The sequence below is a fragment of the Prosthecobacter sp. genome, from assembly GCF_044378005.1.
In the GTDB taxonomy this organism is placed as follows: domain Bacteria; phylum Verrucomicrobiota; class Verrucomicrobiia; order Verrucomicrobiales; family Verrucomicrobiaceae; genus Prosthecobacter.
Map to the genome: position 1 here is coordinate 1 of NZ_JBILYB010000048.1, position 41,492 is coordinate 41,492.

Here is a 41,492-nt window from a genome sequence, read left to right on the forward strand (position 1 = left end):
TGACGATGTGGCCCATGCTCACCGTCTATCTCGAAGACGGTCGAGTCGAGATCGACAACAACCCCGTGGAGAACGCCATCCGGCCAACTGCCATCGGCAAGAAAAACTGGCTGTTCATTGGCGAGACCGAAGCCGGACAACGCAGCGCCATCCTCTTCACGATCATCGAAGCCTGCCGCAGCCGCAGCATCGACCCGCAAACCTACCTGCGCGAAGTCCTCACCTGTCTGCCGACGCTGACAAACAAGCAGGTCAAGGACGTAACACCCGCAGCCTGGGCCAAGACCCGGCGGATCGACGGTCAGCGGAAAGCGGCATAGTTGTCGAAACCAAAAGGCAAGCTTAGACCGAGGGCACTCGGCGCACCGCTAACGATGAAATCTCGGATGGAGAAGCATCCTGAACTGACTCAGGAACAAAACTCGGACTACGCTCAAAAGGTCTTCGCCAAGCTCAAGGCGACCGAACCATCCAGCTCCAGCAACGCGAAGCCGCCGAAGACCGGCAAACCGCCCAAGAAGAAGCAGGGAACCTGATTGGGGAATGCAGGCTTGCGCAGGCTTGCCCCAGAGGTGAAACCATCGTTACTTCTCCCCGCATGTTTCCCTTTACCACCATCGCCGAGGACAAGTCGTGGCAGCCGGGCCCCTATGCCGGAGTCGAACTGAAGATCCTGCACAAAAACGAGCAGACGGGAGGTGTGGTGGTGCTGCGGAAGTTTGCCGCAGGCCATACCATCCCTGAGCACACTCATCCGCTCGCCAACGAATGGGCCTGGGTGCTTTCCGGCGAGTGGGAGGAAAGCGGTGTCACCTACACTCCCGGCACTCTTTTCTTTGCGCCCAAAGGCGTGGCTCATGGCCCGCATGTCGCGAAAACGGAGGTCATCAGCCTCACCACCTTTGACGGACCCCTGACGGTGGCGTGACGGGCGGATGCAGATCACCGGACCATCATCCACACCGTGCTGGCACCGTGGCCTGCGGGGAAATCCACGGCCGGGGTCAGCCGGGTGTATTGAGTGGTGCGGCGCTTGATCTTCGCACAGGCTCGCGCCTGACGTTCTAGGGATGTGGTGTCGATCTTCGTGCAGTTGGTGGAGAGCAGGATCGCACACTTCGGTCCCGCCAGCTCCAGTGCGGCGAGCATCAGATCTTCGAAATGCTGCTCGATTTGCCAAAGCCTGCCCTGATTGCCGCGCGAAAAGGTCGGTGGGTCGAGGATGATGGCATCGAAGCGCTCGCCGCGATGGCCGAGCTTCGGCAGCAACTCCAATGTATCATCAGCGATGAACCGATGGCCGGTCTCCGCGATGCCATTGAGCGCGAAGTTTTGTTTGCCACGATCCAGTGACTTCCGGGACAGATCCACGCTCATGGTCTCCGCCCCATTGAGCCCGGCGACCACGCTGAAACTGCAGGTGTAGGCGAAGGTGTTCAGCAGCCGCTTCGGCCGCAGCGCCTGGAGCTTGGCGCGGTTGGCGCGCTGATCCAGAAACAGCCCGTGGCTGTAGCCGGTGCCGAAATCCAAACCATATCGAATCCCAGCCTCTGTCACCACCGTCGTGATCGGCAAGGTGGCATCTCCCGAGCGTAGAACCGGAGAGATGCGCTCATCATTCTTCAGCGGCAGGAACCGTGTAAACACACGCTTCGGGGTCCACTGCGCCGATGCATTCCACACCTCCAAGCCCGCCGCCAATTCCTGCAAGGCGACATCATTCTTGTAGGAGATCATCGCGTCATCGCCCAACCGCTCCACCCAGCCATCGGAACCGGAGGCGATCCGATGCGCTGTGGTGCCTGCCGATTCAAAGGTCGTACGCTCTGCGGGTGAAATCCAAATGACGGGTAGTACAGGGGGGCGGCGGGAGGGGGACAAATTCACAAGTTGAGCCTGCCGCAGTAGCTCGATGGGAGCAACCTCCCATGCGGGTCTGGTTTCACTCCGCCACAAACTGCACCGCGTCGATAATGACGTGGCCGGTGGTGCCTTCGTTACTGATCTGGACGTAGCCGGATTTACCCGCTTCAAAGCGAAAACTGCCGAGCGGGTGGAAGTTGTCTTTGCCGGCAGGTTTCTTCTTTTGGTTCACGACCACGATGCTCTCGCCATCGGCATGAAACACGGTGACGGGCACATTGCTTGCGCGATTGGCGAGGGCTCCGTAGCTGATCGCCACGCTGTACTTGCCTGCCTTTGGCAAAGTGGGAGTGAACTTGGCCTTCTGCTCACCTTTAAGGAAGTCACCATCATGACGGTAGCCGCGCTCGACGAAGCCCCCGGTGGTGTGGCCTTCGGACTCGAAGCCGGTGAGCTCGGCCTCACTGTCATCGACAATGACGCCTTTGAGGTCCGCCTTCTTGATGGAGTGGACGGCGGGGGCGGGCGGAGACTCGAAGTCGAGCATCTGACCATCTTTGAGCATCTGCTCCTTGAGCTTGGCGTAGTCGATGCCCTGGACAGTGGTGCCCTGCTGAATGGCATGGACGGCGGCGGTGGCGGCGCTCTGGCCGAGCACCATGAAGACGGGCTCCATGCGGATGCTGCCGTAGGCGATATGGCTGGCGCTCAGACAGACGGGCACGAGGAGGTTGGTGCATTCGGCGGCCTTTGGGCGGATGCTACGATAGCTCACAGGATACGGGCGGCTGCCCACCTGGACGTCGCCTTCGTTGCGGACGAAGCCTTCTTTGGTGACGAAGCGCTGGATGTTGTGGGAGTCCATGTTGTAAGCACCCATGCCAACGCTGTCTTCCACGATTTCGAGCCGCTTGCAGTTCTTCTCCGTCATGACGTAGTCGCCGATCATGCGGCGGGCTTCGCGGACGTAGAGCTGGCGGGGCCAGTTGCCGTTGTCGAGGAACTCATCTTTGGCGAGGCCGAGCTTCTGGAAGGCGGTGCGGATCTTTTCAGGCACGCGGGGATGGTGGGCGTAGGTCCACATGAGGCCTTTTTGCCAGTCTTCATGCGCCTGCCAAATCTTTGCACGAGTCGCGTAGTCAGCCTCGGGGTAGTCCCAGTTTTGGCCGATGAAGTCGGTGCTGACGGCGAAGTTGTTGTTGGTGTCGGTCTTGCGATTCGGCATCCAGCTCGGAGCCCAGGAGATACGCATGTCTCCGGCTTCGACGTTTCGGAGGGCGAGCTCGAACCAACGTTCGTCGTAGTTCGCGGGCTTTTCCCAGTCGCGGCGGTTCTCTGGCACGTCGGTGGTGCACATGCGGAAGTTGTAGGCCTGGACTTTTTTGTCGCCGCTGAATTCCTCGCCGGGGTCTTTTTCAATGCCTGGCAGGAGCCCGCTACTGGGGTCGCCAGGCTTCACATAGGGATCAACGTTTTTGACGAACTGATGGTGGATGGTGTGGGCGACTTGCACGCCGTTGATCTGCTCACCATAGACGCTGTTGGCCTCGCGTCCGACGTGGTAGCCGACGCCTGCTTTGGCCATGAGATCGCCCTCGTAGGTGGCGTCGATGAACATGGGCGCGGAGAACTCGCGCCCGCTTTCCATGAGGATCTTCGTGATCTTGGCGCCGTCCTTGACGACGCCTTTTTTCAAATCCAAGCGCTCGCTGAAGACGACGGTGACTTTGCCGTCCGCCGCTTTGAGCATGGCGTCGTAGATTTCCGAGGCCGCGTGGGGCTCGAAGGTCCACATGGTGGTCTCCTCACCCGAGTTGCCATGATGCTTTTTGGCGAAGTAGTCCTCGCGGGTCTGCTGCTTCCACTTCGCAGGGTCGCTGTAATAGCGATGCACGTTGGCATAAAACTCCCGCGACATGCCGCCGATGGCTTTTTTGTTGCCGATGTCGGTGGCCCCGAGTCCACCGGTGGTAAGGCCACCGAGGAACTTCGTGGGCTCGATCAGGATGGCAGTCCTGCCCATGCGAGCCGTCTGGATGGCCGCAGTGACTCCGCCGGAGGTGCCGCCGTAGATGACGACATCAGCAGAGTCTGCCGCCAGAAGCAGGCTGGGAACAGCGAGGAGTGAAAGAAAGACGGCGCGGGGCAGGGAAGGGATCATGGGCGTGGGAAAACCGCCGCATGAAGCCACGGTCTTTCAGCCACGCCAAGCCGGAAAGCTGCCAGAGAGAATTTAGGCCTACTTTTTGGCTTTTTTTACCGCAGCTTTTTTGGCGACGGGCGCAGGTGCAGCCACTGGAGCTGGAGCGGCCTTCTTCGCGGCTGGCTTCTTCGGTGCGGCGGGAGCCGGAGCTGGGGCCGGAGCGGTTTGCTTGGCGGCCCAGTCATTGACGTGGAGCCAATCACTGGTGCCTTCGGCACGCACGTAATCGGTGTCCTGAAGGAGGCCACGCTTGTGGAAGCTGATCATTTCTGCCGAAGGGAAGGGTCCGAATTCGACGAAGGCACGACTGAGGTAGTAGGTCATAGGTGATGGGGGGAGTTTGTTCGATAGCTGCATTGAAAATGCGCGCAACCTCTTCATTGCCAAGCAACTTTCCTGCCACTCTTGGTGAAGAACTGGTTACTGCGAAGGCACTGGGTGGTGAACCATTGCCGCCATCACTTTTAGGGCTTAGATTTATTGTAATTATATAAATATCCATTAACTTTGATGCCCTCTTGATCTCTCATGCCACCTGCTGACCCTTCTCCAACGCCTTCGCAGAAGCGCGTGCGCCTCATTCCGTGGCGCGGGCCGGTGCATTTTATCCTGCTCATGATGACCAGCAGCATCGCTCTGCTGCTGCCGATTTTGTATGGGATCGTTCTTTTGGTTTCAGGGGGCTGTCTCTGTCTGAGCGCCTATGACTGGACCCACCATCTGGCCTTTGCGGCTGCATTGAGCTGGCGGGATGCTCTGCCTTTGGGCTACCTTTGCGCGGGTGTGGTGACATGGATCTTCATGCTGCGCCCGCTTCTGCCACGCCCGCGTCCCCCAGGCGTGGCTTTGAAGATTACTTCAGCGAGTCAGCCGGGAATCTTTGCCCTGGTGGACGAACTGTGCTGGCATCTGCGACTGGCTCCCGTGGATGAGATCTGGCTGGACACGACCGTTAGCATTCGGACGTCCATCAAAAATGGTGTCATCGGCGTGAGCAGTGGGGAAATGAACCTTAATATCGGGCTGCCGGTGGTTTCGGTGACAAGCGCTCGCGAGTTCGCCGCTCTTCTGGTACGCGAACTCGCGATGAACGCTGGCGGCATCGGCACGACATTCAGCCATGTCGTGCGCGAGCTGGACGCCTGGTTCTACCGGGCGCTGCTGGAGCGCGATGCCTGGGAATATGATCTGGGAAAATCACGGGATAAGGAAACCGCCTTTCAGAAGCTCATCCGCAACATCACCTGGATTTGGATGGGGGTGGCGAAGCTGCCCTTTGCCTTGTTCTTTCTTCTGGCCAGAGTCATCAATGCGGCGGCACTGCTTCGTCTGCAATCGGGAGCAGATAAGGCGGCGGTCAATCTGATCGGACCCGAAGCCTGGAATGTTTTGGAATCGAAACTAGGCTTGCTCGAAGAAGCATGGGAGACCAGCAAGGCGGAAATCCGCCGGGGCATGACTCAGCACCGACTTCCTGAAAATCTCTCCCTGCTGCTCGCGCGCCATGTGGCACGAACTGCCCGTGATTTGAAAGCCCCGCCGGCAGCGGGCAAGCGCCAGTCGCCACCGCGCGGAGCCTCCATCGTGGCCGAGATGCCCAATGATGCTCCTGCAGCATCGCAATTCCGAAGCTTTGTGGACCTTTCCCGCCAGGTCACTTTCTTCTATTACCAACACGAACTTGGCCTGAATCTGCATGAGCACCGCATGGTCGCCGAGGAGGAGGTGCTGCATCAGACACGTCGGGAAAATGAGTCTCTCGTCGTCATCCGCCGCTACTTCGGTGGTCTCGCCCATCCTGAGCGCGCCATGTGTGGTCTGGGCAGTACTCCCGCCGTCTCTCCGGGCAAAGTTCAGCTTCAGAATGAGATCATGCGGGTGCGCGATGAGATGAAGGAATGGGGCAGCCGCCTGAAGCTGGCTCTCCAGGAATGGAACCTTGCCTGGCAGCGGCGGCGAGATCTGGAGGCGGCGGCCACGCTCAGCCTCGCTGGATTCTCCGTCTCGCGCATCCAATTTGGCACGGAGGATACCTCCCCGCAGTCTCTGAGGAATGAAGGGGCTCGCCAGCGCATGGTCATGGAGCACATCGAGACGGCGATCCAGGCCTACGAAGTGCGGATGGAGAGCCGCTTTGCCGCCGCGCTGGGACTGCTCTGGTGGAGCGCGCCGGAGGAACTCGACGAGAACCTCATCAACCGCCGAAACGATCTGCCACTCTGGTGCTCTGTGTATGAGAGCATGGCCGCAGCTCTGCCCAGCTTCCGCGAGTTGCTCACCACCTTCTTCGCCTTTCAGACTCTCGGTGCCAAATTTGCCAACCTCAATGACAACAGCACCTTCTTCTACGCCCTGCAGTCGGTCGTGCCAAAGATGAGCAATCTCGTCCGCCAGATCCTCGCCACCATGGACGGAGCACAGTATCCATTCACACCCTCCCGACGCCCCATTCCGCTCAACGATCATTTGCTCCAGGGCAAGCTACCCGAGACCAAGAACGTCTCGATGAATCCCGGCGAAACAGTGGACACACGCGCCCTGTGCGCGGAGATGGCCACCACTTCCGCCGAGGTCATTGCGCCATTCGTTGATCGTTTCCTCCAGCTCTATCACAAGTCCTATGCCTGGCTTGCTGAGTCTGCTGAGCGCACTGAAAACCATTTCCTCAGCCCCCTGAGCCTTGGGGCTGACATCGAACTGCTGATGCCCGAAGAATTTGCCAAGATGCGGGATACCCAGCCTCTGCGAACGCCCTCGCCACCGCGCCGGGAGTAGAAGCTCATCAGGTTTGAAAAAATAGGGTCTGGAAGTGTTACCCGGCCTGTGGTCGAGCCGTTCATTGGTTGCAAGAAGCCAAAGGATCAAGAATCGGCATCAAGGGCAAGGACTCCAGAAGCAGAAATAGCCAACCTTAAATAACATAAATGACGTTACATCATTAAGGAAAGTGTAGCCATTAAATCACGCTGTTAACGTTACTTTAACTTATGTCTCCCTCACTCAAAAACACCCTCATGGGGCTCGTGGTGCTGTCCGTTTTGTTCTTCATCATTGAGCGAGTGATCGGGAGGGTGCGAGGACCGTTGATCCGGCGCGGTTGGTGGACGGACGTGGCGTATTTCTTTTTCACCCCGTTCGTGACTCGGGTGTTTACGAAGTCTGTCTTCATCCTTCCAACCGCGTTTCTCGTCTGGTGTGGGGTGGCGAGTGTGGCAGATTTTCAAACCAAGGCCTATGCGGGCTTCGGCCCTATTTCACGCCAGCCCATCTGGCTCCAAGCGGTGGAGATTTATCTCCAAGCGGATTTTCTCGGCTACTGGAGTCACCGTCTGTTTCACCGGGGCAAGTGGTGGCCCTTCCATGCTGTGCATCACAGTTCCGAAGATCTGGACTGGCTGAGCAGCATCCGCGTGCATCCGGTGAATGACATGGTGAACAAATTCGTGCAGGCCATGCCTCTGCTGATGGCGGGCTTCAATCCCTGGGTGACGCTGAGCGCAGCTCCCTTCTTCACGCTGTATGCCATTTTCATCCATGCACGGCTGAACTGGGACTTCGGACCGCTGCGGGTGGTGATCGCCACGCCGGTGTTCCATCGCTGGCATCATAGTCGGCAAGCGGAGGCGATGGACAAGAACTTCGCCGGTCTCTTTCCCATCTGGGACATCCTCTTCGGCACCTATTACATGCCGAGAGGGAAAATGCCGGAGGACTTCGGAGTGTCAGGTGATTTCCCACAGGACATGCCACGCCAACTCTGGGAGCCGGTGCGCAATCTGTGGCGGTGAAGGTTAGCGTCGGCATTAAAGCCCGGAAGGATGTCGATTGATGAAGCCATTCGGGCTGCGTGGCTGCGCACGCCAGGCAGGGCCTGGTGAGGACTTCTTGTCTGTCGTGTCATAGCGGAGACCACAGACAGACATGAAAACATGGTTTCCAGGTTTGACGAATATACTCAGGAAACGGCCCGGGCCGGGGAGAGCGTAACTGGCAAAGCCTGAGGATGTCAGCGGGCGATCAAGCAGACCAGCACGGAAGAGAACATGGGAGATGGAGCCCGAGCAGTCGAAAGCTTCATCAAAGAGCACCTGATGACCGCCACCACGGACGTAAGGCTTGCCTTGGATCTCATTACAGAACCGGACCACGGCATGAATCAACGCAGGGTGCTCCGGCCGCGCCTGGGCATAGACACCATCAAAATACAGCGGCAAGATTCGAGGTTGCTGGTAATAATAAACAAGGCTGCCGCCAGTGATGCTGAGGGCGCTGGCGGAAAGTGCCTTCAGCATTTTTCTACGACCAAGGGGGGGCGTGGTCGCATTCAGGCCTGGAGATTCAGGGGTGAAGTTAGAGTTGGGTGAAGGGCTTTGGTCTTTCATTTTTTCCAAGAAGCCCATTAAGCTCATGAGATGTGGGTGATTTGTCTAGCCTAATGCCATCGGACATAGGTCTTACAATGCCCGCTTAAGCCTGCTGCGAAGGCTCATACATGGGGGCATCAAGTCTTGAATCGCACCGAAGCGGCCTTCGTCCTTGCCGCTGGAGACGTTCCGTGGCAGAAACGACACTTCACCGCCCCCGCATGAAATACGCCGACCTGCATCGCATCTACCACCAGCCGTTCTTTGACCTCCTGAAGCAGGCCCGTGCCGTTCATGAGGAGCATTGGACGAACAATGAAGTCCAGCTTTGCACGTTGCTCAGCATCAAGACCGGCGGCTGCAGCGAAGACTGCGGCTACTGCGCGCAGAGCGCCCGCTACACGACCGGCGTGCAGGCGGAGAAACTGATGCCGAGGGAGCAGGTGATCGAGCGCGCGCTGGCGGCCCGGGCGAATGGTTCGACCCGCTTTTGCATGGGCGCTGCATGGAAAGGGGTGCGTCTCGGCACCCAGAAGTTTGATCAGGTGCTCGATATCGTGCGCGATGTCTCGAAGCTCGGCATGGAAGTCTGCGTGACGCTCGGCGAACTCGGCTCGGAAGAAGCCCGCCTGCTCAAAGAAGCGGGCGTGACCGCCTACAATCACAATGTCGATACCTCCCCGGAGCACTATCCAAATATTGTCAGCACGCACACCTTTGAAGACCGCCTCCGCACGATCCGCCACGCGCAGGATGCGGGCATGTCTGTCTGTTGCGGTGGCATTCTCGGTCTCGGCGAAACGATTGATGACCGCCTGAAAATGCTGGAGGTGATCTCGAACTTCAATCCGCATCCCGAAAGCGTGCCGATCAATGCGCTCATGCCCATCCAAGGCACGCCGTTGGGAGATAACGAGGTCGTGGATTCCTTTGCCTTCATCCGCATGATCGCCGTGGCTCGCATCGCCATCCCTCGCGCTAAAGTCCGCCTGAGTGCTGGCCGCACGAATCTGAGCCGCGAAGCCCAGGCGCTGGCCTTCTTTGCCGGAGCAAACTCCATTTTCTACGGCGACAAGCTGCTCACCGCAGCCAATCCGCGTGCCAATGAAGACATGCGCCTCCTCCGTGACCTCGGTCTGAGCGCCCAGGCTCCGAATCCTTCGATGGAAGCTCCCGATGCTGATCAGGTCCGCCAACTTTCTCCTGCCCTCGAAGAAGAAGGTGCTGCCTGTGCCCTCGCGGGTTGTGGTGCGGGTTGTGGAGACTGAACTATTTTTCCAGCGACCCCAAGAAAGGCAACCATCGCCCGTCCCGCTCAAGGACGTATCCCATTCCCGCCATGTCTGACACCCCCGCCGTCCCAGGATCTCCTGAAGCTCCGACTCCACCGCCCCAACAGCCCGGTATGGCCACGCAGCCGATGGGTTACCCGCATGGTTATCCCATGCAGCCCGGCATGATGCCGCCTCAGGGCTACCCACAGCCGATGGGCTACCCTCCCGGCTATCCCATGCAGCCCGGCATGATGCCGCCCCAGGGTTACCCGCAACCGATGGGCTACCCTCCCGGCTATCCCCAGCCGATGGGCTATCCACAAGGCTACCCCCAGGGTTATCCGCAACCCGGCTATCCTCAGCAAGGTTACCCGCAGGGCTATCCCATGCCCATGCAGCCCGGCATGATGCCGCCTCCTCAGGGAATGCCGGTGCCTGCACCCACTGCTGCCCCTGTCCCAGTTGCTGCGCCAGCGCCAGCAGCCATCCCAGTTCCAGAAGTGGCTTCAGTTGCTGTCGCTGCGCCAGCACTCAATGCCGAGCCCGAGCCTGTGGTCCCAGCCATCGTTGAAGCCGAGCATCATGAAGAAGGTCACGTCTTCCATCCTCCCGGCTTCGTGCCCACGGAGACAAAGAAGGTCAATCCTATCGTCCAACTCTGGCGCAAGGTCGGTGGCGGCTCGCTTACCCTGAGCATCGCCATCCACGCAGGTATCCTCATCATCGGCGGAGCCATCGTCGTCAGCTCGCAAATGATCCAGAAACAGGTCGATTTCCTCCCTGGTGGTGGCAGTCAGCAGGGCGCTGCGGCCAGTGCAGAGATGAAGCACAAAGTGTCTCAGAAAAAGCGTACTTCCCTTAACAAGACGATGCCGATGAAGAAGATCGTCAGTACGAGCGCGAACTCCGCGATCACGCTGCCTGATGCTCCTCCAGACCTGCTGGATGTCCCTGATGTGAGCTCAATGCTCGGCGGCGGCTCCATGGGCAGCGGCGGCTTCGGTAAAAGCGGAGCCGGTGGCGGATTTGGCACAGGGGTCGGGATGGGCTCGATGCAGGGCTTTGTCAGTCTTCCGCCATCGATGAAGACACGTTGCTCTCCGCAGGAGCGATTGAAGAAACTGGCTGAAAGCGGTGGCTCACCTGAATGCGAGCGAGCCGTCTCCAACTCCCTCGAATGGCTCAAGACCAAGCAGAACCCAGATGGTTCCTGGGGTAGCAGCAACAAGGCGGCTATGACTGGAATGACGCTGCTGTGTTTCCTCGGCCGCTGCGAAACTCCCGATTCACCCTTCTACGGCGACAACGTGATGAAGGGCATCATGTACCTCATCGAGCTGTCCAAGAAGAACGAATACGGTGCCATCACCGAGGACTTTAAAGGCAATGCTGGAGCCTACGAGCACGGCATCGCCACCTATGCACTCGGCGAGATGTACACTTTGGCTCGTCTCGGGAACAAAGAACTTCCAGGCATGAAGGATGCCTTCGTGAAAGGCGTGGAGCTGATCATCAAGTGCCAGAACAAGGCAGATGCAGGGAAGGGGGAGGGCTCCTGGGATTATTATTCGAAAAACATCGCCGAAGGTAAGCCTACATCGAAGCGGGAAGACCTCTCTGTGGCGGGGTGGCAGTACCAGGCGCTCAAAGCCGCCAAATTCACCAGTCTGAAAATCGAAGGGTTGCACAGTGCCATCGACAAAACCTGCGACTACATCGAGCGCGTGCAGACGAAAGATGGCGGCTTCGGCGTGGCGAATCGTGACGCTCATTACAATCAGTGGAGCCTCAGTGGCGTGGGCATTCTCGGCCTGCAAACACTCGGCAAGGGCCGCACGGCCTCCATCAAAAAAGGCGTGGCTTTCCTGCATCGCTTCTTGGAGGCAGAGCCGCTGGACTGGCAGAAGAACTGCAATCTCTACTGCTGGTATTACTACACCCAGGCCTTCTTCCAGGCCGGCGGGGAAGAATGGAAGTTCTACAATCAGCAGTTCCTTCCGCAGATCCTGAACGCGCAAAATCCAGACGGCAGCTTCAAGGCAGGTCGTGCCAACTGGCCTTCCGGCAGTGACAATGGCAACCCAATCTATCGCCAAGTGCTCTGCACGCTCCAACTCGAAGTGTACTACCGCTACCTCAAGGTCGGTGACCGCGAGGAAGAGAGTTTCTTCGACCGCCAGTAATCATTCCTCATTTCATCGCGCGCATCTCGGTATCGGGATGCGCGCTTTTTGCGGCTGGCAGGGCAGGGGGGATCTATTCCACGTCCCCAAAGCCGGAATTCACCAACTCTTCGAGATCGGTCATGGCCTCCTGGGCGTCAGCTCCTTCAGTGGTGAGCTTGATGGATTCACCACGACCAGCCGCCAGCATCATGAGTCCCATAATGCTTTTGCCATTCACTGGCTCGTCGTCCTTCTCCACCCAGATGTCGCATTTGTATTTGCTGGCCCGTTTCACGAATTGCGCAGCGGGACGGGCATGGAGTCCCATCTTGTTGCGGATCGTGAGGTCTTTCGAGAGCATCATGTCGGATTGGTTGGCGCGTTGCGCTTATTATCAACCTAATTGATCCTGCGCCATCTTTTTTAACAGCCTTTGATCAAACTCCACCGCGCTGTTGTAGCCAAAGGTGCGCAATTTGTAATTCAAGGCGGCAAGTTCGATGAGTCCAGCCACGTCCCGTCCCGGAGCCACGGGTAGCTCCACCTGGGCGATGGCCTGGCCGAGCACGTCCATTGTTTTATCATCCTTGCCGATGCGCTCAAGATCTTCGGATTCCTTCACATGCACCAGCCGAACGATGAGGTCCAGACGCTTGCTCAAACGAACGCAACCGACACCGAAGAGTGCAGCCACATTGAGGATGCCAATCCCGCGAATTTCGATCATGCCACGCGTCACGTCCGGGGCTGTGCCGACGATTTCGCGATCTTCAATGTTCCGAAGCCGCACAGCGTCATCAGCCACGAGGCTGGCTCCACGCTGCAACAAACCGATCACGCTTTCGCTCTTGCCACTGCCGCTGTCGCCCTGAATCAGAACACCGATGCCCTGAACATCGACGAGGCAACCGTGGACGGTCTGGGTGGCGGCAAACGCTGCATCAAGCTTGATGGTCGCATTGTTCAGGAACTTCATCGTCAGCATGCTCGTCTGAAAGATGGAGATCCCGGCTTCATTGGCGATCTGGACCAGGTCTTCTGCGAGCCGATGCCCGCGCGCGACGATGAGGCAGGGAATCTCCCAGGAACAAAGCTGACTAAACCTTGCTGCCCGAAGCTTTGGCTCCAACGAATCAAGGAAGGACAATTCTGAGTTCCCGATGACCTGAACGCGCTTGTAGGCGAAGTAGGAAAAGAAGCCCGAAAGCGCCAGGCCGGGCCTGTTGACGGAGGGTTCGAGAATCTTCCGGGCGAAACCGACCTCTGAACCGACAACTTTGAGTTTCAGTGTCTTTTCATTCATCATGAAGAACTCTCCCACCGTGATCGAGGACGGGCGTTTAATTTTGGAAGGGGGGGGCATGACAAAATGAAATGACGAAACTTAAACGAGCCCAGCTGTGGCTCTCACCTCTTTCTCAGCCACTCCTCGCAGGCCAAAGATGCGCAGCAGGGTGTCTTCGATGAGATTGTTGGGGCAGGAGGCTCCGGCCGTGATGCCGATGGTGATCGGCGTGGTCGTGTCTGCCAGCTTGCCCGAGTAGCTGGTTTTCTCAGCTTTCAGATGCAGATCGAAATGCACGATCTGCTCCAAATTTGTCAGACACTCGGCAGTGCGGATGAAGAATGTGGGGAGCTGCTGTTCGCCGATCTCGACGAGGTGCGTGGTATTCGAGCTGTTGTAGCCACCCACGACGAGCAGCAAGTCCAGCGGCTGCTGCAGAAGGTGAAAGAGCCCGTCCTGGCGGTCCTGCGTGGCTCCGCAAATGGTGTCAAAGACCTGGAAATGGGCGCTGCTGCCACCATCGCGATCTTCGATAGCTTTTTGCAGCCGACGTTGGATCTCTTCCGTTTCGGACTTGAGCATCGTGGTCTGATTGGCCACACCAATGCTCTTGAGGTGGAGTTCGGGATCAAAGCCTGCCGAGCAGGCGCTGGCGGAGCTGAAGCGGTCCAGAAATGCCTGACGATCACCGCCTTTGCGGATGTAGTCACACACATAATCGACGTCCGCCAGCGTGAGGATCACGAGGTAATGTCCATTGCCATCATCACCGAGCGCACGAGAAGACGTGGCGCGGGTCTCCTCGTGGCTGGCTTTGCCATGAATGACGGAGGTATAGCCACCCTTCGCGTAGCCGCGAACGCGTTTCCAAACACTCATCACATCCCCGCAGGTAGTGTCCACAACCATGCAGCCGCGAGAGGAAATGAGCTTCATCAAGTCAGTCTCGGCACCGAAGGCTGGGACGATGACCACATCTTCGCTCGTGAGCTTGGACACCTCCTCTTCGTGCCTGCCAACCGGGATGCTGATGATGCCCATCTCAGAGAGTTGGCGGTTGACCTCGGGATTGTGGATGATCTCGCCGAGAAGAAAAACGCGCTTGTCTGCAAACACGCGGCGTGCGGCATAAGCAAGGTCGATGGCACGCTCGACACCGTAGCAAAAGCCAAACTCGCGGGCCAGGCGCACGGTGGTCTTACCAATCTGAATCACGCTGCCATGGGCGCGGATGGTCTCGACGAGGGGACTGCGGTAATGTGTCTCCACTTCCGCCTGCACACGCTCCATGACTTCCGGAGTGCGGACATTGACTCGGCGGGCGGCGGGGGCTGCGGTGGACATGGGTAGATGATGTGGGTTGAAAAAAGGGAGAGACAGGTTGTCCCTGTTCTCCCTCAGTGTTGCAAGAGAGGCTGAAAGTTACTTCTTAAAGAGGGTGCCGGCTTCGGCATCTCTGAAGAACTTGTCACTCATCAAATAGGAACGGTCGGGATTTGGCAGAGGACCGTCATCGATCACCGGAAGTGTTTTGCCAACCGTATTGTCCTCGGGATGAGAACTGGCGATGATGAGAGGGGTTCCAACCTTGGTCATCGAGAAGATTTTGACCGCTGATTTCGCGGGCAATCGGATGCAGCCACGGGTGCATGGGTAGGGCTTCACAAACCCCCAGTGCATACCATAAGCCGACTTCCACTCCTGCCAATAGGCCATGGGGTAGCCACGGTCCGGCTCACTCTGACGACGGCGATGTGCCTCTTTGTGCTGAATACGATAGGTGCCGGAGCCCGTACTTCCGCCAGTACCCACAGAGCAGGGGGTGGCGAGCAAGACCTTGTCTCCCTCGACGACATAGACACGCTGCGCCCCTGTGCTGACTTTGACTTTTACTGCCGAGATGTTTTTCGGAGCAGTCGCGGGCGGGTCAAACTCATGGCCATATATATGGCGGCCACGTGTAGTCTTACAACTGCTCATGGACGCAGCGACGATGATGAGCGCGGCAGCCTGAATGAAACGATGGAGAGTAGGGGAATTCATGGGGCTTCAGAGGTAGCACGCACACCCATCGTCTCCACCGTTTTTCTTGGATGCGTATTCAAGATGTTAGACAGCAATCAACTGAGAGGTCTCTTCAAAGACCTCCAGCGCAGCTTGGTCACCACCACACTTACCTTTACATACATTGTGAGTAGATATAAAGAGTTCAATTGATGCGAGATGGAGATGGTTTTTGGGATGGGTAAAAATGGAGTGACCCTGCTGTCGGAGCCCTTGTCCTGAAAATACGCAAAGACAGCGTTCCCAAACGGGCCACCGCTGAAAGATCAAGTGCTACGACTCCGACTCTTCCGTCCATCATGAAATCACCTGCTTTTTGCACACTCGCTTTGCTGGCTGGCCTTGTCGCCACGGCTTCGGCTGAAAACAATGTCCCGCCAGAAGGCTTCACACCGCTCTTCAATGGCAAGGACCTCTCCGGCTGGTATGGCTGGGGCACCCAGGATCCCACGGACCTCTGGAAGATGACGCCTGAGGAAAAGGCGGATTACAAAAAGAAGTCCGTCGAAGGCGGCATCAAGGACGCCAAAGGCAATGACAAAGGCGACCACATCAACGCCCACTGGAAAGTCGAGGACGGCGAACTCGTCAATGACGGCAAAGGCCTCTACCTCACCACCGACAAGGACTACGGCGACTTCGAACTCATGGTCGATTACAAGATGCTCCCGCTCGGTGACAGTGGCATCTACCTCCGCGGTATCCCGCAGGTCCAGATCTGGGATTTCACGGAAGAGGCTAAGTTTAAGCTCGGTGCCGACAAGGGCTCCGGCAGCCTTTGGAACAACAAGAACGAAGAGGGTAAATACCCCCTTAAGCTCATGGATAAGCCTTTCGGTCAGTGGAACGTCTTCCACATCAAGATGATCGGCGAGCGCGTGACCGTGAAACTCAATGGCGAAGTCGTCGTGAACAATGCCCCGCTGGAAAACTTCTTTGCCAACAAAAAGGCAGGCTTCCTAGCCTACGGCAAAAAAGACGAGAAGGCCAAAGACAAGCCCGCTGAAAAACTCCCGAACGGCTGGATGCAGGATCCCGCCTTTGCCAAAGGCCCCATCCAACTCCAGACCCACGGCAGCGAGATCCGCTGGCGCAATGTCTTCATCCGCGAGATAAGCGGTGAAGAAGCCAATAAAGCACTCGCCGCCCGCGATGCCGATGGCTTCGTGGAGCAGATCAATGGCAAAGACCTGAGCAACTGGCAGGGCGCAGTTGAGAACTACGAAGTTATCGATGGTGCTGTCGTCTGCAAACAGGGCAAAGGCGGCGATCTGCTGACCAAAGAAGAATTCGAAAACGGCATCATCCGTGTCGAATTCAAGCTGCCGAAAGCTGGCAACAACGGCATCGCCCTGCGCACACCGATTGATGGTCACTCCTCAAAAGACGGCCTCGAACTCCAGGTTATCGATAGCGACGGCTACAACGAAAAGATGGCCGCCGCAGGCAAAGGCGGCCTCAAGCCTGAGCAGTATCATGGCTCCCTCTACCACTGCGTCGGTGCTAAGCACGGCTACCTCCGCCCCGTGGGTGAGTGGAACTTCCAAGAGATCGAAGTCCAGGGCCAGCGCATCAAAGTCACACTCAATGGCACCAAGATTCTCGACGTGGACATCAGCACCTTCGACCGCAGCCAGATCGCCCACCCGCCGAAGGGACTCGATCACACGAAAGGCTTCATCGGCTTCGCCGGACACAGCGACCCCGTCGCTTTCCGCAGCTTCAAGGTGAAGAAGTGGTAAGCGGCTGATCGACCTGATCGACTCCGAAGCGTGGTGCGTGCCTGTCATGCACCACGCTTTTTCTTGCCCCATCATCCAGACTTGCTCTCCCGAATGCCTCTTCGTAAAACTCCACCCGCCATGAAATCCCCCCTCGCCGCCTTTTTGAGCCTGCTCCTCGGAACCGCCAGCCTCTTCGCCCAGCAGCAGGCGGAGATCGTCTCCGTCCAAAAAATCTGGGACAAGGGCAAGCACAACGCTTTCACCGATCTCGCACGCTTCCAAAACCTCTTCTACTGCTGCTTCCGCGAGGCTGATGACCACGTCGGTGGCAATGGCAAGATCCGCATCATGATTTCCTCCACCGGCGAGACCTGGGTGAACTACGCCGAGATCGCCGAAGCAGGCACCGACCTGCGCGATCCAAAGCTCGAAGTCTCCCCCGATGGCAAGCGCCTCTTTCTCTTCTGCGGTGGTTCGCTTTACGGCGGCGCCAAGGACCTCAAAGGCCGCCGTCCACGCTACTCCACGACCACGGATGGCAAGGTCTGGACACCTACCCAAAAGTTGCTCGCCGAAGGTGACTGGCTCTGGCGCGCTGTCTTGAATCCCGCCGACAAAAAATTCTACGGCGTCTCCTACAACACCTACCCCACCACTGGCGGTCCCAAGCCCGAACCCGAGTGGTCGCTCAAATCCTACACCAGCAATGACGGCTCCGTCTGGCAGCTCTCCTCGCTCATGCAAGTCACCGGACAGCCGAATGAAACCACCATGCGCTTCCTCAAAGATGGCACCGCTCTCGCACTCGTCCGCCGCGAGGCCGCTGACAAGCTCGGCTACATCGGCAGCGCCACTGCTCCCTATCGTGAATGGAAGTGGACCCCCCTTCCCTTCGTCGTTCAGGGCCAGAACTTCATCCAGCTCCCCGATGGTTCACTCATCGCCGGATCACGCGGACGTGGTGCCACTCCCGGTGCCCACATGGTGCTTTTCAAAATGACGCCTACCTCGCTGGAGCCCCTCATCGAGCTGCCGAGCGGTGGTGATTGCAGCTATCCAGGCATGGTCTGGCACGACAAGCATCTCTGGGTCAGCTATTATTCATCCCACGAAGGCAAGACCAGCATCTACATGGCCAAGCTGCGCCTGCCCTGGGTGAAGGAAGCCGAGTAAAACTACTCGCTCCATACTCCGAGCTTCACGAACTGCTTCGTCGCCGCACCCGCCCAGTCCCGATTCGCCGCTGGGCTTGCCGGACTCGGATGCAGCACTCGCCCGACTTTGAAATCGCCCTTCATCGCCTCACGGGCACGATTCGCTCGCTCTTCAGCAAAGGCACCCACACCGATCACCCACTCCGGCTCCAGTGCGGCGATCACCGCGCGAAGATGGGCATCGCAGTGCTCTTCCATCGCCGTCGTTTCCTCCACGGGCAGCTTGTCCGGCGTGCGATTACGTCCGCTGTCCTCCATAAACACCAGCGGGCAGTAATTCGCCACGAAGTGATCTTTAAAAAAGGCCTCCGCCGTGCCAAAACGCTGCGCAAAGAGGCCCCACAAGCGACGCCCACTCACCTCCGAGTTCGGGCAATCAAAGCCCACCACACGCCGCTTCGGATGCTCATGCTCCGGCTTGCCCACCGGCTCGCAAATGCCCATCCAGTCTCGAACCGCCGCGATCTCGCCAAACGGCACCCCCGTCTGCGTCATCCCAAACGGCCCCGGATTCATCCCCACCATCACCACCTTCTTCTTCGTGCCACCAAAGCGCGTCAGATAAGCCTCGTGCGGTGCCCAGGCATACTCCAGCGGATTATAAACAAACTCCGTCGGCGGCGCGAAGCGAAGTGGACGCAGTGCTTCGCGAAGGTTTTTGGAGGCGGCGATGAGAGCGGGGGAAGTGAACACGATGGATGGTTTGTGAACCATTCGCAGCGTTCACGCAAGACAGTGATCGCACTCCTGCCCGCACGAAAGTCGCGACAGCGTTTTGGAGTGCGGCGGCAGAACCCCGGAGGGGTGACGACGCCGCTTTCGTCGGAGCGTCGGATTTCGAGCGTCGTGGGCAGCGCCGAAAGCGGTGTGGCGCTTCGCTTCCCACCGCACTTCCACGACGCTCCCGCGACTTCGACGCGCTCCCAAATGACGCAGCATTCGTCATTCGGATTTCAACTCACGCCCACGCCTTCCGTAGCTCCCCACCCACGCGCTCATGCGGCAGCCAGAGGATGCCGATGGCGTCGGGTTGGATGCGGGTTTTGGTGGGGGTGAGTTTGAAGGTCTCGAGCGCGATGGTGGTGGGATCGTATTGGTCGCGGAGCTTCTGGGTTTCGTCTTCGACGGTTTTGTTCAGGTCTTCCATCTCCTGATGCAAAGCCACCAACTCGGCTTCGGCGGCAGCGGCTTCTTGGCCTTCGCGCATGACGCGGCTGGCGCTGGTGACGGTGCTGCCTTTCACGATGCTGCCGAGTCCTCCTTTTCTTCCGAAAAAGGCCCCTAGGATGCTGGAACCGATACTCACGGCGGCGGAGAGTTTGGCGCTGCTGGCCTGCTGCTTCTGCGTGTCCACTTTGAGCTGGGCTTTCGTGGCTTTGGCTTCGAGGGACTTCACGGTCTTGGCCGCTCTTTCGCGCAGTTCTTCGATGGCTTTGTCGCGGAGCTCACGCGCGGTTTGGGTGATGCGGGCTTTGAACTCATCCACCTTCTCACCGGGGTTCGAGTAGGCCTCCAGCAGCGGGCTGTAGCTGACTTCGAGGAAGTGATTCGCATACACCCAGTCGGTGTAGTCTTTCTTGATGCTGGTGTAGGTGCTGGACTTCTGCGCGGCTCCTGGCAGTTCGGCGAATTCGGCACCGTCCTCCGGTGAAAGACTCCATTTGGTGAGATCGACATCGCGGGGGATGTCCACGAACTTGTCCCAGATCACGCGCTGGCCGTTCGTGTCGATGGGGTTCACCAGCGTGACTCGGCTGGTGCCGTCGATCTTGCGTTTGGCGTCGTCGAAGTTCACCACGGCACTGCGCAGGATGGCGGGGACGTAGCAGAGCGCGTCGGGGCTGACATCGCTGGCAATGAAGTACTCGGCGGTGCCTTCGGGGAGCTTTGGTTTGATGGTGTTGCGGTCTGCTGTTGGCGCAGCGGTGGCTCCAGGTGGCAGGAAGCCATCGTCCTCGGCGGTTGCTGCGCTCTTCTTGGCAGGGCGGATGGGATCCATCAAACGCTTCACCTGATCCTTCGCCAGCGGGCCGCTCAGGTAGCTCATGATCCAGCGGACGTGGAAGATGCATGGGCCGTCCTCGTGGACGTTGTTCATGAGGAAGACTCGGTTGCCGAGGCCGGACATGGCGGTCTCCATTTCTCCGCGCTCAAACTTGCCGCCGCTCGTGCTGACCGCGCCTTCGAGACCGTCGAGCAGGCGTGCTTTGTCGCGCTCGGTTTGCAGGCGGCCGATCCACCAGGTGCCGATGTTTGCCAGCGCCTTGTAGTCGAGATCCACCGGGTTCTGCGTGGCGAGCAACATGCCGAGGCCGAAGGCGCGCGCTTGCTTCAAGAGGATCATCATCGGCTTCTTCGAGGGCGGCATGGCGGAGGGCGGCAGGTAGCCGTAGATCTCGTCCATGTAGAAGAGGGCGCGGAGGGAAGTGGTGCCCTGCTGAGCGCGCATCCAGCCGAGCAGTTGGTTTAGCAGGAGCGACACGAAGAACATGCGCTCGCTGTCGCTCAGATGCGCGATGTTAAAGATGGTCACGCGTGGCTTGCCGGACTCGGTGTAGTACATGCGCTGGATGTTCAGCGGCTCGCCTTCCAGCCACGATGCGAAGCCGGGCGAGGCAATGAGGTTGTTCAGCTTCATCGCCAGCGCGGTGCGTTTGGCCTCGGGCATGAAGCTGTCGATATCGACGACACCGACCTTGCGGATCGGCGGCTGCTGGATGTGCCGGACGAGGTTTTCCAGTGTCACGTTCTGGCCCTTTTTCCAGCAATGGGCGACGATGTTGCTCATCAGGATGTGCTCGGGCGACTGCACGGGATCGGCGTCGATGTCCATGAGGCCGAGCATGGAGGAGACGGTGCTCTCGATGCGGTCTGCCAGCGTCTCCGCATCGTCCATGACCTCCACGGGCGGGCAGTCGAGCGAGCTGAGGATGGACACGGGCAGGCCCGCATTGCTGCCAGGCGTGTAGATGGCCATATCCACCGTCTCGCGTAGCTTCGCGATGCGGGCGGCGCTTTGGCCCCAGTCGCTGAGGCCCTTTTGCCAGGTCTCGGACTGCTGCTTCGCAAAATCATCCACGCTGAGGCCCTTGCGGCGCGCATCGTCGGCATTCACCCAGGGCTTAAATTCCTCCGCACTCAGGTTTGGGAAAGTGAGCAGCGCATTGCCGATGTCACCCTTCGGATCAATGGCGATGAGCGGGATGCCATCCATGGCCGCCTCTTCTAGCAGCGCAAGGCAGAGGCCCGTCTTGCCCGAGCCCGTCATGCCCAAAACGACGCCATGAGTGACGAGGTCCTTCGAGTCATACATGATGAGATCGTCCTGGAGCTGTTTTGTTTCGAGGTCGTAGCCGCGTCCGAGGTAAAAGGCACCGAGCTTTTCGTATTGGTCAGGGGAGATGATCATGGCGGATTCAGGATAAAGAGGCAGCCTCGGTTTTGGCAATCAAACATCTCGCTACGGAACACAATTCAGGATTTCCGAATCCTCCTGCAATTCCACGTTGCAGAGATGACAAACAGGCGCATCATCGCGGCCCGCCAGACGCCAGCTCTGGTTGGAGACCTGCCGGGATAGCTCAGTGGTAGAGCAGTTGATTTGTAATCATCAGGTCGTCGGTTCAAATCCGACTCTCGGCTCCATTGAGGATCAATGAGTTATGACGGATTGATAGTGGCGAAAAAAATATCTCCTCGGACATTAATTGGACACTTTTCGAGCATACCCACTCGTATTCCTTGGCACGGGGCAGCGCCAGCACAGACACGCCGTTAATGTTTCGCTACGCCTGCTGACCCCTCTTGGATTGGGGTGATAAGTAACCGAACCTGCAATTCTCTGCCAAAACGAGTTATAAAGACTTGAACGACAGAAACATTCTTCTGGCGTCCTTACCCACTCATGTCACGGCGAACTCATTACTCGCCCTGCATCGACCGGGTTATTGTCTGCGCACTGTATCATGAAGGCCGGCGCTTGCGTCGGCCCATGACGCGGCTGGTCAACGAACTGCTCACCTCGTCCCTGAAAAACACTCAGGGATGGAGCATCGCTGCCACGCAGATGAACGACCCGGTCCAGGGCCACCCCCATCAGGCTGCCATCCACGGCTAGCCAAACTACGTCGCTGCAGCCTGCCTGCTTCATTCCACCCGGCTCTCTCACCAGAGGCCGGGTGTTTTGTTGTCTGGCAGTGCAGCGGCTTCTTCACGTCCCCATCTCAACTATCAATCCACATCAAGGAGAACACCACCTATGGCCATCAAACTCAGCGCCAATTACAGCAAAAAACTCGGCCTGCCCGCCTACAGCAGCCACAGCTTCAGCGCTTCCGTTGAAGTCGAACTCACTGACATCTCGCAAGTCGAGGCGGAAGTTCAGAAGCTTTACGCGCTTCTGCAGCATTCCGTGGATCAGGAAATTCAGCACCCTGGGTTCATCCCGCCTGCCAACACGAACGCTGCCAATCAAGGCAACGGTCATTCGGCACCACAGAACGGACGCACCTATCAGGTCAACGGCAACAGTCGCCCCGCTAACGCCAGCCCATCCCCACAGCCAGCGTTCGATCAATGGAACTGCACGCCTGGCCAACGCGGCTTCATCCTGCGCATCATCAGTGACATCAAGATGGACAAGCAGGAAACTGAAGGACTGTCCCAGCAGCTCTTTGGCATCGGCGTGAAGCAGCTCAACAAGATGCAGGCTTCACAACTCATTGAGGACCTGCTCATCAAGGCAGGTAAACCCGCACGCCAGACCCGCTGGCAACAACCCAACCACGCCCAGGCCGCATGACCACCATCGCTGAAGACTCATCCCCTGAGCTCAGCGAGAAGGATCTCATCACCCGCTTGCAGGACAAGGTCTCAGCCTCACGGCTTTCCTTGTTCCTGCAATGCAGGCTGAAGTTTTACTTCCGCTATGTGCTCCGGCTGCAGAAGCCTAAAACGCCCTCTCTCCATCTCGGCAATGCGGTTCACGCTGTATTGAAAAGCTGGAACAAGGCACGCTGGCTGCAAAAGCCTCTCTCGCTCAAGGTGGTCCACGAGACCTACCTGACAGCTTGGGCGGACAACACTGAGGGACCTGTCACCTGGGAACCTGGTGAAGAGGAGGCCGATAAAACCACCGGCTGGCGTCTATGCGACACCTACCTGCGTGAAAGCCATGTTCCCGCCGATGTGAAGCCCGACGCCGTGGAAGTCCCGGTGGAGGCGGATCTCAAACCCCACGGTCTGCCACGCCTCATCGGCATTCTTGATCTGGTCCAGCAAGGCCAGATCATCGACTACAAAACCATCGCTTCGACCCCCAACCCGGAAAAAGTCGCCCACACCAACGAGATCCAGACCAGCAGCTATGCTGTCCTATACCGGCACAATACCGGCACCAAGGAAGCGGGCATGCAGCTTCATCACCTGGTCAAACTCAAAAACCCCAAGGTAGTCATTACCACACAGCCTCCCATGAGCCCGCCGCAGCAAACACGTCTGTTCCGGCAAATGGAAGCCTACCTCGACGGACTCCAGCGCTCTGAGTTCATCCTTTCGCCTGGGATGCACTGCTCAAGCTGCGAGTTCTTTAATGAATGTCGCCACTGGTATTAACCATGACGCAGGCCGGTTCTCCTCGTGAGCACCGGCCTGCTTCTCATCCCCACCCTTTAACAATGAAACTTCTCATCCTCTTCATCTGCCTGCTTCTGCTCACTCCAGCAGCAAGTGCAGGTTGGTTCTTCGACAATCCTCCAGATCTCGGCCCTGAATACCGGGCCAAGATCGCGAATCTCGAAGATCAAATGTCGGAAAAACACAAAGTCACCGGCCACTGGGTCATTGCCTCGGGCACCCTGGCCTTCGGCTGCGTGTTGTTGTTTGTCGTCGGAACCGCCCTCGGGGCAAAAACACGTCAAGATTATGATGGAACCAGAACCATGGATCGAAAACCCGCGTCCGGTGCCAATGGCACACGGAACCACATGGGCGAAGCAGGTGCGCCAGATCGTCGTTCGTCGATGGCAGCCTGAAGCGCTGAGTGTGCCGGTCGTTGACTGCGACCTGCCACGGCTTAGCGCCATCGAACGCTCGGCCGAGGTCATCAGCTACACCTGCCGCCGCTTGGAATATTGGATCTCACCGCAGGGAACCCTGCGCGAATGGTTCAAGTTCAATCTGCGGCTCGCCTTTGGGCTGGCCGTGCCTTCGTTACTGGTGGCACCGCTTGTCTCATTCTCACTCAAGCAAATCAACGTGTGGATCGACACGATCACGAAAACGACTTCCAACCTCGTGCTCGTTCCGCTCTCGGTCTTGCTGGTGGTGGGACTCATTGCTGGACTCGTCTCCATTGGACGCTCGATCCTGCTAATGCGCACGCGTCAACAGCCCCGCGATCCCTACCACTACTGACACAGCTCACTTAATCCCAAATCCTCAACTCAAGAGCCGGATGATCACAGGATCGTCCGGCTCTTTTTTCTTTCTGAAAGGACACACAGCATGGAAAGCATCACCATCTACTTCCGCGAAGGACCGTCGGACAAAGTGTATCAAGCCAGCATTCAGCCCAAGGATGACGGTTATCTGGTTCACTTCGCTTACGGTCGTCGTGGCAGCACACTCAACACAGGCTGCAAAACACAAGCACCAGTCGATTACCAGATCGCCAAAGGCATCTACGACAAGCTCATCAAAGAAAAGCTCGCCAAGGGTTATCGCGCTGGTGAAGACGCGCCCGGCCACACCTCATCCCCGAGCGCAAAAGAGCCCAGTGGCATTCAGTGCCAGCTCCTCAATCCAATTGAGGAAAAGGAAGCCGAAGCACTTCTCACTCATCCGGGTTACCTGATGCAGGAGAAGATGGATGGCCGCCGCCTTCTCATCAAAAAGGCAGGCGACAACATCAGCGGCATCAATCGTCTGGGGTTCACCATCTCAGTTCCCGACATGATCGTCCGCAGTGCTGCCAAGCATGATGGCGACTTCATCCTCGATGGTGAAGCAGTCGGCGACACTCTCCACGCCTTCGATCTGCTCTCCATCTGCGGAGATGACATGCGGACGTATGGATTTGTTGATCGCTACCTTCGTTTGCAGGTTCTCCTCAACGCATTTTACCATCCGCACATCCAGATCGTCTGCAGCCACTTTGCTCCACAAAAGGCAGGCTGGTATTCGCAGCTCAAACGCGAAGGCAAGGAAGGCGTCGTCTTCAAACATGTGGATGCCCCTTATGTGCCCGGAAGGCCCAACGCCGGTGGACCTCAGCTCAAATTCAAGTTCTACGAAACTGCCTCCTTCATCGTCACCAAGGTGAACGATAAACGCAGTGTCATGTTGATCTTGTTTGAGGGCGATAAGGTTCGTTCCGCCGGCAACGTCACCATCCCGCCGAACCACGATGTTCCCGCACCGGGAACCGTGGTGGAATGCCGTTACCTTTATGCCTTCAAAGAGTCCGGCTCCATCTACCAGCCGGTTTACCTCGGGCAGCGCGACGACATCCGCGCCGCCGAATGCACCACCTCCCAGCTCAAATACAAAGCTGAGGTTCCCTAACTAATCCCACGCTCGCTGCCCATGCGTCCTTCACAGGCGCATGGGTTTTGTGTTCAACCAAGACCCAACACTATGAAACAACTCCTTCGTCACCTTGGAGCGGCCCTCACAGCGCTGTTGTGCCTCACTGGCATGGCCTGTCACCGGCAGGCACCACCACCTGTCATTATCGTGGCACCACAAATGACCCAGACACCCGAGGCTAAAAACGCCCCGGCTCAACCCTCCTCGGAAGTCAGGCAGCCATGACGCTTTCTGCCTCTAAATGCCTCCATCACCTCAACCCCACTCCATCTTATGCATCCTATCACCCTCCCTGTGGCGGAACTTAAACCCGCCCTGGCTGGCCTGGGCAAGGTCGTCAACTCACGCACCTCCCTTGCCATTCTCACCAACATCAAAATCGAACGAACCGCAGACGGTTGGATCGCCCTCACGGGCACCGATCTTGATCGATTCGTCACCGTACGTCTCGAACACCCCGCTGAAGGACCACCCGCCACTGTTCTCGTGCCCTACGAGCAGTTGGTGCAAATCACCAAGAACTGCGGCAAAGATGAGCAAATCCAACTCGCTCATTCAGCACAAGGACCGGTCATCAAGTTTGCTCTCGCGGCTCAGCTTGGTGAAACCAAAGTGATCCATGTCCCGGTCGAGGAATTTCCAATAACGCCGCGCATTCAGATGGATGCCATCCCGTTGGCGCCGGAGGTTCGTCGTTCCATTCACGAGGCGATGGATTGTGCCAGTGTGGACAGCACACGCTACGTCCTCAACGGCACCTTCATCGACACCAGCAATCCCAAAGCCAACTACATCATCGGCACGGATGGCAGGCACCTCTACAGCGCAAACTCGTTCACGCTGCCGTTGAAGAACTCCCTGATCATCCCGAACCACAAGTTCCTCGAATGGAAGGAGTTCAACGCCGACGGAGAATGGCAGATGAAGGCCGATGATCAACACGTCCAGCTCTCCAGCCGACGCTGGAGGTTCATCAGCAAACAGATCGAAGGCAAATACCCCGACTGGCGCACGCCCATCCCCAATCCCAACACAGCCAGGACTACCATCACTCTCGACCCGGCCAAACTGGAACCGCTCATAAAGCTGATCCAGCGCATGCCATGTCATGATGATGAAACCCTGCGCACCATCGGCCTGTCTTGGAACCAGGGGCAGCTCCTGCTTCTTGGAAAAGACACGCCCGACGAGCCCTGGCTGCGAGTCCCGGTGCCAGACGCCAAGGGTAATGGCCCGTCTGTCACCACTTTTGTGGACCGACGTTATCTCATCAAAGCCCTCAGCTTTGGGCTCAACACGCTCAGCCTCATTGATCCAATGTCACCCCTTCGCTTCCACAGCGCCGGGAGACAGATGATCGTGATGCCATTGCGTTCTTCCGACGAACCTCCCCCTGAAGCCAAGCCCCCGGCCCCATCCCCTGCCCTCACAACGGCGACAACCACCAACCTTCCGCGACCTGCGGAGCAACCCCAAAAGCCACAACCCATGCAAACTCAGCCTCAAACCAACGGCTCCTCCCACCCAGCCGCCAAAGAAGAAACCAAAACCGCGCTCGAAGCCGCCCTCGTGCAGGTGGAGAGCATCAAAGCGGGATTCCGCGAAGCCATCAACGGCCTCAGCAAGCTTGGCGATACCATCCGCCACGCCATGCGCGAGCAGAAGGCCAGCGAGAAGGAAGTCCACAACGTCCGCCAGACACTGCGCTCGCTGCAAAGCGTCCGGCTCTAATAGACGTCCAACACCCTCAACCCACCCACCAAGGCCGGATGTGCTCACTGCACATCCGGCCTTTTTCATCCACGAAAGGAACCACCCTTATGATTGCCAATCTTGAACACCAGGCACTTGTCGTCAGCCGCAAGTCCCCCAACCTCATGCTCCATTGCGGAGCCTCCCATGTGGACCTCGAAGAAGTCCGTGAAGTCAGAACGCCACGCTCCACCGATAGCTGGTGCCCCATTCCACACCATCAGCTCATCACCACCGTCCAAAAAACACTGAGCACCACCAACCTCCGCATCGGTGCCCAGGCACATTCGTTGTCGCATGAAGGTCAGCGCTACTTCGGTCTCATGGAAATCCATGCCCAGAAATCCAGCGAAGATTATTGCTGGGTTCTTGGGCTGCGTAACAGCCATGACAAGACCTTCCCCGCCGGCATTGTCGCCGGGGCCAGCGTGTTCGTCTGCGATAACCTGTCATTCAGTGGCGAGATCAAATTCGCGCGCAAACACACCCGGTTCATCGTTCGTGACCTGCCGCAATTGGTCGCTCGCTCCATCGGCCTCCTGCTTGCCAAATGGCACGACCAGGACAAGCGCATCGCCGCCTACAAAGAGGCGAACATTACCGACATCGAAGCTCATGATCTCGTCATCCGCGCCACCGATGTGGGAGTGTGCTCCAACCGCCTCATCCCACCCGTCCTTCATGAGTGGCGTGAGCCGCGGCATGATGCCTTCGAGGCACGCAACGTCTGGAGTCTGTTCAACGCGTTCACCGAATCGTTGAAGGAAGGCAATCTCGCCGAACTCCCCAAGCGCACCGAAGCTCTACACGGTCTTCTCGACACCCACGTCGGACTACTGTCATGAGTGCACCCACCCGCATCGAACGCGAGCACTACCAAAAGCTCGTCGGCCGTCAGATCCTTGCGATCTACTGGGACGAACTGGAAGGGCAGGCTCTGCCCATCCTCGTCCTCAGTGGCCGCGATCAAAACGGCCACGCCGCCACCGCAACCGTCCTAGCAGATCCCGAAGGCAACGGCCCTGGACATCTGGATCACAATCTCTGATCCAGCACGGCATTCGCCGACTTCTATAACAACAAACCATGCGACCTTATCGGCGAAACCGGTGGGGTCGCTTAACCTCAGAAAGGAAACTATCATGGGCCTTAGTTACCACTATGCGTTCAGCGCACCCACTGGAACCCAAGCCAGCACTCTGGAGTCATTCCTGCGGAGACTCGAACACAAAGCCCGTAAAATGGGTTTTGCACCTACCATGGTGCTCAATGTCCCCTTCGACACCCCGGAATGCAGACAGTTTTCCAAACGTCTCGGTGGCTACTGTCATGTGGATGATGCCCGTTTGATCGGAGAGTTCCAACTACAAACCGATCAGGTCTGGCAGCATGATTCCGTCAACGGCACTACCATACTCATCCCTGTTCACGGCGTGTTGCTGGTCGTCACTGACGAGCAGCATGGTGAGATCTGCTTCGGTTTCTTCCGATACCCCGCAGTCTTGAGCAGCCAATCAGGAGAACTCATCATGCCCACACCTTCAGGTAATGGATGGTATTTTCGCGACGTCATCAAGACCCCCGATCCACGCTACCGCACCCTGGTCGGTGAATTCAAAACGGCAGGCTATCTGGCTGATTGTCGTGATGAGTTTGAACTATTGTAGAGGTGGTACATCCGCATCCCTTCAACCCGGCATTGATGGCAATGCCGGGTTGAAGAGTGTGGAATGTTCAGCGACGTGGATTTTTTTAGCTATGACTTCAATGCACGCAAGATCACGCGGACTCAGCGGTGGGGACATCCTGAACATTTGCCTCAATGCAATCTAAGCGAGCAGCACAGACCCGCACCCTGAGCGGCGGATGGTCACGCAGGAGATGTTGGAGCGAGAGATTGCGAAGACGAAGAAGGCCAAGGCTGAGCACGCTGGGGAGAACGGGAAGAGCCGGAGGATGATTGGGTTTATGCAGGATTGAAAGAGGTGGGACGAGGAGCCGATGACGGCCAGAGGCGCGAACAGCAGGGCGGCGAGAGTGAGGAGGCGTTTCATTTGATTTTTGTTTTTGGAGTTTCCTTCGCCTTTGCGCCTTTGCCCTTTTTCAACTTGGACGAATCCGTCTTCCCGAACGCCGGGCTAAGTTTGTCGAGCACGGCTTGTAGGCGCACACGGGCGACTTTGGCGTCGGCGCTGGCTGACTCGGCGGGAACGGCTTTCTGCGCAAAGGGCGCGTCGCTCATGTCGAACAGCTCGCCGTTGTGCATGAGCTTGAAGCCTGGCTCGCGAGCATACCATTCGGCACCGAGTTGCACGAAGACCCATTCGCGTGGCGTGCCGCGTTCGCCGCGCAGTTGCGGGGCGAAGCTGTGGCTGTCGAAGGTCACGCCTTTGGGCATCTTGGCGCTGGCCAGTTCGGCGAAGGTCGCGAAGAAGTCGCTGAAATCCACGAGGTCGTCCACAACCTTGCCGGCGGGCGTGGTGCCTTTCCAGTTCGCGATGAGCGGCACGCGACTGCCGCCTTCGAGCAGCGTGTGCTTGTGACCGTCGATCATGCGGCCGTTGATTTTGTCGGGATGCACACTGCCGTTGTCGCCGCTGAAAACAATGAGCGTATTCTCGCGCAGGCCGAGCTTGTCGAGTTCGGCCACTAACTGGCCGACTTGTTTGTCGGCGTAGGCGATGTCGTCGTTGTAGAATCTCTTCGTATCCGGCTTGCTGTCGGGCGTGCGATGGATCTGGCCGTGGACGAGATGCGTCGGGAAGTAGAAATAGAAAGGCTGCTCGCGATGTCGCCGCAGGAAATCCAGCGTGAACTCCATGCACACATCGGGGCAATAAACCGGCTCAGGCGTCTCGATGGTCTGGCCGTTCTTGATGTAGCTTTTCTCCCAAAACCAACCCGTGCCGGACGGGTCGGTGAGCCATTCGTCGAAGCCCCAATCGCCAGGCGTATCCTTCATCTGCCGCCACTTGCCCGCCATGCCGGTGGCGTAGCCCGCCTGCTTCAGCGTGCGCGCGAGCGACGGCTCATCCTTCGCCGAGGGAATGTGCGACGAGGTGTTAGTCAGGGCACCGTTGCGAAACAGGTAGCGACCCGTGTTGAGCGTCGTGCGCGACGGACGACAAAGCGGCGGCGCGAAGCCATGCGTAAACCGCACGCCCGTCGCAGCGAGCGCATCAATGTTCGGCGTCTTGCCTTTGAACCGGTCCGAGCCATAGCACCCGACATCGCTGAGCCCCTCGTCGTCAGTGAGGATGAAGAGGATGTTGGGTTTTCCAGGTAGTGCGGCCGCATTGAGTGTGGCCAGCGGCGCGAGCAGCAGGGCGGTGATGCGGAAGGACAATGGGGTCGTCTGTCTCATGATTTGGCTTACGCAGCATCTCTTTCAACGCCGCCGCTGGCGCGGCATTGCATCGAGGCCTTCACCGCCCAACTCACGACGCTGGATGTTTGTTGGATTTTGCCTGACCCCGGTCCCCGCCCCGGTCCCCGCCAGCGCTCAAGCTCGCAGTGAACGCGCCGAGCGCCAAACCGCAAAGGATGGACGGGCGCAGAGAAAGACAAAAACGAAATTTAGAAACTCTGCGTCCGTCCACTCTCTGCGGTTTCTTCCAATGGTTCTGCGTCAGGTCGGAAAGCTTCATGCTGGGGAGTCGTGCGTTGTGGTTCATGCCCGTATTTGTTTCAGCATCCACGCGAGGCCGTGGCGGTTGTTGGTTTCTTCTTCCGAGAGGACTTGCGGCGTGGTTTTGCCGCTGACGACAGGCGGCGGTTGTTTGGGCGGATTTGCCTTCACACGCTGCATTGCCGCGTCGAGGTGCGTGGCTTTGCGCTCAGGGAAAGTCGCGAAGAAGCTCTCCGTGTGGCACGGCACGCGTAACGGATTGCGCGTGGCCATTTCGAGGTTGAAGACGAGCGCGGGGTTTGCCTTCGACAGCGTCGCAATCATGCGCGGCAGGTCGAGCATGCCAGTGCCGAGCGGCACTTCGCTGAGCAGAAAGCCGTCGTCGCTAGACTGCACGGCCATGTCTTTCAAATGCACGCTGAGCGCAAAAGGAGCGAGCGCTTCGATGACGCCGTGCGGCTCCTCCAGCAGGGCGAGGTTGTTGCCGGTGTCCACCAGCACGCCGACCCACTCGCTGCTGATGCCGCGCATAAGGGCGACGAGTTCCTCGGTGGTGTGGTCTTTGTGATTCTCGATGGCGGCCTTGAGCTGATGCTTGCGCAGCACGGGTTCGATGAGCGCGAGCGTGCGCTTCGCCTGCTCATGGAAGGCGCGGAACTCCTCCAGCGTCTTGAAGACCTCGTAGCGGCGTCCATTCGTGAAAACCGCCCTCGCCACCGTCGCGCCCGCTTCTCGTGTTTGGCGCACTTCATTTTCAAACGCCGCCAGTTCGCCTTCGACCTTCGGCAAGCGCAGTTCGCCTTCGTAGTAGCCACCACCACTTTCCACCAGCGCCCTCATCTCCGCCGCCTTCGCACCACGCAGCGGCGTCTGCACACCTTCAGCGCCGATCTCGCGTCCATAGCGGTAAAAGCTCAGTGCATCGGTGAACTTCACACCTTCGTGCTTCGCGCCGACGGCTTTCCAATGCTGGTGACACGAAAAGGTGCAGATGCCAAGTCGCGACTGCGAAGCGCCTGCTTCTGCGAGCAATGAGCGTGCGGTGGCGAGCGCGGGCAACGTGGTGATGAATTTGCGACGGTTCATGCGAGCACGGCTTTGAGTTCGGTATCCCAAGGTGCGCGATAGGGGCGCTGAAGCATGGCGCTGGCGTCTTTGTCACTGGCGATGTCGTTGGCGGCGGCATCCCACACGACTTTGCGTCCGGTGCGGGCGGAGATGTTGGCGAGATGGCAGGTGGTGCTGACCCAATGGCTGCTGGCGAGGTCGGAGTTCGGCGTTTTGCGGCTCTTCACACAATCGAGGAAGTTCTTGGCGTGTTCGACATACATCCCTTTCCAATCGCCAGTCTTGTCCTCGGCTTTCTCGCACCAGAAGTCGCCTTCGGGCTCAGGGACAGGCTGCGGGCCGCCGACGGGATGGCCGCCGATGATGTTCGCATACGAATTGGTTGGGTCGATCTTCTTATCGGGCAGGATTTCAAAGCCATCGCGTCCGAGCGTCATCGTGCCCTTGGTGCCCATGAAGGTGAGCGCTCCCATGCTGCTGCTACCCGCGCCCGCCGCGCACTCGCGGAACTGCACGACGGTGTTGAACTTCGGATACTCGATGATGGCGTCCTGCGTGTCGGGCACCTCGCCGTTGTCTTTGAGGAAAAGGCGTCCGCCGCTGCTGCTGACGGCTTTGGGTGCCTGGATGTCGAAAATCCAATGCACGATGTCGAGCGAGTGATGGCCGAGGTTGGTCATCTGCCCGCCGCTGTAGTCCCAGAACCAGCGGAAGTGATAGAGGGCGCGGTTCGCATTGTAGCGGCGCTGCGGCGCGGGGCCGAGCAGCATGTCCCAGTCGAGGTCTGCGGGCGGATCGCCATCCGGCGGGTTGCCGATGCCGGGCATGACGTTGCGGAAGAAATTGCACTGCACGCTGACGATGTCGCCGATGGCACCGCCGCGCAGGAGATCCTTCGCCTTGTGATAATGCGCCGCGCTGCGTTGCTGCGTGCCGACTTGCACGACGCGATTGGTGCGAGCGGCGACCTTTTGCATCCACTCGCCCTCGCGCACGAAAAGGTGCAGCGGCTTTTCGAGATACACATCCTTGCCCGCGTCGCAGGCGAGCATCATTTGCAGCGCATGCCAGTGGTCGCCGGTGTTCACCACGACGGCATCGACATCCTTGCGCTCCAGCATCTTGCGGAAGTCGGGGATCTTCGCGCAATCCGCGCCCACCAACTCCACGCAAGCATCCATGCGTGGCTGGTAGCAATCCGACACGGCCACGACCTTGCTCTGATCCTTCAAGCCATGAAAGCTGCGCGTGTGGATGCGCCCGATGAGGCCGAAGCCGATGATGCCCACGCGCACGCGCTCATTCGCGCCGATGATTTGCGAGTAGGACTTGGCGGTGAAAGAGCCAGCGGTAGCTAGCATGGACTTTTGGAGGAAGGAGCGGCGGTTCATGGTCTATTTCTTGTCGTTGGATTGCATGTGTTTGACGATTTGCTCACGCGGCACCACGCCGACGCGTTTGGCCCAGGCTTCATGTTGAGAGACGAGTGAGGCGACTTTTTCTGACTGCTGCGCGGCGAGATCGTGGGTTTCGCCGGGGTCGGTGGAGGTGTCATAGAGTTCCCAGGCTCCGGTGCGCGGGCCGGTGGTGGCGATGCCGCCGTTCTCCGCGGACGGGCCGTAGCCGCGCACGAGTTTCCAGTGGCCCAGCCGCATAGCTTCGTTGCCCATGCGTTCCCAGAACAGCGGGCGATCCATCGGCATCGAAGCAAGCTCACCCCGCAACGCAGGCAGGAGGCTCGTGCCTTCGAACGGTTGCACAGCATGACTGGCAAACGTGCGCGGATGTTTCGCCTCGGCGGCGTCCAGGCAGGTCGGGAACACGTCCATGATGTGCGCGGGGCCGGTCACAATCTTGCCGCGCTGCAAGGCCGGGATGCCTGCGGGCCAGTGGGCGATGAAGGGCGAGGCGATGCCGCCGTCGTGCACCCAGACCTTGAACTTGCGGAAGGGCGTGTTGCACACCTGGCCCCAGAGCGGACCGCGCACTTCGTCGGAGCCGTTGTCGCTGAGGAAAAGGATGAGCGTGTTGTCGAACTGGCCGCGTTTGTGCAGCGTCTCGACGATGCGGGCGAGGCTCTGGTCCACGCGGTCGATCATCGCCGCGTATTGGCGCATCCATTGCTCGTTGCGTTCCTTTTTCGCGTTCCTGGCTTCGTCGGTGATTTCGGCGTCGAGCTTCGACAAGCGTGCGGATTCGGGAACGAGGCCGATTTGCTTCAAGCGCTCGAAACGACGCTGGCGGATTGCATCGGGGCCAGCACGATAGGTTTCCGCATACTTCGCCACATCGCTCTCATGTGCCTGGAGCGGCCAATGCGGAGCCGTGAAGGCCAGATAGCCGAACCATGGCCGCGCGATGTCGGATTCCTCGATGAAACGCAGCGTGTGGTCGGTGAAAGTGTCGGTCGTGTAAAAGTCCGGCGGCAGTTTTTCGACCTGCTTGCCGTTGAGCACGAATTTGGTAATCGGTCCCTTCTTTTGCCACGAGCGATAGCCGGTGAACTGCTCGCAAGCACCGCCGATGAGCGCAAAATGCCGGTCAAACCCGCGCTGCCCCGGCCAGCAGGACTCATCCTGACCGAGATGCCATTTCCCGGCCATGAAGGTCTGATAGCCCGCCTCGCGCAGCGACTCCGGCAAGGTCACGACGCCCTCCTTTTTAAAGCCGAGATACGCTGGCGAGCCAATGAGCCGCCACAGCTCATTCGCCGAGCCCTGTTCGTTCATGTCGCCCACGCCGGCCTGATGCGGATACAGCCCGCTCATGAGCGAAGCCCGCGAGGGGCAGCACTGCGCACAGTTGTAAAACCGCGCCAGCCTCACACCACCCGCCGCCAGCGCATCCAATGTCGGCGTGCGAACCTCGCCGCCATAGCAGCCGAGGTCGGAGTAGCCCATGTCGTCCACCATGATGAGGAGGATGTTCGGCGGCCCTTGCGCGTGGGCGGCGAAGGAAAATGCGAGTGCGATGATGTGACGGCGCAACTTCATTTCCTGCTCGTTCACACCAGTTCCTTGATGACGCCATCCGCCTCACCGCCTTGAAATTTGTCGGGGACTTTCACGCCCATGACGCCGAACATGGTCTGCCAGAGGTTGCCGAGGCGGACATCTTTCTTGGCGATGTGGCCCTGGTGCTTGATGCCGATTTTATGGCCGCCGACGAGCATGGTGGGCAGGTCGGTGTTGTTGTGCGCGTTCTCGGTGCCGCCGCTGCTGCCCCAGACGAGCATGGTGTGGTCGAGCAAGGTGCCGTCGCCTTCCTTGGCACTCTTGAGCTTTTCGATGAAGTAGGCCCAGTCCTCCATATACCAGGTGTCCACGGTGGTGAGCCACTTGAGCTTGTCGGGGTCTTCGCCGTGGTGGGTCATCTCGTGGTAGCCGTAGGGGCAGCCTTTGTAAGCGTAGCAATGGGTGCCGTCGTTGAGGTCGCGGCGGGCATAGTAGTTGATGACGCGCGTGCTGTCGGTCTGGAGCGCGAGGGTGATGACGTCGAACATGAGGCGCTGGTAGCGGCGGTAGTCGAAGTTGCCCTTGGCTTGCAACTCGGGGTCGAGCGCCTGGACGTTCTTGCCGAAGTCAATCGCGGCGACTTTCGGCTTCGGCTTGTCGAGCCAGGCGAGGTCGGTGGCGATGCTTTGCTCCACGTCGCGGATGGAGGTGAAGTATTCGTCGAGTTTGGCGAGGTCGTCTTTGCCGAGCCGGTTTTGCAGGCGTTTGGCCTCGTCGCGCACGGCGTCGAGCACGCTGCCTGTGCGGCCGGCACCGACCCTTCGGGCGGCGACTTCGTCGGGACTTTCGGCGCGGAAGAGTTTGTCGAAGAGAATGTGTGGGCGGTTCTCCGCCGGGATGGGCGTGCCGCCGCGGGTCCAGGCGAGCGTCTTGTCAATGGTGCCGCTGCCGAAGCCGGTGCCGCGATGCACGCCGAGCACGAGGCTGGAGAAACGCGTGGCTTTGCCGACGGCCTCGGCGAGTTCCTGGTCGGCGGAGATGCGGAGTTTGGCGTCGGCTTTGTGCGTGGCGGTGCCGGTCAAGAAGGTGCGGTCACCGCCGTGACCGCCGGAGTGGGTGAGCTTGAGGCCGCTGATGAGGGTGAAGTCATCCCGCAGATGGGAGACGGGTTTCAAAATGGTCGTTGCCTCCCAATCGCGGCCGAACTTTGACGGTGTGTAATCGCGTCCGTTCATGCCGAGGCCCCACATGGTGAAGAGGGCGCGTTTCGGTCGCTCGCTCTCCGCGATGCCGCCCGCTGTCGAAGCCGCGCGTGCCAGCGAGGACATGGATTCAAGCCAGGGCAGCGCGAGCGAGACCCCGGTGCCACGCAGGAAGGTGCGGCGGTCGATGGAACGGTGTTTGAGGATGTTCATGGTCGTTATTTGGTTTGAAAGGGTTCAGAGGCGACGACGGCTTGCACGAGCGATTGCAGGCGCGGCTCGGATTTCAGGATGGTTTCGAGGGTGGCATTGTCCACGTAGCCCACGGGGCGGCCGAGCGCGTAGGTGAGCAGTTTTTCCGTGAAGGCGCGGATGAACTTGTCCTGCTCGGCCATCAATCCGGCCTTGTAGCCAGTGAGGTCTTTGAACTCGCGTCCGGATTTGAGCGCGCCGCTGGCGTCGATGACCGGAGCCCTCGCTCCTCCCATGCCTTCGCCGTTCTGCTTCTCGCGCCAGGCACCGATGGCGTCGTAGTTTTCCAGCGCGAGGCCGTAGGGGTCGAGCTTGGCGTGGCAGCTCGCGCAGTTCGGTTCGTCGCGGTGTTTTTGCAGTCGCTCGCGCACGCTGAGGTTTTTCCCGGCGGTGTTCGGCTGGATGTCGCCCGCGTTCGGCGGCGGAGGCGGTGCCGGGTCGTTGAGCATCTTCTCCAGGACCCACGCGCCACGACGCACCGGCAGCGTGCGAGTGCCATCGGCCAGCAGGGTCAGCAGCCCGGCCATGCCGAGCACGCCGCCGCGATGATGCTCCGGCTTGAGCGCCACTTTTTGAAACGCCTCGCCGCTCACGCCCTCGATGCCGTAGTGCCGCGCGAGGCGTTCATTGATGACGAGGAAGTCGGAATCGAGGAAGCTCGCGACCGGCAGATTTTCCGTGAGCACCTGCTGGAAAAACGCCAGCGGCTCCTCGCGGCTCGCGGTCCTGAGAGCGTTGTCATAGCTTTTGTATTCCTTCGCTGGCTCGACGCTGCCGAACTGCTCCACATCGAGCCACTGACCGGCGAAGTTCTCGACGAAACGTCGGCTCCTCGCATCCGCCAACATGCGCGTGACCTGGGCGCGGAGCGTGGCGGGCTGCTTCAGGGTGCCTTTGGCCGCGAGCGCGAGCAGAGCGTCGTCCGGCAGGCTGCTCCAGAGGAAATAGGAGAGGCGGCTCGCGAGTTCGAAGTCGTTCAGCGGCCGCGTGCCCTTGGTGACGGCAGCGGCACGCGGTTGCGGCTCCTGGATGAAAACAAAGCCCGGTGAGCAAAGCATCGTTTGCAGGCCAAGTCGGAGCGCATCGGGAAAGGGTATCTTCTCGCGCTGCATCGCACCGGCGGCGATGCGCACGAGCTTATCCACTTCCGCTTTTTCGACGGGCCGACGATACGCTCTCGGCAGCAGCGATGCGAACACTGAGCGCAGTCCATTCTCATCCTGCGGCGTCTTGTCATCGAGCCCGAGCACCTTGTGGCTCGCCGGCGGCCATTCTTTTGGCAGCGGGCCTTCCACCTCGATTTTGTCGAGAAAGAGGCGCGGCGCGGTGGCCGCGTTGTGCGTGGGATGCGGAATCCAGCGCGGCCCGGTGAAGGCATTCAAGTCCTTGAGCACCTGCTCGCGCTCGGCCCTGAGTCGTGTGGCTTCGGCATCGTCACGCGCGGCCACAGCTTTTGAAATTTTGCCCTGCACCACCAGCCATCGCAGATGGACGGCATTCCATTCGGGATTGTTGACGCGCAGGTTGTTGATGCCGTTCCAAGTCGGCACCAGGGGCTTCTGCTGGTCCGGCTGCCCGGCCCGCAGAAACACCAGCGTCTCCGCCACGCCTGGCTTTTCCAAAGTCCCCTCGATGGTGATGTCATGCACGCTCTCCAGCGGCGTGCCGGTGGCGTAGGTGAGGCGCATCACCACCGGAGTGCCCCGCGCACCGGGCGAGGCCCCGGCATGAACGCGCACGCGATAGTAGCCATCCTGCGTGACCAGACTCGTCAGGTCCGGGCGCGGTCCATGTGGCACCATCGCCCACGCCTTATCCTCATCGGGTTTGCCGCCGTGGCCGGCCCACATCTCGACGCCGGTGACTTTCTTGTCGTAAAAAGTGGGACCGAGCGGAATCTGATGCGCATTTGCCTGCGCCACTTCCACGGTCGGGCCTTCGTTTCTGTTTAGCTTCTTCTCCGCTTCATAGACATAGGTCTCCGCCTTCGGCGGCGCGCTCTGCACCACCTCTCGGGCAATCTGCCCGGCCCAGTCGAGATAACCGAGCATCTGCGTCTGGTCGAAAAACAACGCGCTGCCGATGCGGTCGAAGCCCTCCGCTTTCCCGTCGGCAGGCAGTTCGCGTTTCAGCTTCTCGACAAAGTTCGGGTCGAGCCGGAACAGGTCGCCCACCGTGTTCGCATACTCCTGGCGGTTTAGCCGCCGCATCAGGATGCGTCCGCCCGCCATGCGTGCCTGGCGCTCCGCGTTCTTCAGATTCGCGCCCACCCATTCCACCACGGCAAAGGCCGCCTTCGCATCCGGCCTCGGCTCCTTCTTCGGCGGCATCTCGCCGCTGTTGATTTGATTGATGACCTCGTGCCAGGAGTCCGCCGTCTTGCCGCTGAGGAAATCCGTGCCCAGCTCATCAACGCGAAAGCCCGCCTTCGCCTTCTTCGCATCGTGGCAGGAGTAGCAGTGCTGTTTGAGAAACGGGCGCACCTCGCGCTCGAAATCGGGCACGGCTTGGAGCCCTTGGGCGAAGACCAGCAGAAGGAGAATCGTGGCAAGGCGCATGACGATGACGGATTACTTTTTGCGGACCAGTTCGATGGCGGCATTCAGCGGAGCCGCGAGGTCCGGCGGCACCTGTTTGGCGAGGCTCATAGCCACGAAGATGTGTCGCTTCGGAATCTCGGCCAGCGGTGTCGTGATGATGTTCGCCTGCGGATGGTCGGCCTTCAGCTTGTCCAAGTCCGCCTGCGCCGCCACGCACATGCTGAGGTTGATTTCGACGAGTTTGCCCTTGAACGGCGCGAGGAGCGCGAACCCGCCGGCATACGTCACATAGCACTCGCCCAAACCCACGCGCGTGAGGTTCGGAATCTTCGCGATGGCTCCGAATGCCTTCTCGGTGACGCTCGGCTTACCCATCTCACTAATGGAGAAACTCGTCAGCCCCGGATGCCCGGCAAAAAACGCGATGCCCGCCCCCGTGGCCTGCGAATGAGCGACAGAAAAACTGCGCAGCGCTTTGATTTTCGCGCATTGCTCCATGCCTTTGTCGGAAAAGCTGAGGCCAATCTTGATGTCCGCGAGCTTCGAGTCCGTGAGCGCATCGAACCCGCAGCCATCGAACTCCGGGATGCGCGGGTCTTTGCCGACAAAGCCATTGTGGTCCATGCGGATGATGCGCAGCTCCGGCAGAGCCTTGAAGGAGCGAAGCGTGCTGTTGCGCAGCCACGGGCCATTGCCGGTGATGGCCAGCACATGACCGGACTTGTCATGCGTGACGGTGAAGGCGACGGCTTCCCGCTCTTTGGACTGAACCGTCACCGAGGCGATGTCATCCTTCGGCACGCCGAGGCCGACGAGCGTCTCCGCCGCACCTCTGGCCGAAAACCCCGGCTTTGACCCGAGCACGACTTCAACGCCCTCCGTGACCGCGATGCCCTGGATGATTTTCGCTTTGGCGGGATGCAAAGGGAGATTCAATTCCACCGCATTGACCCGATGGATGCAGAGAATGGACAAACAGAGTGCGGCGAGCGATTTCATGATTGGGAAAGGAAGGTTGGTTATTTCAACGGACCACACGTCACTTCTTCTTCACCTGCGGCGGGCCTTTGTCGCCGGGCTGGGAGACGGCGACTTGCACATCGGGGCGGGCTTGTTTGAAGGCGGCGATGGCGTCTTCGTTGGCGGGTTGTTTGCGCGAGTCCACGGTGAGCGTCTTGAGGCTCTTGATGCCGGCGATGGCTTGGAAATGCTTAGCGGTGAAACTCTTGACGCTTTCGAGGCCGAGCACGGTGAGCGGCAGCTTTTGCAGCGCGGCGAGTCCGGTGGGCGTGATGCTCGTTTGCGTGCCTGCGGGTGCGGCGAAGTCGAGGCGCAGGTCGGTGAGTTTCGGAAACTGCACGGCGATGTGCGCGAGGTGCGTGTCATCCGGCACGAGCGGCGAGTGATACCAGTTTCCTTTCGTGAGGTTCGGCAAGTCGTGCAGCGTGGTGATGGCGTTGCGCAGTTTCGTTTTGTCGCTGCCGTTCAAATCACGCAGGCCCATGCAGCCGCCGATGGTCAGCGACTCGACGGGCAGCCCGGAAAACGGCTCCAGCGAACCAAACCCCGCGCTGTGCCAGATGGAGAGCGTCTTGAGCTTCGGCAGCGATTTGAGGAAAGCCCACTCGCCATCTGCGAGCGGCGCGCCGTTGATGCCCATTTGCTCCAAGCTCGTGAGCTTGCCGATGAGCGCAAAGTCTGCGGCAGCGAGCTTCCCGCCTTCCTTTACCATAAGCCGCGTGGCTTTGCCGTCGGCGCTCTTGGTGAATTCGACGCCTTTGCCGCTGAGAAAGGCGATGGCTCCGGCTTCGTCGGATGGAAGCTCCGCGTGGACAGTGGAAACGACGGCCAAAGCCGCGAGGAGGATGGGGCTGGGTTTCATTTTGGTGAGGGATGACTGACGGCAGGCACGCCCCGATCCACCGCCTGCGCGAAGTCCGCGCCGAACACCGCCGGGTCGAGGCCGATGGGTTTGCCGTCGGCGGCTTTGGCGAGCGGGCTGTCGGGCGCGGCGATGAAGTGATGGAAATCGAGCGGCTGGATCTCCTGGCGCGTCTGGTGGAGTTCGTTGGCCAACCATTGGCCCTGCCAGGTGCGCTCGTTGTTGGCCGGGGTGTCATTGTCGTAGCGCGGGGAGAGTTCCTTCACGACGGGGAGGCCGGGATTGCCGAAGCGGGAGTGTTTTTCATTTCCCGTCTCGGTGCGGATCGTGGCGAGGGTGAAATCCATGCCGTCGTAGGAGCCGGGCTTGGGCTGGCCGACTTTCTTTTCGCCGATGAACATGGTCTCGACGATGCCGCGCTCGCTTTCCGCGATGCGGTCGAAGTAGGCGTTGTGGTCGGAGACGAGGTTG

At 59.2% G+C, this 41,492-nt stretch carries 38 protein-coding genes and 1 tRNA gene; 20 read left to right on the plus strand and 19 right to left on the minus strand.

The features are described from left to right. The 3 genes from AC6FTP_RS11490 to AC6FTP_RS11500 form a co-directional block, all read left to right on the plus strand. On the plus strand, positions 1–320 hold a 320-nt coding region (locus tag AC6FTP_RS11490), incomplete at its 5' end, for an IS66 family transposase (protein WP_497207060.1). A gap of 54 nt (positions 321–374) precedes the next feature. Then, complete coding sequence (locus AC6FTP_RS11495) at positions 375–536, plus strand: hypothetical protein (RefSeq protein WP_497207061.1); 162 nt, start codon at positions 375–377, stop codon at positions 534–536. Between the two features lie 62 nt (positions 537–598). Next, entirely contained in the window at positions 599–928 is a 330-nt protein-coding gene (locus AC6FTP_RS11500; RefSeq protein WP_497207062.1) for a cupin domain-containing protein, read from the plus strand. A gap of 14 nt (positions 929–942) precedes the next feature. On the opposite strand, the gene AC6FTP_RS11505 is transcribed toward AC6FTP_RS11500, so the two are convergent. The 3 genes from AC6FTP_RS11505 to AC6FTP_RS11515 all read right to left on the minus strand — a co-directional run bounded on the left by AC6FTP_RS11505 (position 943) and on the right by AC6FTP_RS11515 (position 4,390). Next, entirely contained in the window at positions 943–1,881 is a 939-nt protein-coding gene (locus AC6FTP_RS11505; protein ID WP_497207063.1) for a class I SAM-dependent methyltransferase, read from the minus strand. A 61-nt stretch (positions 1,882–1,942) separates the two neighbouring features. After that, positions 1,943–4,024, minus strand: a complete 2,082-nt coding sequence (locus AC6FTP_RS11510; RefSeq protein WP_497207064.1) for an FAD-dependent oxidoreductase — start codon at positions 4,022–4,024, stop codon at positions 1,943–1,945. A 78-nt stretch (positions 4,025–4,102) separates the two neighbouring features. Further along, positions 4,103–4,390, minus strand: coding sequence for a GYF domain-containing protein (locus tag AC6FTP_RS11515; protein ID WP_497207065.1), 288 nt, complete (start codon positions 4,388–4,390; stop codon positions 4,103–4,105). A 204-nt stretch (positions 4,391–4,594) separates the two neighbouring features. Here AC6FTP_RS11515 and AC6FTP_RS11520 point away from each other — a divergent pair, with 204 nt between their 5' ends. Together AC6FTP_RS11520 and AC6FTP_RS11525 are read left to right on the plus strand one after the other, a co-directional pair. Then, positions 4,595–6,841 (plus strand): M48 family metalloprotease, encoded by a 2,247-nt coding sequence (locus tag AC6FTP_RS11520; protein WP_497207066.1) that lies wholly within the window; start codon positions 4,595–4,597, stop codon positions 6,839–6,841. Positions 6,842–7,053: 212 nt separating this feature from the next. Then, positions 7,054–7,854 (plus strand): sterol desaturase family protein, encoded by an 801-nt coding sequence (locus AC6FTP_RS11525; protein ID WP_497207067.1) that lies wholly within the window; start codon positions 7,054–7,056, stop codon positions 7,852–7,854. Positions 7,855–7,869: 15 nt separating this feature from the next. Here AC6FTP_RS11525 and AC6FTP_RS11530 read toward each other — a convergent pair whose 3' ends face one another. Continuing rightward, positions 7,870–8,358 carry a peptidoglycan endopeptidase gene (locus tag AC6FTP_RS11530; RefSeq protein WP_497207068.1) on the minus strand — a complete coding sequence of 163 codons (489 nt, stop codon included), beginning with the start codon at positions 8,356–8,358 and terminating at the stop codon, positions 7,870–7,872. Between the two features lie 293 nt (positions 8,359–8,651). Between AC6FTP_RS11530 and bioB the strand changes: the two genes are divergently transcribed. Continuing rightward, positions 8,652–9,698 (plus strand): biotin synthase BioB, encoded by a 1,047-nt coding sequence (gene bioB / locus AC6FTP_RS11535; RefSeq protein WP_497207069.1) that lies wholly within the window; start codon positions 8,652–8,654, stop codon positions 9,696–9,698. A gap of 71 nt (positions 9,699–9,769) precedes the next feature. Continuing rightward, on the plus strand, positions 9,770–11,887 hold the full coding sequence (locus AC6FTP_RS11540; RefSeq protein WP_497207070.1) for a prenyltransferase/squalene oxidase repeat-containing protein: 2,118 nt from the start codon (positions 9,770–9,772) through the stop codon (positions 11,885–11,887). Positions 11,888–11,960: 73 nt separating this feature from the next. On the opposite strand, the gene AC6FTP_RS11545 is transcribed toward AC6FTP_RS11540, so the two are convergent. The 4 genes from AC6FTP_RS11545 to AC6FTP_RS11560 all read right to left on the minus strand — a co-directional run bounded on the left by AC6FTP_RS11545 (position 11,961) and on the right by AC6FTP_RS11560 (position 15,197). Next, entirely contained in the window at positions 11,961–12,230 is a 270-nt protein-coding gene (locus tag AC6FTP_RS11545; protein ID WP_497207097.1) for an HPr family phosphocarrier protein, read from the minus strand. A gap of 33 nt (positions 12,231–12,263) precedes the next feature. Then, complete coding sequence (hprK, locus tag AC6FTP_RS11550; RefSeq protein WP_497207071.1) at positions 12,264–13,232, minus strand: HPr(Ser) kinase/phosphatase; 969 nt, start codon at positions 13,230–13,232, stop codon at positions 12,264–12,266. Between the two features lie 21 nt (positions 13,233–13,253). Continuing rightward, positions 13,254–14,498, minus strand: coding sequence for a 4-hydroxy-3-methylbut-2-enyl diphosphate reductase (locus AC6FTP_RS11555; protein WP_497207072.1), 1,245 nt, complete (start codon positions 14,496–14,498; stop codon positions 13,254–13,256). A 78-nt stretch (positions 14,499–14,576) separates the two neighbouring features. Further along, positions 14,577–15,197 (minus strand): L,D-transpeptidase, encoded by a 621-nt coding sequence (locus tag AC6FTP_RS11560; protein WP_497207073.1) that lies wholly within the window; start codon positions 15,195–15,197, stop codon positions 14,577–14,579. Positions 15,198–15,517: 320 nt separating this feature from the next. Here AC6FTP_RS11560 and AC6FTP_RS11565 point away from each other — a divergent pair, with 320 nt between their 5' ends. After that, the gene (locus AC6FTP_RS11565; protein WP_497207074.1) at positions 15,518–16,960 is read left to right on the plus strand and encodes a 3-keto-disaccharide hydrolase; all 1,443 of its coding nucleotides are present in this window, start codon (positions 15,518–15,520) and stop codon (positions 16,958–16,960) included. A 120-nt stretch (positions 16,961–17,080) separates the two neighbouring features. Then, positions 17,081–18,115, plus strand: a complete 1,035-nt coding sequence (locus AC6FTP_RS11570; protein ID WP_497207075.1) for a sialidase family protein — start codon at positions 17,081–17,083, stop codon at positions 18,113–18,115. Between the two features lie 2 nt (positions 18,116–18,117). Here AC6FTP_RS11570 and AC6FTP_RS11575 read toward each other — a convergent pair whose 3' ends face one another. Next, positions 18,118–18,849: a uracil-DNA glycosylase family protein gene (locus AC6FTP_RS11575; protein ID WP_497207076.1), complete on the minus strand. Its 732-nt coding sequence runs from the start codon at positions 18,847–18,849 to the stop codon at positions 18,118–18,120. 265 nt (positions 18,850–19,114) lie between these two features. Then, the gene (locus tag AC6FTP_RS11580) at positions 19,115–21,565 is read right to left on the minus strand and encodes an ATP-binding protein (RefSeq protein WP_497207077.1); all 2,451 of its coding nucleotides are present in this window, start codon (positions 21,563–21,565) and stop codon (positions 19,115–19,117) included. 161 nt (positions 21,566–21,726) lie between these two features. On the opposite strand from AC6FTP_RS11580, the gene AC6FTP_RS11585 reads away from it, so the two are divergent. From AC6FTP_RS11585 to AC6FTP_RS11635, 11 genes are all read left to right on the plus strand, one after another. Next, positions 21,727–21,801: transfer RNA gene (locus AC6FTP_RS11585), tRNA-Thr, on the plus strand. A gap of 259 nt (positions 21,802–22,060) precedes the next feature. Then, positions 22,061–22,273 (plus strand): hypothetical protein, encoded by a 213-nt coding sequence (locus tag AC6FTP_RS11590; protein WP_497207078.1) that lies wholly within the window; start codon positions 22,061–22,063, stop codon positions 22,271–22,273. A 141-nt stretch (positions 22,274–22,414) separates the two neighbouring features. Continuing rightward, positions 22,415–22,957 (plus strand): hypothetical protein, encoded by a 543-nt coding sequence (locus AC6FTP_RS11595; RefSeq protein WP_497207079.1) that lies wholly within the window; start codon positions 22,415–22,417, stop codon positions 22,955–22,957. Continuing rightward, positions 22,954–23,769, plus strand: a complete 816-nt coding sequence (locus tag AC6FTP_RS11600; protein ID WP_497207080.1) for a RecB family exonuclease — start codon at positions 22,954–22,956, stop codon at positions 23,767–23,769. The genes AC6FTP_RS11595 and AC6FTP_RS11600 overlap by 4 nt, the downstream gene beginning before the upstream one ends. 62 nt (positions 23,770–23,831) lie before the next feature. Continuing rightward, entirely contained in the window at positions 23,832–24,188 is a 357-nt protein-coding gene (locus AC6FTP_RS11605; RefSeq protein ID WP_497207081.1) for a hypothetical protein, read from the plus strand. Then, complete coding sequence (locus AC6FTP_RS11610) at positions 24,124–24,570, plus strand: hypothetical protein (RefSeq protein ID WP_497207082.1); 447 nt, start codon at positions 24,124–24,126, stop codon at positions 24,568–24,570. Before AC6FTP_RS11605 ends, AC6FTP_RS11610 begins: the two co-directional genes overlap by 65 nt. Positions 24,571–24,660: 90 nt before the next feature. Further along, entirely contained in the window at positions 24,661–25,719 is a 1,059-nt protein-coding gene (locus AC6FTP_RS11615; RefSeq protein ID WP_497207083.1) for a WGR domain-containing protein, read from the plus strand. Positions 25,720–26,016: 297 nt separating this feature from the next. Next, entirely contained in the window at positions 26,017–27,474 is a 1,458-nt protein-coding gene (locus tag AC6FTP_RS11620; protein ID WP_497207084.1) for a DNA polymerase III subunit beta, read from the plus strand. An 89-nt stretch (positions 27,475–27,563) separates the two neighbouring features. Next, a complete protein-coding gene (locus tag AC6FTP_RS11625) occupies positions 27,564–28,340 on the plus strand; it encodes a DUF932 domain-containing protein (RefSeq protein ID WP_497207085.1) in 777 nt (258 codons plus the stop codon). Then, on the plus strand, positions 28,337–28,543 hold the full coding sequence (locus tag AC6FTP_RS11630) for a hypothetical protein (protein ID WP_497207086.1): 207 nt from the start codon (positions 28,337–28,339) through the stop codon (positions 28,541–28,543). Before AC6FTP_RS11625 ends, AC6FTP_RS11630 begins: the two co-directional genes overlap by 4 nt. A 211-nt stretch (positions 28,544–28,754) precedes the next feature. After that, a complete protein-coding gene (locus tag AC6FTP_RS11635; RefSeq protein ID WP_497207087.1) occupies positions 28,755–29,162 on the plus strand; it encodes a hypothetical protein in 408 nt (135 codons plus the stop codon). 383 nt (positions 29,163–29,545) lie between these two features. On the opposite strand, the gene AC6FTP_RS11640 is transcribed toward AC6FTP_RS11635, so the two are convergent. The 9 genes from AC6FTP_RS11640 to AC6FTP_RS11680 form a co-directional block, all read right to left on the minus strand. Continuing rightward, entirely contained in the window at positions 29,546–30,859 is a 1,314-nt protein-coding gene (locus AC6FTP_RS11640) for a sulfatase-like hydrolase/transferase (RefSeq protein WP_497207088.1), read from the minus strand. Positions 30,860–31,165: 306 nt separating this feature from the next. Continuing rightward, on the minus strand, positions 31,166–32,209 hold the full coding sequence (locus AC6FTP_RS11645; RefSeq protein ID WP_497207089.1) for a sugar phosphate isomerase/epimerase family protein: 1,044 nt from the start codon (positions 32,207–32,209) through the stop codon (positions 31,166–31,168). After that, positions 32,206–33,582, minus strand: coding sequence for a Gfo/Idh/MocA family protein (locus AC6FTP_RS11650; RefSeq protein WP_497207090.1), 1,377 nt, complete (start codon positions 33,580–33,582; stop codon positions 32,206–32,208). The genes AC6FTP_RS11645 and AC6FTP_RS11650 overlap by 4 nt, the downstream gene beginning before the upstream one ends. Before the next feature lie 3 nt (positions 33,583–33,585). Beyond that, positions 33,586–35,184, minus strand: a complete 1,599-nt coding sequence (locus AC6FTP_RS11655; RefSeq protein ID WP_497207091.1) for an arylsulfatase — start codon at positions 35,182–35,184, stop codon at positions 33,586–33,588. A gap of 11 nt (positions 35,185–35,195) precedes the next feature. Next, on the minus strand, positions 35,196–36,560 hold the full coding sequence (locus AC6FTP_RS11660) for a DUF1552 domain-containing protein (protein WP_497207092.1): 1,365 nt from the start codon (positions 36,558–36,560) through the stop codon (positions 35,196–35,198). Positions 36,561–36,565: 5 nt separating this feature from the next. After that, positions 36,566–39,157, minus strand: coding sequence for a DUF1592 domain-containing protein (locus AC6FTP_RS11665; RefSeq protein ID WP_497207093.1), 2,592 nt, complete (start codon positions 39,155–39,157; stop codon positions 36,566–36,568). A gap of 12 nt (positions 39,158–39,169) precedes the next feature. After that, on the minus strand, positions 39,170–40,138 hold the full coding sequence (locus AC6FTP_RS11670; RefSeq protein WP_497207094.1) for a hypothetical protein: 969 nt from the start codon (positions 40,136–40,138) through the stop codon (positions 39,170–39,172). A 40-nt stretch (positions 40,139–40,178) separates the two neighbouring features. Beyond that, positions 40,179–41,021 (minus strand): leucine-rich repeat domain-containing protein, encoded by an 843-nt coding sequence (locus tag AC6FTP_RS11675; protein ID WP_497207095.1) that lies wholly within the window; start codon positions 41,019–41,021, stop codon positions 40,179–40,181. Then, positions 41,018–41,492: hypothetical protein (locus AC6FTP_RS11680; protein WP_497207096.1), on the minus strand; the 475-nt coding region annotated here is incomplete at its 5' end. The genes AC6FTP_RS11675 and AC6FTP_RS11680, both read right to left, overlap by 4 nt.

Bases quoted from the DNA above. Each gene is read 5' to 3' on its own strand.
- AC6FTP_RS11495 (WP_497207061.1), top strand. From the start codon at position 375: ATGAAATCTCGGATGGAGAAGCATCCTGAACTGACTCAGGAACAAAAC.
- AC6FTP_RS11500 (WP_497207062.1), top strand. From the start codon at position 599: ATGTTTCCCTTTACCACCATCGCCGAGGACAAGTCGTGGCAGCCGGGC.
- AC6FTP_RS11510 (WP_497207064.1), bottom strand. From the start codon at position 4,024: ATGATCCCTTCCCTGCCCCGCGCCGTCTTTCTTTCACTCCTCGCTGTT.
- AC6FTP_RS11515 (WP_497207065.1), bottom strand. From the start codon at position 4,390: ATGACCTACTACCTCAGTCGTGCCTTCGTCGAATTCGGACCCTTCCCT.
- AC6FTP_RS11520 (WP_497207066.1), top strand. From the start codon at position 4,595: ATGCCACCTGCTGACCCTTCTCCAACGCCTTCGCAGAAGCGCGTGCGC.
- AC6FTP_RS11525 (WP_497207067.1), top strand. From the start codon at position 7,054: ATGTCTCCCTCACTCAAAAACACCCTCATGGGGCTCGTGGTGCTGTCC.
- AC6FTP_RS11530 (WP_497207068.1), bottom strand. From the start codon at position 8,358: ATGCTGAAGGCACTTTCCGCCAGCGCCCTCAGCATCACTGGCGGCAGC.
- bioB (WP_497207069.1), top strand. From the start codon at position 8,652: ATGAAATACGCCGACCTGCATCGCATCTACCACCAGCCGTTCTTTGAC.
- AC6FTP_RS11540 (WP_497207070.1), top strand. From the start codon at position 9,770: ATGTCTGACACCCCCGCCGTCCCAGGATCTCCTGAAGCTCCGACTCCA.
- AC6FTP_RS11545 (WP_497207097.1), bottom strand. From the start codon at position 12,230: ATGCTCTCGAAAGACCTCACGATCCGCAACAAGATGGGACTCCATGCC.
- hprK (WP_497207071.1), bottom strand. From the start codon at position 13,232: ATGCCCCCCCCTTCCAAAATTAAACGCCCGTCCTCGATCACGGTGGGA.
- AC6FTP_RS11555 (WP_497207072.1), bottom strand. From the start codon at position 14,498: ATGTCCACCGCAGCCCCCGCCGCCCGCCGAGTCAATGTCCGCACTCCG.
- AC6FTP_RS11560 (WP_497207073.1), bottom strand. From the start codon at position 15,197: ATGAATTCCCCTACTCTCCATCGTTTCATTCAGGCTGCCGCGCTCATC.
- AC6FTP_RS11565 (WP_497207074.1), top strand. From the start codon at position 15,518: ATGAAATCACCTGCTTTTTGCACACTCGCTTTGCTGGCTGGCCTTGTC.
- AC6FTP_RS11570 (WP_497207075.1), top strand. From the start codon at position 17,081: ATGAAATCCCCCCTCGCCGCCTTTTTGAGCCTGCTCCTCGGAACCGCC.
- AC6FTP_RS11580 (WP_497207077.1), bottom strand. From the start codon at position 21,565: ATGATCATCTCCCCTGACCAATACGAAAAGCTCGGTGCCTTTTACCTC.
- AC6FTP_RS11590 (WP_497207078.1), top strand. From the start codon at position 22,061: ATGTCACGGCGAACTCATTACTCGCCCTGCATCGACCGGGTTATTGTC.
- AC6FTP_RS11595 (WP_497207079.1), top strand. From the start codon at position 22,415: ATGGCCATCAAACTCAGCGCCAATTACAGCAAAAAACTCGGCCTGCCC.
- AC6FTP_RS11600 (WP_497207080.1), top strand. From the start codon at position 22,954: ATGACCACCATCGCTGAAGACTCATCCCCTGAGCTCAGCGAGAAGGAT.
- AC6FTP_RS11605 (WP_497207081.1), top strand. From the start codon at position 23,832: ATGAAACTTCTCATCCTCTTCATCTGCCTGCTTCTGCTCACTCCAGCA.
- AC6FTP_RS11610 (WP_497207082.1), top strand. From the start codon at position 24,124: ATGGCACACGGAACCACATGGGCGAAGCAGGTGCGCCAGATCGTCGTT.
- AC6FTP_RS11615 (WP_497207083.1), top strand. From the start codon at position 24,661: ATGGAAAGCATCACCATCTACTTCCGCGAAGGACCGTCGGACAAAGTG.
- AC6FTP_RS11620 (WP_497207084.1), top strand. From the start codon at position 26,017: ATGCATCCTATCACCCTCCCTGTGGCGGAACTTAAACCCGCCCTGGCT.
- AC6FTP_RS11625 (WP_497207085.1), top strand. From the start codon at position 27,564: ATGATTGCCAATCTTGAACACCAGGCACTTGTCGTCAGCCGCAAGTCC.
- AC6FTP_RS11630 (WP_497207086.1), top strand. From the start codon at position 28,337: ATGAGTGCACCCACCCGCATCGAACGCGAGCACTACCAAAAGCTCGTC.
- AC6FTP_RS11635 (WP_497207087.1), top strand. From the start codon at position 28,755: ATGGTGCTCAATGTCCCCTTCGACACCCCGGAATGCAGACAGTTTTCC.
- AC6FTP_RS11640 (WP_497207088.1), bottom strand. From the start codon at position 30,859: ATGAGACAGACGACCCCATTGTCCTTCCGCATCACCGCCCTGCTGCTC.
- AC6FTP_RS11645 (WP_497207089.1), bottom strand. From the start codon at position 32,209: ATGAACCGTCGCAAATTCATCACCACGTTGCCCGCGCTCGCCACCGCA.
- AC6FTP_RS11650 (WP_497207090.1), bottom strand. From the start codon at position 33,582: ATGAACCGCCGCTCCTTCCTCCAAAAGTCCATGCTAGCTACCGCTGGC.
- AC6FTP_RS11655 (WP_497207091.1), bottom strand. From the start codon at position 35,184: ATGAAGTTGCGCCGTCACATCATCGCACTCGCATTTTCCTTCGCCGCC.
- AC6FTP_RS11660 (WP_497207092.1), bottom strand. From the start codon at position 36,560: ATGAACATCCTCAAACACCGTTCCATCGACCGCCGCACCTTCCTGCGT.
- AC6FTP_RS11665 (WP_497207093.1), bottom strand. From the start codon at position 39,157: ATGCGCCTTGCCACGATTCTCCTTCTGCTGGTCTTCGCCCAAGGGCTC.
- AC6FTP_RS11670 (WP_497207094.1), bottom strand. From the start codon at position 40,138: ATGAAATCGCTCGCCGCACTCTGTTTGTCCATTCTCTGCATCCATCGG.
- AC6FTP_RS11675 (WP_497207095.1), bottom strand. From the start codon at position 41,021: ATGAAACCCAGCCCCATCCTCCTCGCGGCTTTGGCCGTCGTTTCCACT.